General features: G+C 46.8%; 61 protein-coding genes, 1 pseudogene and 2 riboswitches (2 of these 64 only partly in view). Of the genes and pseudogenes, 19 read left to right on the top strand and 43 right to left on the bottom strand.

All coding sequences use genetic code 11. From position 1 onward, the window contains the following. Positions 1-33: the final stretch of a CPBP family intramembrane glutamic endopeptidase gene (locus ACQCVH_RS18895; protein WP_426837147.1), read on the top strand. The gene continues 732 nt to the left of window position 1, outside the view; only the last 33 of its 765 coding nucleotides appear in the window; its start codon lies off the left edge, out of view; it ends in the stop codon at positions 31-33. 58 nt (positions 34-91) lie between these two features. Here the strand turns inward: ACQCVH_RS18895 and ACQCVH_RS18890 are convergent, their stop codons facing one another. Continuing rightward, the gene (locus ACQCVH_RS18890; RefSeq protein ID WP_426837146.1) at positions 92-346 is read right to left on the bottom strand and encodes a hypothetical protein; all 255 of its coding nucleotides are present in this window, start codon (positions 344-346) and stop codon (positions 92-94) included. A 100-nt stretch (positions 347-446) separates the two neighbouring features. Here ACQCVH_RS18890 and ACQCVH_RS18885 point away from each other — a divergent pair, with 100 nt between their 5' ends. Both ACQCVH_RS18885 and ACQCVH_RS18880 read left to right on the top strand, forming a co-directional pair. Continuing rightward, positions 447-896, top strand: a complete 450-nt coding sequence (locus tag ACQCVH_RS18885) for a GNAT family N-acetyltransferase (RefSeq protein ID WP_426837145.1) — start codon at positions 447-449, stop codon at positions 894-896. Between the two features lie 79 nt (positions 897-975). After that, a complete protein-coding gene (locus tag ACQCVH_RS18880) occupies positions 976-1,398 on the top strand; it encodes an organic hydroperoxide resistance protein (protein WP_426837144.1) in 423 nt (140 codons plus the stop codon). A gap of 42 nt (positions 1,399-1,440) precedes the next feature. Here the strand turns inward: ACQCVH_RS18880 and map are convergent, their stop codons facing one another. After that, positions 1,441-2,187 carry a type I methionyl aminopeptidase gene (gene map / locus ACQCVH_RS18875; protein WP_426837143.1) on the bottom strand — a complete coding sequence of 249 codons (747 nt, stop codon included), beginning with the start codon at positions 2,185-2,187 and terminating at the stop codon, positions 1,441-1,443. A gap of 388 nt (positions 2,188-2,575) precedes the next feature. Between map and ACQCVH_RS18870 the strand changes: the two genes are divergently transcribed. Beyond that, the gene (locus ACQCVH_RS18870; RefSeq protein ID WP_224897336.1) at positions 2,576-2,791 is read left to right on the top strand and encodes a methionine aminopeptidase; all 216 of its coding nucleotides are present in this window, start codon (positions 2,576-2,578) and stop codon (positions 2,789-2,791) included. 143 nt (positions 2,792-2,934) lie between these two features. Here the strand turns inward: ACQCVH_RS18870 and ACQCVH_RS18865 are convergent, their stop codons facing one another. Then, complete coding sequence (locus ACQCVH_RS18865; RefSeq protein WP_257991107.1) at positions 2,935-3,258, bottom strand: winged helix-turn-helix transcriptional regulator; 324 nt, start codon at positions 3,256-3,258, stop codon at positions 2,935-2,937. A gap of 145 nt (positions 3,259-3,403) precedes the next feature. Between ACQCVH_RS18865 and ACQCVH_RS18860 the strand changes: the two genes are divergently transcribed. Next, complete coding sequence (locus tag ACQCVH_RS18860) at positions 3,404-4,258, top strand: VOC family protein (RefSeq protein ID WP_426837142.1); 855 nt, start codon at positions 3,404-3,406, stop codon at positions 4,256-4,258. Between the two features lie 81 nt (positions 4,259-4,339). Then, positions 4,340-4,756 carry a VOC family protein gene (locus ACQCVH_RS18855; RefSeq protein WP_426837141.1) on the top strand — a complete coding sequence of 139 codons (417 nt, stop codon included), beginning with the start codon at positions 4,340-4,342 and terminating at the stop codon, positions 4,754-4,756. A gap of 41 nt (positions 4,757-4,797) precedes the next feature. On the opposite strand, the gene ACQCVH_RS18850 is transcribed toward ACQCVH_RS18855, so the two are convergent. Next, entirely contained in the window at positions 4,798-5,661 is an 864-nt protein-coding gene (locus ACQCVH_RS18850) for an SDR family oxidoreductase (protein ID WP_426837140.1), read from the bottom strand. Between the two features lie 82 nt (positions 5,662-5,743). Further along, the gene (locus ACQCVH_RS18845; protein ID WP_257991394.1) at positions 5,744-6,562 is read right to left on the bottom strand and encodes a phytoene/squalene synthase family protein; all 819 of its coding nucleotides are present in this window, start codon (positions 6,560-6,562) and stop codon (positions 5,744-5,746) included. A gap of 396 nt (positions 6,563-6,958) precedes the next feature. Between ACQCVH_RS18845 and katA the strand changes: the two genes are divergently transcribed. Continuing rightward, positions 6,959-8,410, top strand: coding sequence for a catalase KatA (gene katA, locus ACQCVH_RS18840; protein ID WP_426837139.1), 1,452 nt, complete (start codon positions 6,959-6,961; stop codon positions 8,408-8,410). A 591-nt stretch (positions 8,411-9,001) separates the two neighbouring features. Here katA and ACQCVH_RS18835 read toward each other — a convergent pair. The 5 genes from ACQCVH_RS18835 to ACQCVH_RS18815 form a co-directional block, all read right to left on the bottom strand. After that, positions 9,002-10,009: a DUF3231 family protein gene (locus ACQCVH_RS18835; protein ID WP_426837138.1), complete on the bottom strand. Its 1,008-nt coding sequence runs from the start codon at positions 10,007-10,009 to the stop codon at positions 9,002-9,004. Positions 10,010-10,579: 570 nt separating this feature from the next. Beyond that, positions 10,580-11,170: a hypothetical protein gene (locus tag ACQCVH_RS18830; RefSeq protein WP_426837137.1), complete on the bottom strand. Its 591-nt coding sequence runs from the start codon at positions 11,168-11,170 to the stop codon at positions 10,580-10,582. A 21-nt stretch (positions 11,171-11,191) separates the two neighbouring features. Beyond that, positions 11,192-11,524 carry an aminoacyl-tRNA hydrolase gene (locus ACQCVH_RS18825; RefSeq protein WP_426837136.1) on the bottom strand — a complete coding sequence of 111 codons (333 nt, stop codon included), beginning with the start codon at positions 11,522-11,524 and terminating at the stop codon, positions 11,192-11,194. A 26-nt stretch (positions 11,525-11,550) separates the two neighbouring features. Continuing rightward, entirely contained in the window at positions 11,551-11,826 is a 276-nt protein-coding gene (locus ACQCVH_RS18820; protein WP_426837135.1) for a hypothetical protein, read from the bottom strand. Positions 11,827-11,939: 113 nt separating this feature from the next. Continuing rightward, the gene (locus tag ACQCVH_RS18815) at positions 11,940-12,620 is read right to left on the bottom strand and encodes a M50 family metallopeptidase (RefSeq protein ID WP_426837134.1); all 681 of its coding nucleotides are present in this window, start codon (positions 12,618-12,620) and stop codon (positions 11,940-11,942) included. Between the two features lie 401 nt (positions 12,621-13,021). Here ACQCVH_RS18815 and ACQCVH_RS18810 point away from each other — a divergent pair, with 401 nt between their 5' ends. After that, positions 13,022-13,999, top strand: a complete 978-nt coding sequence (locus ACQCVH_RS18810; RefSeq protein WP_426837133.1) for a quinone oxidoreductase family protein — start codon at positions 13,022-13,024, stop codon at positions 13,997-13,999. A 38-nt stretch (positions 14,000-14,037) separates the two neighbouring features. On the opposite strand, the gene thiE is transcribed toward ACQCVH_RS18810, so the two are convergent. The 4 genes from thiE to ACQCVH_RS18790 form a co-directional block, all read right to left on the bottom strand. Continuing rightward, a complete protein-coding gene (gene thiE / locus ACQCVH_RS18805) occupies positions 14,038-14,691 on the bottom strand; it encodes a thiamine phosphate synthase (RefSeq protein ID WP_426837132.1) in 654 nt (217 codons plus the stop codon). Then, entirely contained in the window at positions 14,678-15,511 is an 834-nt protein-coding gene (thiD, locus tag ACQCVH_RS18800; protein ID WP_426837131.1) for a bifunctional hydroxymethylpyrimidine kinase/phosphomethylpyrimidine kinase, read from the bottom strand. The genes thiE and thiD overlap by 14 nt, the downstream gene beginning before the upstream one ends. Further along, positions 15,501-16,328 (bottom strand): hydroxyethylthiazole kinase, encoded by an 828-nt coding sequence (gene thiM / locus ACQCVH_RS18795; RefSeq protein WP_426837130.1) that lies wholly within the window; start codon positions 16,326-16,328, stop codon positions 15,501-15,503. Before thiM ends, thiD begins: the two co-directional genes overlap by 11 nt. Positions 16,329-16,404: 76 nt before the next feature. Further along, a riboswitch (TPP riboswitch) is annotated at positions 16,405-16,518 on the bottom strand. A gap of 60 nt (positions 16,519-16,578) precedes the next feature. Further along, positions 16,579-21,756 (bottom strand): AAA family ATPase, encoded by a 5,178-nt coding sequence (locus ACQCVH_RS18790; protein WP_426837129.1) that lies wholly within the window; start codon positions 21,754-21,756, stop codon positions 16,579-16,581. Between the two features lie 106 nt (positions 21,757-21,862). On the opposite strand from ACQCVH_RS18790, the gene sinI reads away from it, so the two are divergent. Then, the gene (sinI, locus tag ACQCVH_RS18785; protein ID WP_426837128.1) at positions 21,863-22,006 is read left to right on the top strand and encodes a DNA-binding anti-repressor SinI; all 144 of its coding nucleotides are present in this window, start codon (positions 21,863-21,865) and stop codon (positions 22,004-22,006) included. Here sinI and ACQCVH_RS18780 read toward each other — a convergent pair. Then, entirely contained in the window at positions 21,993-22,694 is a 702-nt protein-coding gene (locus tag ACQCVH_RS18780) for a response regulator transcription factor (protein WP_426837127.1), read from the bottom strand. The genes sinI and ACQCVH_RS18780 overlap by 14 nt on opposite strands. A gap of 474 nt (positions 22,695-23,168) precedes the next feature. On the opposite strand from ACQCVH_RS18780, the gene ACQCVH_RS18775 reads away from it, so the two are divergent. Then, positions 23,169-24,257 carry an AbrB family transcriptional regulator gene (locus ACQCVH_RS18775; protein ID WP_426837126.1) on the top strand — a complete coding sequence of 363 codons (1,089 nt, stop codon included), beginning with the start codon at positions 23,169-23,171 and terminating at the stop codon, positions 24,255-24,257. Positions 24,258-24,286: 29 nt separating this feature from the next. On the opposite strand, the gene ACQCVH_RS18770 is transcribed toward ACQCVH_RS18775, so the two are convergent. Beyond that, positions 24,287-25,033 carry a C39 family peptidase gene (locus ACQCVH_RS18770; RefSeq protein ID WP_426837125.1) on the bottom strand — a complete coding sequence of 249 codons (747 nt, stop codon included), beginning with the start codon at positions 25,031-25,033 and terminating at the stop codon, positions 24,287-24,289. 350 nt (positions 25,034-25,383) lie between these two features. Here ACQCVH_RS18770 and ACQCVH_RS18765 point away from each other — a divergent pair, with 350 nt between their 5' ends. Then, entirely contained in the window at positions 25,384-26,307 is a 924-nt protein-coding gene (locus tag ACQCVH_RS18765; protein WP_426837124.1) for a MerR family transcriptional regulator, read from the top strand. Positions 26,308-26,442: 135 nt separating this feature from the next. Continuing rightward, entirely contained in the window at positions 26,443-27,651 is a 1,209-nt protein-coding gene (locus ACQCVH_RS18760) for a cytochrome P450 family protein (protein WP_426837123.1), read from the top strand. 34 nt (positions 27,652-27,685) lie between these two features. Here ACQCVH_RS18760 and ACQCVH_RS18755 read toward each other — a convergent pair whose 3' ends face one another. The 10 genes and pseudogenes from ACQCVH_RS18755 to ACQCVH_RS18710 form a co-directional block, all read right to left on the bottom strand. Further along, positions 27,686-28,228: a cysteine hydrolase family protein gene (locus ACQCVH_RS18755; protein ID WP_426837122.1), complete on the bottom strand. Its 543-nt coding sequence runs from the start codon at positions 28,226-28,228 to the stop codon at positions 27,686-27,688. A gap of 431 nt (positions 28,229-28,659) precedes the next feature. Next, positions 28,660-28,848 carry a nucleotidyltransferase domain-containing protein gene (locus tag ACQCVH_RS18750; RefSeq protein WP_426837121.1) on the bottom strand — a complete coding sequence of 63 codons (189 nt, stop codon included), beginning with the start codon at positions 28,846-28,848 and terminating at the stop codon, positions 28,660-28,662. A gap of 77 nt (positions 28,849-28,925) precedes the next feature. Then, positions 28,926-29,081 carry a hypothetical protein gene (locus ACQCVH_RS18745; protein WP_426837120.1) on the bottom strand — a complete coding sequence of 52 codons (156 nt, stop codon included), beginning with the start codon at positions 29,079-29,081 and terminating at the stop codon, positions 28,926-28,928. A 525-nt stretch (positions 29,082-29,606) separates the two neighbouring features. Next, positions 29,607-29,918 (bottom strand): hypothetical protein, encoded by a 312-nt coding sequence (locus ACQCVH_RS18740; RefSeq protein ID WP_426837119.1) that lies wholly within the window; start codon positions 29,916-29,918, stop codon positions 29,607-29,609. Next, the gene (locus ACQCVH_RS18735; RefSeq protein ID WP_426837118.1) at positions 29,911-30,435 is read right to left on the bottom strand and encodes a sigma-70 family RNA polymerase sigma factor; all 525 of its coding nucleotides are present in this window, start codon (positions 30,433-30,435) and stop codon (positions 29,911-29,913) included. Before ACQCVH_RS18735 ends, ACQCVH_RS18740 begins: the two co-directional genes overlap by 8 nt. Positions 30,436-30,769: 334 nt before the next feature. Continuing rightward, a complete protein-coding gene (locus tag ACQCVH_RS18730; protein WP_426837117.1) occupies positions 30,770-32,338 on the bottom strand; it encodes a DEAD/DEAH box helicase in 1,569 nt (522 codons plus the stop codon). 321 nt (positions 32,339-32,659) lie between these two features. Further along, the gene (locus ACQCVH_RS18725) at positions 32,660-33,121 is read right to left on the bottom strand and encodes an NUDIX hydrolase (RefSeq protein WP_426837116.1); all 462 of its coding nucleotides are present in this window, start codon (positions 33,119-33,121) and stop codon (positions 32,660-32,662) included. 45 nt (positions 33,122-33,166) lie between these two features. Then, positions 33,167-33,777 (bottom strand): annotated as a pseudogene (locus ACQCVH_RS18720) (lipid II flippase family protein). A 54-nt stretch (positions 33,778-33,831) separates the two neighbouring features. Then, on the bottom strand, positions 33,832-34,275 hold the full coding sequence (locus ACQCVH_RS18715; protein ID WP_426837115.1) for a GNAT family N-acetyltransferase: 444 nt from the start codon (positions 34,273-34,275) through the stop codon (positions 33,832-33,834). A gap of 74 nt (positions 34,276-34,349) precedes the next feature. Continuing rightward, positions 34,350-35,729, bottom strand: a complete 1,380-nt coding sequence (locus ACQCVH_RS18710) for an amino acid permease (protein ID WP_426837114.1) — start codon at positions 35,727-35,729, stop codon at positions 34,350-34,352. Between the two features lie 127 nt (positions 35,730-35,856). On the opposite strand from ACQCVH_RS18710, the gene ACQCVH_RS18705 reads away from it, so the two are divergent. Then, the gene (locus ACQCVH_RS18705; RefSeq protein ID WP_426837113.1) at positions 35,857-36,006 is read left to right on the top strand and encodes a hypothetical protein; all 150 of its coding nucleotides are present in this window, start codon (positions 35,857-35,859) and stop codon (positions 36,004-36,006) included. A gap of 331 nt (positions 36,007-36,337) precedes the next feature. Here ACQCVH_RS18705 and ACQCVH_RS18700 read toward each other — a convergent pair whose 3' ends face one another. The 4 genes from ACQCVH_RS18700 to ACQCVH_RS18685 are packed head-to-tail and all read right to left on the bottom strand — an operon-like array spanning position 36,338 to position 38,922. Next, complete coding sequence (locus ACQCVH_RS18700; protein ID WP_426837112.1) at positions 36,338-37,084, bottom strand: DUF2161 domain-containing phosphodiesterase; 747 nt, start codon at positions 37,082-37,084, stop codon at positions 36,338-36,340. Between the two features lie 17 nt (positions 37,085-37,101). Continuing rightward, positions 37,102-37,296, bottom strand: a complete 195-nt coding sequence (locus ACQCVH_RS18695; protein WP_426837111.1) for a hypothetical protein — start codon at positions 37,294-37,296, stop codon at positions 37,102-37,104. A 20-nt stretch (positions 37,297-37,316) separates the two neighbouring features. After that, positions 37,317-38,285 carry a bile acid:sodium symporter family protein gene (locus ACQCVH_RS18690; protein WP_426837110.1) on the bottom strand — a complete coding sequence of 323 codons (969 nt, stop codon included), beginning with the start codon at positions 38,283-38,285 and terminating at the stop codon, positions 37,317-37,319. A 46-nt stretch (positions 38,286-38,331) separates the two neighbouring features. Next, positions 38,332-38,922: a DUF1836 domain-containing protein gene (locus ACQCVH_RS18685; protein WP_426837109.1), complete on the bottom strand. Its 591-nt coding sequence runs from the start codon at positions 38,920-38,922 to the stop codon at positions 38,332-38,334. 144 nt (positions 38,923-39,066) lie between these two features. Here ACQCVH_RS18685 and trhA point away from each other — a divergent pair, with 144 nt between their 5' ends. Beyond that, entirely contained in the window at positions 39,067-39,714 is a 648-nt protein-coding gene (trhA, locus tag ACQCVH_RS18680) for a PAQR family membrane homeostasis protein TrhA (protein WP_426837108.1), read from the top strand. 50 nt (positions 39,715-39,764) lie between these two features. On the opposite strand, the gene ACQCVH_RS18675 is transcribed toward trhA, so the two are convergent. Continuing rightward, on the bottom strand, positions 39,765-40,406 hold the full coding sequence (locus tag ACQCVH_RS18675) for a DUF6944 family repetitive protein (protein ID WP_426837107.1): 642 nt from the start codon (positions 40,404-40,406) through the stop codon (positions 39,765-39,767). A gap of 195 nt (positions 40,407-40,601) precedes the next feature. On the opposite strand from ACQCVH_RS18675, the gene ACQCVH_RS18670 reads away from it, so the two are divergent. Then, complete coding sequence (locus tag ACQCVH_RS18670; RefSeq protein ID WP_426837106.1) at positions 40,602-41,573, top strand: DMT family transporter; 972 nt, start codon at positions 40,602-40,604, stop codon at positions 41,571-41,573. Positions 41,574-41,594: 21 nt separating this feature from the next. On the opposite strand, the gene ACQCVH_RS18665 is transcribed toward ACQCVH_RS18670, so the two are convergent. Continuing rightward, entirely contained in the window at positions 41,595-42,377 is a 783-nt protein-coding gene (locus ACQCVH_RS18665) for a YqcI/YcgG family protein (RefSeq protein WP_426837105.1), read from the bottom strand. Between the two features lie 154 nt (positions 42,378-42,531). Here ACQCVH_RS18665 and ACQCVH_RS18660 point away from each other — a divergent pair, with 154 nt between their 5' ends. From ACQCVH_RS18660 to ACQCVH_RS18650, 3 genes are read left to right on the top strand one after another with little or no spacing between them, the layout of a single operon-like run. Further along, entirely contained in the window at positions 42,532-43,968 is a 1,437-nt protein-coding gene (locus ACQCVH_RS18660; protein WP_426837104.1) for a PQQ-dependent sugar dehydrogenase, read from the top strand. 14 nt (positions 43,969-43,982) lie between these two features. Beyond that, complete coding sequence (locus ACQCVH_RS18655) at positions 43,983-44,534, top strand: hypothetical protein (RefSeq protein WP_426837103.1); 552 nt, start codon at positions 43,983-43,985, stop codon at positions 44,532-44,534. 39 nt (positions 44,535-44,573) lie between these two features. Then, positions 44,574-45,143, top strand: coding sequence for a hypothetical protein (locus tag ACQCVH_RS18650; protein ID WP_426837102.1), 570 nt, complete (start codon positions 44,574-44,576; stop codon positions 45,141-45,143). A gap of 13 nt (positions 45,144-45,156) precedes the next feature. On the opposite strand, the gene ACQCVH_RS18645 is transcribed toward ACQCVH_RS18650, so the two are convergent. Then, positions 45,157-45,633, bottom strand: a complete 477-nt coding sequence (locus ACQCVH_RS18645) for an RrF2 family transcriptional regulator (protein ID WP_426837101.1) — start codon at positions 45,631-45,633, stop codon at positions 45,157-45,159. Between the two features lie 171 nt (positions 45,634-45,804). Here ACQCVH_RS18645 and hmpA point away from each other — a divergent pair, with 171 nt between their 5' ends. Beyond that, positions 45,805-47,019, top strand: a complete 1,215-nt coding sequence (gene hmpA / locus ACQCVH_RS18640; protein WP_426837100.1) for an NO-inducible flavohemoprotein — start codon at positions 45,805-45,807, stop codon at positions 47,017-47,019. Between the two features lie 445 nt (positions 47,020-47,464). Here the strand turns inward: hmpA and ACQCVH_RS18635 are convergent, their stop codons facing one another. The 10 genes from ACQCVH_RS18635 to ACQCVH_RS18590 form a co-directional block, all read right to left on the bottom strand. After that, positions 47,465-48,106 (bottom strand): precorrin-2 dehydrogenase/sirohydrochlorin ferrochelatase family protein, encoded by a 642-nt coding sequence (locus ACQCVH_RS18635; RefSeq protein WP_426837099.1) that lies wholly within the window; start codon positions 48,104-48,106, stop codon positions 47,465-47,467. Then, a complete protein-coding gene (locus tag ACQCVH_RS18630) occupies positions 48,087-48,836 on the bottom strand; it encodes a sirohydrochlorin chelatase (RefSeq protein WP_426837098.1) in 750 nt (249 codons plus the stop codon). Before ACQCVH_RS18630 ends, ACQCVH_RS18635 begins: the two co-directional genes overlap by 20 nt. A 12-nt stretch (positions 48,837-48,848) precedes the next feature. Next, a complete protein-coding gene (cobA, locus tag ACQCVH_RS18625; protein ID WP_426837097.1) occupies positions 48,849-49,628 on the bottom strand; it encodes a uroporphyrinogen-III C-methyltransferase in 780 nt (259 codons plus the stop codon). Positions 49,629-49,630: 2 nt separating this feature from the next. Next, positions 49,631-49,849, bottom strand: a complete 219-nt coding sequence (locus tag ACQCVH_RS18620; RefSeq protein WP_426837096.1) for a DUF3906 family protein — start codon at positions 49,847-49,849, stop codon at positions 49,631-49,633. Continuing rightward, entirely contained in the window at positions 49,833-51,464 is a 1,632-nt protein-coding gene (locus ACQCVH_RS18615) for a nitrite/sulfite reductase (protein WP_426837095.1), read from the bottom strand. The genes ACQCVH_RS18620 and ACQCVH_RS18615 overlap by 17 nt, the downstream gene beginning before the upstream one ends. 12 nt (positions 51,465-51,476) lie before the next feature. Further along, on the bottom strand, positions 51,477-52,079 hold the full coding sequence (cysC, locus tag ACQCVH_RS18610) for an adenylyl-sulfate kinase (RefSeq protein WP_426837094.1): 603 nt from the start codon (positions 52,077-52,079) through the stop codon (positions 51,477-51,479). Between the two features lie 14 nt (positions 52,080-52,093). Then, positions 52,094-53,239 (bottom strand): sulfate adenylyltransferase, encoded by a 1,146-nt coding sequence (gene sat, locus ACQCVH_RS18605; RefSeq protein WP_426837196.1) that lies wholly within the window; start codon positions 53,237-53,239, stop codon positions 52,094-52,096. Between the two features lie 5 nt (positions 53,240-53,244). Further along, positions 53,245-54,324 (bottom strand): sulfate permease, encoded by a 1,080-nt coding sequence (locus ACQCVH_RS18600; protein ID WP_426837093.1) that lies wholly within the window; start codon positions 54,322-54,324, stop codon positions 53,245-53,247. 15 nt (positions 54,325-54,339) lie between these two features. After that, entirely contained in the window at positions 54,340-55,050 is a 711-nt protein-coding gene (locus ACQCVH_RS18595; RefSeq protein WP_426837092.1) for a phosphoadenylyl-sulfate reductase, read from the bottom strand. Between the two features lie 107 nt (positions 55,051-55,157). Further along, complete coding sequence (locus tag ACQCVH_RS18590; protein ID WP_009793599.1) at positions 55,158-55,289, bottom strand: YezD family protein; 132 nt, start codon at positions 55,287-55,289, stop codon at positions 55,158-55,160. A gap of 119 nt (positions 55,290-55,408) precedes the next feature. Next, positions 55,409-55,411: riboswitch (SAM riboswitch) on the bottom strand (it continues 101 nt past the right edge of the window).

Below are 55,411 nucleotides of genomic sequence, written 5' to 3'. Positions count from 1 at the left end.
GCCCCGCTTGCCGCAAATGAAAGGAAGCAGTAAAGACCACTTTTCCAGATGACTTACCTAATGATCCGGTGAGACAGCGACTAAGATCGATTCAGAGTTCTTGCCGGGGCATATATTCTTTCATCCAATCAGCAGACTTTCCTCCTGCTGTAAATCCAGCCGCTTCCTGTAAGCTTGGCGGGTATGGCCAAATCCGCACATGCTGGCAGACATGCTGGAGAACATCTTCATAAACGAGGGCATTACATTGTCTGAACCACTGTTCGACCGTTTCATTTTTAAAGCGGCATAATGGATAGCTGCTTTCTATTAACAATAGAATTTTAAAGACGTCTGTTTTTTCCATGCTTTCTCACCTGCTTTCTGCCTGATATCATCTTGGCAATAAAAGGTGAAAGCTAATCAGAATCAAAAATCATTTTTTAACTGAAGAGAAAGGAGATAAGATGGCATCTATAAAAAAAATGGAGGAACAGCCTCCGCTTGACTTGCTGCTGCTGGCAGATCCTTCTGCTGAGGCTGTCAGGGACTATGCAGCAAAAGGAATTTGCTGGGGAGCTTACGAGGGGGAAGAACTGGCAGGAATCTGCATCCTCCTTCTAACCCGGCCCAAAACAGCAGAAATTATCAATTTGGCCGTATATGAGCATGCCCAGAGCCGTGGAATAGGTACTCAGCTACTGAAGCATGCGATTGGATATACAAAGGCATCCGGTTTGCATACCCTGGAAATTGGCACAGGCAATTCAAGCATACAGCAGCTTGCTTTGTATCAGAAGCATGGATTCCGGATAACAGGCATCGAATTTGATTATTTCACCCGGCATTATCTCGAAGAAATATACGAAAACGGAATTATCTGCCGGGACATGATCAGGCTCAGCTTGCACTTTTGAATCTCAATATGTTTCCCCGGTTTCGCTTTTGGTAATTAGGGAACAATATAGTGAAAGAAAATGGACAGGAGTGAGGAACATGGATAAATTGTATACAGCAATAGCAACAGCTGAAGGCGGACGGAGCGGGAAGGTTCGTACAGATGACGGCAATCTCGATTTTAACCTTGCCATGCCAAAGTCTTTAGGCGGAAAAGGAACAGAAGATGGGACGAATCCTGAGCAGCTTTTCGCAGCTGGCTATGCATCCTGCTTTGATGGTGCCCTTAATCTTGTTGCCAGGCAGGACCGTAAGAAAATTGAATCAAAGGTAACAGCTGAAGTGACAATCGGGAAGGAAAGCGATGGCGGACTTGCCTTGGCGGTTGTCCTGAATGCTGCAGTAAGCGGCGTTTCCCTTGAGGAAGCGAAAGAGCTGACAGAAAAGGCACATGGCGTGTGCCCTTATTCCAGAGCTACAAGAGGAAATATAGAAGTTATTGTAAACACTGAAACCTATTAAACACAAAAATCCCCCGGATGGTCCGGGGGATTTCCTATTCAGCTATAAGGTAACAATGACCGGGCCTTCTTTGGTCACTATAAGGGTATGCTCGCATTGAGCGACATAGCTTTTTTCTTCAGTAACGTATGTCCACCCGTCCCCCAGTTCCACTACTTCCTCTGCTTCAGTTGAGATGAACGGTTCAAACGCAATGACCATCCCCTCCCTGAGAAGCCCTGTATCCCAAGAATCAAAATAATTAAGGACATGGTCAGGCTTTTCATGCAAGGAACGGCCGATTCCATGGCCGGTAAGGTTCATGATGACTGTAAAACCCTCATTGACTGCTGTCTGGTGGACAGCTTTTCCAATTCCGTTCAGCTTTTTTCCTGGCCTGATTTTTTTCAGGCCTGCATCAAATGCCAGCTGGGCTGTCCTGCATAGCCTTGTCAGTGTGTCGTCGGCTTTGTCTCCTGCCACAAAAGAAAGGCCTGTATCCGCAAAGTAGCCGTTCTTTGATCCCGAAACATCAATATTGACCAGATCCCCTTCCTTGATGATGCGGCTGCCCGGGATTCCGTGTGCTACCTCCTCATTCACACTGATGCATGTGTAGCCGGGAAAATCATATTCTCCCTTTGGTCCGGATATGGCACCGTAGTGCTCGAAAAGCCTTCCGGCATGCTCATCAAGCTCTTTTGTAGTAATGCCAGGAACCGTTTTCTCAATCAGTTCATTGCGGATTTTTGCAACGATGCTGCCTATCTCCTTAATTCCATTTATATCTTCCTCTGTTTTCACTATCATCTTTGTTGTTTCCCTTCTCTATAAGATCTCCATATTAGATTACCACAATTTATTTCTAATCAAAAACCTTTGCAATCAAAGAAAAAACAGCCCTGGGAAAGGCTGTTGCATGAAGCGTATCCAGAAAATCTTTATCCTAAAAAGAGGAGCCATGCTGGGTATATAGCTCCTCCTATTAGGGATTAACAAGATTGGGTATCCAATCCCTATCAGCATCCTAACTCCTTTTTCTGATTGGTGCAAAAATGAATGTGCTGACAGGTAATTTTTTTTTCGTAAATTTAGAAACACCCTTAACATTTCATAATATTCTGAATATAATAAAGAAAAATAAGGTATAAAAACACGCTGCTGTTATAACACTAATATGGAAAAGGAGGTGAACAGCATGGGTCTTCTAAAATCCTTTCAGGACTGGCTGGCTGCACGGGAAGAAAATCGGATTGCTGGAATGCGGGCGGTTGACAAATGCCCTGACTGCTTTGGACGGGGGTTCAATGCGTTTCATGCCAATGAATATGTGTACTATACCAATTCACTTGAGTGCCCTGGCTGCAGCGGAAGCGGGCTTTATTCAGCCTGGGAGGAAAACAGGCAGTTTTAGCGGTCTAGCTGAATTTTGGACAGGCATTCTAAGGCCCAGCCAAGCTTCTCCTCTCTTCTGCTGAAGGATAGAAACAGACAAATGCTGAGTTTTCTATGATTTATACTCCATTAGCAAAAAAGCCATGCTGTCATGCATGGCTTTTATTTGCTGTCGGTTTTCTCTATCCAGTTCTGAGACCATTGTTCAATTTCATAGAGTACCGGTTTGAGCGCCTCCCCTTTTTCGGTCAGCGAATATTCTATCCTGACGGGCGTTTCCGGAAAAACCTGCCGATGGACGATGCCTTGCTTTTCCAAATCCTTCAGCCGCTCGGATAAAACTCTGCCGCTGATAGAAATGGAAGATTCTATAGTGCAGAATCGCTGCGGCCCGTGTGAAAGCTGATATATGATCAGTCCTGTCCATCTCTGGCTGAGTATGCTCATTGCCTTTTCAAATTTCGGGCAAATCTTTGAAGCATTCATCTAAATTCACTCCTATAGCTATAGTATACATAAAGTTTCGTATTTATAAAATTGCTGATCTTTGTTGTTTTATTCTTGACGGACAGAAGTTATTTTCATAAACTTACTTACATAAAGTAAGTTAATTGCTAAAGGGGATAATATTATGAGCTTTCATGAAGTACCTTTAAGCTACGCTTCCGAAATAACAATCAAAGTCAGTGACCTTGAGAGATCAATTCTTTTTTATAAACAAATTATCGGGTTAAAAGTGCTGAGCCGGGATGCAGAAAGGGCAGAACTTACTGCTGATGGTAAAACAGTTCTGATTGGACTGGTGCAGCTGCCAGGCATTAAAACAAAAGCGGCCAGGTCTGCGGGCCTTTACCATTTCGCCCTCCTGCTCCCGAACCGCCCTTCACTCGCGTCAGTATTTGCACATCTGATCCAGACCGGCTGGCCTTTACAGGGGGCTTCCGACCATCTTGTCAGTGAAGCGATCTATCTTGCCGATCCTGACGGAAACGGGATTGAAATATATGCTGACCGGCCTTCAGAATCCTGGAGCTGGGACGATGGGATGGTCAGGATGGATAATGCTGCATTGCAGGCCGGAGAGCTGCTTGCCCTGGGAGAAAAGCTGCCCTGGAACGGAATGCCGAGCGATGCCATTATGGGCCATATTCACCTTCATGTGTCTGATTTGAAGGCAGCTGAAGAGTTTTATGTAAAGGGACTGGGCTTTAATATTGCTGCAGAATATGGCGGGCAGGCTCTCTTTCTTTCCACTGGAAACTATCATCATCATATTGGCATTAACACATGGAATGGGATTGGTGCACCGCCCGCCCGGGAAAATGCACCCGGAATGAAAAATTTTAAATTACTCTATCCAGATTCCCAATCAATCAATGCAGCAGCAGAAAGGATCAGGAAGCTGGGCATAAACGCCGAAATTCAAGGAGATTCGGTTTTAACTGCAGACCCTTCTGGGAATAGGATAATATTATCCCTAAAATAGGGATGGAAAATCGAAAAAATATTGATAATCTGCGTTTCTTCTTCACTCAGCTCTTATCCCAATGATTAGGAGGAAGCTGGAATGATTTATGAAATGATTGCAGTGATCAAAATTCCTAAACTTCATGTTGGAATCGATTGGTATAGTCCTCTTTTCAATAGAAAGCCGGATCTGCTGCAGGATGGAGAATTTGCTGAATGGTCGGTTGCTCCAGGGTGCTGTTTCCGGCTTGCCCAGGGACAGCCGGATTCAGGGAGCGGCCTGCTCCGGTTCGGTGTATCCAGCCTGGAAACTGAGTTAAAACGCCTGAGGAAAGAAATCGGCATTGAGGTTGACCACATTCAGATCAAAACCGAGCAAAGCATGCAAACCCGCTGGTGCACCCTGAATGATCCTTGGACTAACACAATTGGGTTATTTGAATATTTAAATGAAAAGCATAAAAGCCAGGTAATTCTTTCTTTACAGAACGATTGGAATGCAGCCGGTCCAGCTTAGATGAATAGCTGGGCTGGCCGTTAGTAAGTTTACATAATGTTTTACCGGTTAACTTGTTTTTCATTAGACAAAATGCGCCAGAACAGCCTTTCCCAATTCCGCCAGCCTATGGTATTCTTCAGCTTCAGCGTAAAAGCTGTCCCCTTCCCGACCGGGTATCTCAGCCGTGTTTTCTTTTTGCCGGCAATTCTTCCGCACAGCTCGGCCACTTCAAGGGGATCTCCATATTTATCAGAGCTTCTGCTTAAATAATTTTCCAGCTGAGAATAGTATCTATAATAAGGCGAATCAGGCTGCAGAGACCGGTTCGCTACCTTTTTCCCCTTTGACCAGATGCCTGTGTTGTATGAACCTGGTTCAATAAGGACAACATCTACATTAAAAGGCTTCATTTCAAGGCGGAGGCTTTCGCTCCATCCTTCTACCGCATGCTTGGAGGCAACATAGGGAGACAATCCGGGAAAACCCATCTTTCCGCTGATACTGCTGATATTAATGATCCTTCCCCTTTTTTGTTTGCGCATATAAGGAAGAACTGCCTGAGTAACAGCAAAAACGCCGAATACATTGGTCTCAAACTGGCTCCTATAATGAGCAAGATCAACTTCTTCTGCAAACCCTGCACCGGCAAAACCGGCATTGTTAACAAGGAGATCAACTGAGCCAAGATCCTTGAGGAAACTGCGAAAACTCAGAATAGATTCCTCTGAAGCTACATCCAGCTCTAACAAGGTAATCATATCCCCTGCCCCTGACTCTTCTGCCTGTTTCAGCAGGTCAGCAGAACTGGACTTGTCCCTCATTGCAGCTGTCACACTATAGCCCTTTTTTGCGAGCTCTATGGAAATTAGAAGCCCGAATCCCCTGGATGCCCCTGTTACAATGGCATTCTTTTTCCCATTCATCCTCTTCCATCCTTTCCCTCGGTACACTTAAATTAGAAATACAGAAAAAAATCCGGCCAAGCCGGCCGGATTCTCCTTTAGTCTATTCTGCGACAACTTGTTTTACCGTTGCATTCACACTGTCACGATTCATTTTTTCCTTGCCTTCTGACAAGGCAGAAAGGGTTCCATGGGCAAGTGCAAGCGGAATCCTGCAGAAATTCAGGATCGGGGCGGAAGTGATATCTTTGATATAAGCATCTGCAAGCGCAAGATTCCTCCTGGCGTAACTGAACATCTGGTCATTGTCCCAGCCATCGGGATAAAAGCTTACCCCCCTCTCTTTATCTTCTATTTTATTGCGGAGGATATTGACAGATTGGAGACCGCGCCCAAATGCAATCGCCAAGTCCTTTTTTGTCTCTGTATTATCATGCCATTTCCAGATGTCGGAAAGCATGACGCCGACAAGGCCCGCCACATAAAAGGTATAATCATCGAGATCTTTTTCGTCCCTGATGTTCCAGCCCTTCATCGTCCAGTCAGCCATGCCTTTTGCCATCGTGCTGGTAGAATCTAGAACCTTTTCTTTTATGGCTGCAGGACAGAGTCTGATCCAGTCATACAGGCGCAGCGTCACTTCCGGCAGTTTTGATTTGTAAGGATTGAAAAGGGATTTCATATCCTCGGGATTTACAGGCTTCTTCAGCAGTTCACTGATTGAACGCAAAAGGTGGTCCTTTGACTCCGCTTCAAGTTCGGGGTGGTCTTCGATCTCATCTATCGCCCTCATGCATAAATAAGCGGATGAAACGGTTTCCTTCAAGCCCGGGGAAAGATAACTGATCGGGATCAAAAAGGTCCGGCTTGTTTCTTTCAGCATTTCATAGGCTTCTTCATGTAGCTTGGCAGTGTCATTCATATCCAATGTTCCCTTCATAATAGAAATATCTATCTTAAATCCTACCATAAAATCATCGTTTTGTTATGTAATAATACTTCCCAATCACAATATTGGGTAAAAGGCAGGAAATTTATCCTGCTTTCCTGGCTATTACCCCTTTAAGCAGAATGGTAATCCACATTTGATATAGAAAGAAACGGGTGAATTATGCCTGCACGGTAATGAACTCTTCCATTGTGGCATAGGAATATTTTTAAGCAGTAAGTATTTTTTTGTGAGCAGATTTTAACTCCTATTTCTTTAAACCACTTACTTATTAATAATTATTATAAAAAAGTATTGATTTTTTATTGAGAAGTGATATCATTGGTTACATGGAACAAGCAATCTATTAAACTAAGAGGTGATCTGCAGATGACAAATCATAAACTGACTACAAGCTGGGGTGCTCCTGTAGGAGACAATCAAAATTCCATGACGGCTGGATCCCGCGGGCCGACCCTGATCCAGGATGTCCATCTTCTTGAAAAACTGGCCCATTTTAACCGTGAGCGCGTCCCTGAGCGTGTGGTCCATGCCAAAGGGGCAGGAGCCCATGGCTATTTTGAAGTCACAAATGACCTGACTACATATACGAAGGCTGCATTCCTATCTGAAGTCGGCAAGCGCACTCCGCTTTTCATCCGCTTCTCTACTGTAGCAGGAGAGCTGGGTTCAGCTGATACAGTACGCGATCCGCGCGGTTTTGCTGTAAAGTTTTATACAGAGGAAGGCAATTATGACATCGTCGGCAATAACACACCTGTATTCTTTATCCGCGATGCCATTAAATTCCCGGATTTCATCCATACGCAAAAGCGCCATCCTCAAACACATCTGAAAAATCCGAATGCTGTCTGGGATTTCTGGTCCCTTTCACCAGAATCCCTTCATCAGGTAACCATCCTGATGTCTGACCGCGGCATCCCTGCCACATTGCGGCATATGCACGGTTTCGGAAGCCATACCTTCAAATGGGTCAACCAGGAAGGCGAAGGTGTCTGGATCAAATACCACTTCAAGACTGAGCAGGGTGTAAAAAACCTGGCGCCTGAAGCAGCTGCCAAAATAGCCGGGGAAAACCCCGACTACCATACAGAAGACCTTTTCAATGCGATTGAAAATGGTGATTATCCTTCATGGAAGTTATGCGTGCAGATCATGCCGGAAAAAGATGCGGAAACATACCGGTTTGATCCGTTTGACGTGACGAAAGTATGGTCCCAGAAGGATTATCCGCTTATCGAGGTTGGCCGGATGGTATTGAACAAAAATCCTGAAAACTATTTTGCGGAAGTAGAGCAGGCAACCTTCTCTCCTGGCACACTTGTACCAGGCGTTGATGTCTCTCCCGATAAAATGCTGCAGGGACGACTGTTCGCTTACCATGATGCACACCGCTACCGTGTCGGAGCAAACCATCAGGCACTGCCGATCAACCGTGCCCGCAGCGAAGTGAATAATTATCAGCGCGACGGCCAGATGCGTTTTGACTCAAATGGCGGAGGAACAGTCTACTATGAGCCAAACAGTTTCGGAGGACCTAAAGAATCACCGGAAAATAAGCCTGCTCCTTTTGCCGTAACAGGTGCTGCAGACAGCGTTTCTTACGATCATAATGATCATTACACGCAAGCCGGTGATCTTTACCGCCTTATGAGTGAAGAAGAGCGCTCCCGCCTTGTGGAAAATATCGTCGGTGCCATGAAGCCGGTTGAGAGCGATGAAATCAAACTGCGCCAAATAGAGCATTTTTATAAAGCAGATCCTGAATACGGAACAAAAGTAGCAGAAGGACTGGGCCTTCAGGTACCGGTAAAAGCATAATCTCTTGTCTGAACCTGCCCTTCTCTATTCTCAATAATCGACAAAATTCTCAATTACAGGCACCTGCTTCGGCCGGTGCCTGTAAAAATTATAAAAAAGCGGGTAATTCCTATTTACGGACGCCGGCATGAACAGCCTCTTCCCTGCCTTATAAAGTGCGAGACTGAGAACACTCCGATAAACATAATGCAGCAAAGGAAATTCACCATGAGCTTTAGGGGAATGACCCTTAAGACAGTCTATAATAAATTGAAATAGTATATGAAGCTGAAAGGAATGTGCAGAGGCTTCCATAGAATAATCATTGCTGAATGAGAAGGTGAAAATATTGAATAAGAAGATATGCCCTAAATGCCAAACTGCTGAAAAACAATTAAAGCACAGCATTATCTGCAAATGCGGAAGCCGGCTGAGGGCAAAGCATTAAGGTGATATACGGATGGAGTGTGGTGTTTTCCTATGATCATAATAGCGTTTCCTGAGTGCCGGGCCAGCTGCTGGAGAAGCATTAAACGAGTGCTTCTCCAGCAGCTGGCTGATTTTATGTACTTTATTTCCGATATCTTTAAAGCAATATAAAACACATGGCTGTCATTTCCCGGCAAGTTCATCCCTTTCCGGACATTGCGGCGGCTGCTCAAACCATTCGTTTTGAATGAGTATGTCAAGCCCATCCTCTGAATAGGCGGTAGTGTCGGCAAAACATCTCATATAATAAGCAGCAACATCCCTACGAAGTGTCATGGACAGCGCCTGTCCATAACGGGCCACCCCCAATGCATTCAGAGTAGAAACTAAAAATAGCATCAATTCATCTGAATATGGTGCATCAGTTGATTTTGTTACTTTTGAATCCCAGCTCATCCCATTTGGCACCAGGTCCTCTCCTAGCAGGCCTTGCACCTTAGAAACAAAATCTGCAGCGAGCCCTCTGCCCCTAAAGAAATAATCTTTAATTTGCGGATCTCTAACGGTCTGGATGAATCCTGTCAGCAGTTCCTTGCCCATTTGGTTGGTAATGCCATTGTCAAACAGCTGTGCTGCTTCAATGGCAAGCAGCGGCCTTCTTTTTCCCATCCATCCCCTGAGAAAACTTTTCTTTTCTACGATATCACGCTTATCCGGATATGGGATGTAAGGCGGGCGGACAAATATCCCCTTTCCTTTCATAGTATCAAGAATCTCTTTCAGCACACGGTTAGCTTCTTCATTGAATTCAGAATAGAGTATGTAAACATCTTCCCTTGAAGAAATGTTTAAGCCCATTGTATGGGAAAGGACTGCAAACCTGGCCGCATTAAGCATAAAATCGCAATAAAACATATCTGTAAATAGACGGTCGGCATTAAGATTAACATGCTGTTCAGCCGGAAAGGCACGGGGCAGCGGAATATTTTCCCTGTTAAAAAGCTGTCCTACCCTTTCCATATGGCTTTCCGCCAATTGAATTGTATGCTCCAGGCAAACCTTGATGTCCTGATCGTCCACTCTCTGGTTAAAATGATAAATCATACAGAGGGTTGCACTGTCATCCATATACGTGTTCCATAAGTAAGCTATCTCAGCACTGGTGAGCCTTGGTTCATGATGAAGTTCCATCTTCCGATCCTCCTTTATTAATAGTAGTATGTGCGAATCGTTTAAAGAAATAACAATGATATGGAATTAATATGGGAATTATACAAGCAAAGTGAATGATTTATATTACTGTACAAAGGAAAAAGCCCAAGCAGACGGAACAAAAGCGCAAGTGCCTTGATCACCCTGAAGGAACGCATACTAAGAACGCCACGTCCTGTGGCTACGTCTGCATGACCCCCATCCTGGGGGCATCAAGACGAACCCGGAAAGCCGTTCTTTGCCTTTTTGAGAGGTTTGGCTTGTGACCTCGGCGCAGCTGCTGGACGTGGATCAGGAATTGAAAATTATTCACAATTCTTACAATTTATAGATTCTTTAACAAAAGAAAAAACGCCCGGCAAAACTCCGGGCGCTGCTTTTCTTCAAGATTTTATTTAAGAATTGTTCAAAAAATCTCTATTTTTCCTGCACTTCATGGAAAAAGCCATTCCCTCTTTCCTCGAATGAGACCAGCTGTGAGTCTGAAAATATAAGTTTTCATACTCAAACTCTTAAGGGGAATTTTAAGGATTAGCTCGTCTCACAGTTTTAGACTGATTTTCTTGCAGGATATTTTCTTGATAAGTAAATGATGGCGAGGAGCAGAAAAATAAAAACCAGCGCCGTTAATATTCCGCTTTCTCTAAGGATATTTTCAGCAAGCCTTTTTATTTTATGAATGAGAGGCTCTTCTGCTGCTTCCTCACGCTCTGTCATATAATGCACATACATGACAGATGAGCAGGATATGACAGGCTCCCATCCATCTTTGCCTTCTTCTAGCCAAATCTCTATTATATCTCCCTTTGCGATATCCATCCGGGCAGGACCTGTAAATTCTTCAGCCATCCAGGATGGAATATAATGATAATAAACCTCTACAGCTGTTTCATAGTCAAAGCTGCCGGGCGCTTTTATTACTTTTGAGGGTAAAATGGTCATTTTCCTGACATGGAGATATTCTTCGTCTGGCAAATCATGAAAGAACTCATCTTTTTCCACCTTGCCCACTATATGCAATGGGGCCTCGAGCTTCATTTCTTCCACTTCAGCTGGATCGGGTGCAGAGAGAGCTTCAAGTCCTTCCTGGAGCATGAATAGAGCAAGAAGAACAGTTATGGCCCGGCAGATGGTTTTCATAGGATCCTCCCTAATTTAAGCTTATTTATACAGCCGAAGATGCCCGACAATCATTTTGGCTTCTTCTTTATCCATCGGCGGCAGGGCTGCTGCTGTAAGGCTTCCTGGTGCAACCTCTGTCCTTCCGGCGTCTTTGATCGTTACATAGCCTTTTTCTTCTAGCCTCTTGAGCTCTGATTCGCGGCCGGAGAGCATGATTTTTGTTTGGCCGCTCATTAGCCATTCTTTGAAAAGTGGTTCCTCCATATATGTGAGTACACTAATGGCTGCTGCATGGGCAGCCTGGGCAGCAGCTTTCCCGGCTGACATTTTCAAGTCAGAATTGATCACATAATATTGTACGATTTCTTTCATATTGACCCTCATTTATTTTCATTTAGTTATACCCCTGCCCCAAACACATCCATAATCAATGAGAGTGCCAGCGGACCAAGTAAAAAGGCGATGATCAGCCAGACACCGGTTTCCATGCGTATTTCCTTTTTGTCCAGAGACAGCTTTTTCAGAGTATAGTCGGTTAACAGCAGGATGAGCCCGATGGAAACGAAGACGGCTAATGACTTCAGGGATTGCGGCAGGATATTTTCATAAGCGAAAGAAGCCACCAGCCCCGTCGCGACAAGGATGGCAGGATTAATCACAGTCGTCAGTTTCATAACTCCTCCACTATATTTAAAGTTAGTCTTTAACTGGTTGATTTTGTAAGTTCCCTTGTTTTCTCATAGTAATGCATGTGTAAAAATCTGTCCAGATAAGAAATTCTTTTTAATTAGCGGCTTAATTTAAATATGCCTTTTTTTATGGACAAATAACAGAACCATATCGCCTGCAGAAAGAACAAGGACCCAAATACTTGTGCAGGAAGCAAAAGAGAAGCGGACAGATTGGCTGCATCCCCTGCTGTCTGAGGAGATATGAAGCTCAGCAGCATAATCTCGAAGGCACTTGTGACTGATTCAACGAGCATGATGGATGCGATCAGGAGCAAGACATTTTGTACGAGCGAAGGGCTCCCTTTCTTTAAAAGAAAACCAAAGCCAGCACCAAAGGAAATCAGCCAGAAGATCCCGTAAGCATTCCGCACCCAAAAAACCAGGTTAAGAATGATAAAGCTGAGGAGAATCATGATCAGCATTTTGTCCTTTTTCTTCCCAAGCAGCCAAAAGGCAATGAAAGCCATAAAAGATGAAAAAACGTACCCCGCGGCTCCAGTAAACACTCCTCCGAACCAGTTTGAATGTCTTGTGTATGTAACACCTTCTGTATTGGCAAAAAGGGAAATATGGTGAACTTCTCCCCCAAACAGGGCGAAAAGCGCATGGCCGGATTCATGAATGAGCGTATTGATGATGCCTGAATAGTCGCCGATGACAGGCATTCTTGTTATAAGGACGGCCAGTATTAAAAAAATAAAAAACCGCCAGCTGAATTTGCTGCGTATAAAATTCATCCTTTGTCCTCTTTTCCTGGTATTCTTAGAGAAAATTATACAGTAAAAATCGTTATGTATCTTAAATTAATAATAGGGACGATATTAAGCCTTTACCAGAAGTGCCGCCATAAAAATTTGTAAAATCTGTTGATTGGAGTGGAAGGCACGCAGACTCCTGCGGGATTGCAGCGGAAATGTTGAGACCCCACAGCGCGCAGCGCGAGGAGGCTCAACTTCGCCCCGCGGAAAGCGAAGTGCCTGGAACGGAAATCAACACCCCCATTTATAGGGAAACTTGTTTTTATGGTTAATAACTCTATAAGCTTTTCTTATAGCATCCGATAATATTTTGATTATTTTACCTTTCTAATTAAACGTTAAAATAGATAATAGCAGATACATACAAAAGGAGGCTTATAATGAAAGCGATACATGTTACAAAGTATGGCGGTTCTGAAAATATGATTCTGGCAGAAGCTGAAAGGCCGGTGCCTGCTGCAGGGGAAGTTCTGATTAAAGTGAAGGCAGCCAGTGTGAATTTTGCCGATATTAAGGCGAGGTACGGCAAAAAAGGTGGCGGTCCCCTTCCTTATATTCCTGGTATAGACTGTACCGGCACGATAGAGGCACTAGGGAACGGTGTGAAGGGCCTTATTCCAGGGCAGCGGGTCATTGCGTTTCCTTCTAAAGGATCTTATGCCGAATATGCTGTCGCCCCAGCCATGCTTACCTTCCCTATCCCGATAAACATCTCAGATATACAGGCAGCGGCATTTCCGATTGCCGGAATAACATCGCTCAAGCTGCTTGAAGAAGTCGCGCGAATTCAGCATGGAGAAACCGTACTTATCCATGCCGGCGCGGGCGGTGTCGGCACCACTGCCATTCAGCTTGCCAGGATACTTGGCGCAGGGAAAGTGATTGCCACGGCTGGTTCTCCTGAAAAAACAGCATACGCAATGGAAGCAGGAGCCGATTATGCTGCCTGTTATACTAAGGAAGATTTCCAGGTTAAAGTAATGGAATGGACAGAAGGAAAAGGGGCCGATGTTATCCTTGATTCTGTTGCCGGTGCAGTGACGGAAAAAAGTCTGGATTGCCTTGCACCTTTTGGAAGGATAGTCAATTTCGGCAATGCTTCCGGAAAAGCCGGGACTGTACAGACAAGTGATCTCCACAGCAGCTGCCGCTCCCTCCTCGGCTTCAGCTTTGGTATGGTGCGCAAGAAAAAGCCGCATCTTGTAAAAGCTTCTGCCGAAAAAATCATCGGTTTACTGGAAACAGGCCGTCTCCGCATGAGAATCGGAAAAACTTTCAGCTTGGCAGAGGCAGCTGAGGCCCATAACTGGATAGAGAGCAGGCAGAGCATGGGGAAAACTATCCTGATCATAGACTAAAGAGAATAGCCTGCACCTATATGCAGGCTCTGAATCTTCTATATGGTTACACTTCTTCTCAGACTTTCAGCGGCTCCCTTTATATCTTCAGCCTGACTTATGCTTGTTATGACAGAAACGCCATCTGCCCCGGCCTGCACTACGGCACGTGCATTGCGTGGCGTTATTCCGCCTATTCCTACAATTGGCATTGTAATGGCACACTCTCTCAATTCCTGAATAAGAGCTATTCCCTGAACTGCCTTGGCATCTGCTTTTGTTGACGTAGGGTAAATGGGGCCAAGACCCAGATAATCTGCTCCCGCCCTGATGGCTTCGTTAGCTTCCACAATTGAATGGGCGGATACCCCCAGAATCTTATCCCCAATTTTCTCCCGCACTGCTTCGGCCGGCTCGTCGTCCTGCCCGATATGGACGCCGTCTGCGCCAATTTCACATGCCAGTTCTATGTCATCATTAACGATAAAAGGAATGCCGCTGGTCCTGCACAATCGCTGAAGCTGTTCTGCAAACAAGTATTTTTCTTGCCTGCCAAGACAGCCTGCCCCTTTTTCTCTGTACTGAAACAGGGAGATTCCGCCTTTAATCGCCTCTTTCATAACCTTCTCCGGATTTTTAAGGCAGTTTGTACTGCCCATGATAAAATAGACCCTCAACAGCTCTTTCATGGTTTGACTGTCAATTCGCGCCATATGCCATCCCCTCTGCTTTCTGTCTATTTTTATAAGCCCAGTGGTTTGTCGGGCCATGGCCGCTTCCGATCAGCAGATCATCTTCGATGGCTGCCTGGATAAAGTCTTTTCCAAGCCGGACGCTGTCCTTTAAGGAAAGCCCATTCGCCAGGCCTGCCGTGATGGCTGCTGAAAAGGTGCATCCGGTCCCATGGGTATTGACTGTATCCACCCTCCTTCCTTCAAACACCTCAAAGCTGCTCCCATCAAAAAGCAGATCAGCAGCAGCTTCTGAATTTCCAGCATCATGCCCCCCTTTTATGACTACATTGCCGGCGCCAAGCGCGCATAATTTCCTGGCCGCTTCTTTCCGGTCGGTTAATGAAGAGATTTTCATGCCGGTAATTACTTCTGCTTCAGGAATATTAGGGGTGATGATATGGGCCAGCGGCAGCAAATGATCCTTCAGGGCGGCCATGGCGCTTTCCTGGAGGAGGCTTGCCCCTCCCTTGGCAATCATCACAGGGTCGACAACCAGCTTGGTCCATTTATAATGGCTGATTACCTCAGAAACAGCTTTAATAATGTCTGCATCAAAAAGCATCCCTGTTTTTAAAGCATCCGTCCCCATATCGCTTCCAATGCTCTCTATCTGTTTACTGACAGCTTCTGCGGTCATTGGGAAGACCGCCTGCACGCCAGTAGTGTTCTGAGCGGTGATCGCTGTCAGTGCTGACATTCCATAGACACCGAGTTCCTGGAAAGTCTTAAGGTCAGCCTGGATTCCGGCTCCGCCTCCACTGTCTGAACCTGCTATCGTCAATGCTTTTTTAATTGCCATTCTTCAATTCTCCTTTCAGGACGGTTATGCAGGACCTTTTTTCAAGATCCTCCGCCTTGATCAGGGCAAGGCTGTTAAGCAGCTCGATTTGAAACGTTCCAGGGCCCTTGCTTCCGGCAGCTTCTGCAGCCATTTCGGCCGCTGCAGAATAAACAGCCAGTGCAGCTGCCGCGGCTTTCAGTGAATCTGATTCGATTGCATGGAAAGCGCCTATGACGGAAGACAGCAGGCAGCCGGTTCCTGTAACCTTTGTGAGAAGGCTGCTTCCGCCTGTGATGCGGATAATTGTTTTTCCATCTGATACGATGTCCTCCCTCCCTGTAATAACAGTTACGGTATTGAACAATACTGCAGCAAGTTCAGCAATATGTTCAGGATTGCCGGCTTCCCCGCCATCAACCCCTTTTATTTCTCCTCCTTTTCCGGCAAGATGGGATATTTCAGCCGCATTGCCCCGCAAAATGGAGACCGGCAGCTCTTCAAGAAGGCTTTTGCCTGTCTCGGTCCTGTAAGCTGTTGCCCCTGCCCCAACCGGATCCAGGATGATCGGCACCGAGTTTCTGCCCGCTGATACTCCCGCAATTTTCATAGATTCCACCACAGGGGAAGTAAGAGTGCCGATGTTCAGGACCAGCGCCCCTGCAATGCTGGCCATATCGGCAGCTTCTTCTGCAGCATGAGCCATGACCGGCGAGGCCCCTAGAGCCAGCAGGCCGTTAGCGGTAAAATTGGTGACAACCATATTGGTGATATTATGTACAAGCGGCTTTTCAGCCCTCAGCTTTTCCAGCATCCCAGCTATGTCTAATGTGTTCATTCCTTATTCTCCTTTCAACAACAAAGAAGCCACGCCCCTGAAAGGACCTGGCATTTGTGCATAGCAATTAGCAAATAGTTTCTCTTCGCTACTTTCCTACGCTGGCATCATCCAGATCAGGTGCAAAGGGTTAAAAAACGGGCCAGTTTTTCTCTCAGCCTGCTTTCCGCAGGCACCCCCAGTAGTTGCTTATTAGATTGACAATTAAATAGTAACTTTTTTTCTGCCCCGCGTAAAGCGAAAATCTTTTCTAAACCATCTCTGCTGAAAAGCGGTAGACCGGCAGTTCAATGAAGATGGATGTGCCCTCTCCTTCACTGCTTTCTGCCCAGATTTTCCCTTTATGCCTTGCAATGATTTCCCTGGTGATTGAAAGACCGATGCCATTCCCGGCCGTCCTGCTGTTTTTGCTTGTCTTTGTATAGTTTCTGTCAAATATGAATGGAAGCCTGGCAGCAGGGATGCCGCTGCCGGTATCTGACAGACAGATCCTGACCCGGCCGCCCTGGCCGGCCAGCCTGGCGCTCAGAATCAAACCGCCGGACTCCGTATGTTTGATGCTGTTTGAGATCAGATTTGAGAAGGCCTGAAGCAGTCTGGCAGGATCGGCTTCCACCATCGGCGCATCTTCAATATCAGTTTTCTCCTCCAGGTCCAGGACAAAAGAAAGTCCTTTTCTTTCAGCTTCGAATTCGAATTGATTCCATATACGGGTGAGCACCTGGCCAAGAGGAAGATAATCCATCTCAAATCGGATTTGGCCAGCCTCCATCCTGGATAAATCGAATAAATCATGGATCAGGACATTCAGTTCATTCAGGCGGCTTACACTCCGCTGCAGAAATTCTTCTTTTTGCTCTTCTGAATCGGCAATCCCATCCTGTACAGCTTCTATATAGCCCTTAATCGCAGCAAGGGGAGATCTCAAATCATGAGAAATATCAGATAAGATGATGTTCTTTGCCTGCCTGGCGCGGTCAAGTTCTTTATTGGCCAGCTCCAGCCGGATATTTGCTTCATTCAGTTCTTCGGTCCGCCGGGCAACCCTTGCTTCCATCCTCTCATACAGATCGGCATTTTCCAAAGAAATGGCTGCCTGAGAAGCAATCAATTCAAGAACCCTGAGATTCTCTTTTGTAAATGCATGGGAAATCTGGTTGTTTTCCAGATACATTATACCTTTTACTTCACCCTTATTCAGAATCGGCAGGCAAAGAAGCGACTTCAGCAGTACCCTTTTGACATATGGATCCCCTGAGATCAAGCTGTTTTCACTGGCGTGGCCAAGAATGATCCCTTCTCTGCTCAGCTCTGCAAGTTCTATTGCCTGTTCGGACAGCATTTCTCTTCCATGTACCGGCTCAAAGCGTCCCGGCCGTTCGCCATCACCAGCATATTCTCCGATAGTCCAAATATCATCCCGCCTAAAGAGGAGAATACCCCTGTCTGCCCCGCTGTAATGCATGGTGACCTCCAGAAGCCGGGACAGCAGATTCTCAAGCACCACTTCCCTTGATATGCTCTGGGCGGCGGAAACAAGGGCATACTCATCAAACTGAATAGCATGCCCGCTTTCCGGCTCCTTCAGTAAGGAAATTTTAGTCTCTAGCCGCAGTTTATCTGCCTTGGCTTCTGCCCCCCAAAGAAGGTATCCTTTAAACGCTTCCGAGAAAAATGAGCTTGCCATCCTGCTATATCCCTGTGAAGAGAAATAGCGGCCTGCACATTCATTTGCCAGTGCAGCATCCTGCAGGAAGCCGTTCTTTTCCGCCTCTTGGATGCTTTCATCATATATGTTAAAAAGGTTGGAATCTCTCTTGGCAATCCTTCGATATTCAGCTTTCAAAAGCAAATACTTATGCCGGAAATTTGCAGGGGAAAGAGCTGCCCAGCGTTTCATTTTCGAAATAGAATCCTTCAGTTTAGCCAGATGGGAAGCTTTGTTTTTTTTCAATTTTTCCTGTTCATAAAAACGGACTAACCATAAACCATGATAGAAATGGTATTCAGGAACAATGACCAGCGTCAGCCTTTTGCTGACAAGCGGTGCCAGTTTCTGAATAAGCTCCTCGGCATACGCAGTCTTCTGAAAAAGATAGCTCATCTGCAGCCGGATTGTATAATGGATGATTTTTGCAGAGTCATCATCAAGCACGGGCGTGAAGGTCCAATCATGACTCTCTTTTTCTTTCTTTAAATAGAGGACCCATTCCTCCATCTCCGACAAAAAACCGATTGAAATAGGATACTGAATTCTATTGACGAACCTGATCTGATTCCGGATACCTTCCAGCGCCTCTTCAAGCGGCGATCCTTTCATAAATATGGTGATGACTATGAATGAACTATTAGCACCGGCAAGATGAATATTTCCTGCATCCAGGCAGTATCTCTGTGAATCTGTGAGGTGGTGCAGATTGTCTGAAATCGGATTTCTCCAGTGGCTGACAAAGCTTCCAAAGACAAACTGCACCCGGCCTTTAATGCCTGTGGCACCAAAATGCTGAGACAGTTTGATTGCCAGCCTGCCGTAGTCGTAACTGCCCTTGAAATCACTGAATCCTGCGCTTAATATCAGGCTGTAATTATTGAATACCAGGGCGCTTAAATCTGTCAATCCATTGTTAAGTGTGTAGTTCAGTGCCTTCAGCATCAGCATTGTGGCAAGATTCTGGTCTGCATGGTAGGATGGAGCGTTCAGGTTGATGAGCGTCTGCAGTATTAGCCTTTTGTCCCGGTCCGTCATTTCAGGTAGGGAAATGATATCCTCTTGGGATTTGCCCCGCAAAGCAAATCTTGCACGAAAAAATTCCAGTACAATGGCACGTTTTCCGATACTTGGTGCAAAAGTGATCCCGTAGAGTTTAAGGCCTTTTATTCCTGAGTTGACCGCTTCTTTTACTCTGTGCATATGGGTGAATAAAGTGATCTGCAGGTTATAGATTGATAATTTCTCATAGTTAGTCTTTGCATTTTCAAGGACTAGAGTAAAGGTTTTTTCAGCTTCATCCATTTTTCCTGTCAGATAAAAGCATTCACCAAGACCCTTGAATATTCGGAAGGTCAGTTCATATTTTTCGTTCCAATCTTCCCCTGACAGCTCAAGTGCAGCCTGGAAATAGGAGAGTGCTTCCCAAAAGGCAGCAGCGTCCTTGGCCAATTCCCCGGCAGCGGCATTCCATTCCGCCAGTGGGTGCCTTTCTTTCACTTCAAGCTGTTCACTGCAGGAATTCAAATGGTGGACAATCTGGAAAATGCGGGCATGTGAATTCTCCTTCATGCTGACAAGCAGCCTGCCGATCCTCAAATGTGAGGTATTCCGTTCTTCCATGTTCATAGACTGATAGACTGCCTGCTGGACGGTATCGTGAAGGAAGCTGTACTCTGTTGGCATAGCATCCACATAGCCGCTGGAATGAATATATTTGTATAAAGGATCTTTAGGGAGGATAAAGCCTGATTCCAGGGCCATCCATAGAGATTCAGCGAGCCAGTCCGGCCGGTCTTCGAACAGGAGGGAAAGAGTTTTGAAATCAAACCTGTTTCCAAAACAGGAGGCAGCCCTTAGAATCTCCTTAGCTGCTTCAGGCAGTTTCTGAAAACGCTCTTCCATAAAACCGGATATTCCGTCATTTACTGGCCTGTCCATTATTTTTCCCATATCAGCTCTCCATTTTCTTTCTTCCGGATCGCTAGTGATAAAGCCTTCCTCAAAATAGGAAAGAAGGAGCTGGCTGATGAACAGCGGGTTCCCCCCGGTAATCCTGTGTAAAAGTCCTCCCAGTTCTAAAGCTGTTTCCCCATCATCTCTCAGGGCATTACCTACCCATGCATAAACCTCACCTTGGCTGAGAGTGCGGACCGGGATGTGATGAATGGCAGCTTCTCCTTCCCCCAGCTTGGCAAGTGTCATTCTTACTGGATGGCCGGGCACTGTTTCATTGTCCCTATATGCACAGATAAGCATAAAATGGGGAATCATGCCCTTCAGCATGAGATATTCAATCAGCTCCAGTGAAGCAATATCTGCCCACTGAAGATCATCAAGAAAGAGCACAAGCGGATGCTTTTCATCGGCAAACAAGCATACAAACTGGTGGATATGAAACAAAAATTGCTGATGTGCGTCTGCCCCATTCGTCTCTTCTTCTTCAGCCTGCTCTCCCATGAGCATGCCCAGCTCAGGTATAACAGAGAAAAGGGCGGCATAATTGCCGGTAAAGCCTTCCTTCAATTTAGATGCCCATTTTTCTTTGCGGCTTCCGCTTTCCAGCATTACCTGCAGCACGAGAGAACGGAATGCCGCAATGATTGGTGCATAAGGCATCTGCCTTTGCAGCATGTCATATTTTCCAGAAACAAAATAGCCTTTTTCCCGGATAAGCGGCTTTTGGATCTCGTGTACAAGAGCGGTCTTTCCCATCCCGGGGGAACCTGGCAGGAACACGGCGCATGAACTCCCGCGGCTCACCTCCTCAAAAACATTAAGGATTTCTCTTTTTTCAATTTCCCGTCCATACAGCTTCCTTCCGGTTTCAAACAGCATACTGTCATCGTCTGTCCCAAGTGGATATATTTCCTGCTGCCTGCCGGAATTCAAATTTTCCGAGGCGCGGAGAAGATCGGCGCGAATACCGAAAGCACTGCTGTATCGATTTTCAGGCATCTTTTCAAGCAGCTTCATGATGATTGAGTTAATTACAGGCGGAATGTCAGGATTTAAGTCACAGGGATTCTTCACACTTTTTGTCAGATGCTCGTACACAAGCTCAAGCGGTTCTTTAGCCTTAAAAGGCAATTCACCGGTAAATAATTCAAAGAATATACTTCCTGCTGAGTAGAAATCTGAACGATAATCAACAAGCCTGTTCAATCTTCCAGTCTGTTCAGGGGAAATGTAAGGCAAATGGGCCAAATTGGCCAGACTGGCAGCGTTCAAGGAGGGGTGCTCTTCCTTTAAAAGCGTTGACTGGCCGAAACCTGTAATTTTCAGCTTGCCATCCATGGGGTTTAATAGGATATTTCCTGGATTGACCGATTTATGGATAATATGCTGCTGGTGTACCTGCAGGATTGCCCCTGCAAGTTTGGCTGAAATGTCCAGCATCTCTTTCAGGTCGAAATTCTTTGTTCTGCAGAACTCCCTTAACGTTATACAAGGAAAGTACCTGCAGACCAGATATGGCTTTTTTAAATGTATGAATAACTCTTCGGCTTTTAAGATGCTGTCTTCTTCCATTTCCTTTGTGAGATGGAATTCGTGGACGAGAGCGGCGATCTCCATATCTGACAGCACATCGTTTTTATATGTCTTAATCAGCACTTGCTCCCTGCCTTTGACTGAGTAGCCTTTCAGAAACATAAATTCTTCATTTTCGGTTTCAGCGGCAATCAGCCTGTATCCAGGAAGATTAATGTTCTTAATCATAATGGTCACCCTCTTATTTAAGCGAAACTTTAATACGGCTTTAATAAAACTTTAACTTTCCATTTTATAATGTAGTCAACGAGAAGAATAGTCTGGAGGAATGGGCATGAAGAAGGAAGAGAAAGCACTCTCTTATGAACATGATTTGTATGAATGGATATGTTTAATGGAAGAAGCAATAAAGCTTGGCATGACGGCAAAGGAAGTCAGGGAATTCTTTAAAGCCGCCAAAAAGCTTAACCTCCATTGAATTTATAGCCCATGCCCCTGACTGTGATGATATATTCCGGACGGGCTGGGTCCTGTTCGATTTTCTTGCGGAGATTACTGATATGTACCATGACAGTCCTTATATCCCCTAAGCTGTCTTTTCCCCAAATAGAATCGAACAGGTGCTCTGCACTGAATACACGGCCGGCGTTTTCAGCGAAGCAGCAGAGCAGCTGATATTCCTTTGAGGCCAGAGAGATCGGCTTTCCTTCCCTCGTCACCTCACAGCTGGCCCTGTCAATTGCCAGCTTCCCAAATATTAATGCCTGCCCATCATTAGGCTTTGGGCTAACTGACAGCTCTTTGAATCTTCTAATATGGCTCTTTACCTTAGCCACGAGCACTGGCGGGCTGAACGGTTTTGTTACATAGTCATCGCCGCCGATCCTGTGTCCGATAATCTGGTCTATATCATCTTCCCTTCCGCTTACGAATAGGATTGGAACCTTTGTCTTCGTTCGGAGGATACGGCAAACCTCAAATCCATCCATATCCGGCAAAGCCACGTCAAGGATGATTAAATTCGGCTCCAGGCTTTCTGCCAGATGCACCGCCTCTGTCCCTGTTGCTGCAAAGGCAAGCCTGAAGCCTTCCTTATATAAATAAGCCTTTTGAATATCCTGTATATCAGGATCATCATCTACCAGCAGAATCAATTCACCAGTCATAGCACGCTTCCCCCTTTTTAACATACAAGGAAAAAATTAACACTACTGATATATTATAGCATCCAAAATAGCTTTTTATTGTATTAATCTTATGACAGAGGTATTAATATGTTTTATGAGCAAGGCATGGGGTAAAGAAAGAAGGCAAGCCAATCTATCGAAGGGACTGATAAACGATGAATCGATTAGCAGCGACTTCTGATTTTGGCATCATAATGGAAGGTTCCTTTGTTTTCCGTTCGCAAGGAACCCTGGTGCTTAATCGGTGGACTTAGAACCGATTCGGCCGCAAAGCTGAACCTTCCGTGTCCCCTTTAGGGGAAATTTAGCTGCTTATGCAGCTGAAAGCGCAGGCCTTATGGCTTGCGCTTTTTCTATGTGAAGATTCCAGCTGGAAGCTGCACTTCTTGGGGGATCAGCAAAAAAATGGTAAGATATATTTAGGAAAACTAAACAAACAAAGAAGGTTGCAGCATGCAAATCATTTCAAATAACAAGGGGTTCCTGGCTGCCTTTTTCATTGCTCTGGCCGGCGGTATGATCTTTACTGTCCTTCACCTTCCTATTCCCTGGCTGCTGGGCAGTCTGACGGCCATACTTGCTGCCAGCAGGTTCATTCCCTTCAAGCTGGAATGGCCAAGAAAACTGAGGGACGCGGGAATTCTGATGGTCGGATACAGCATTGGTTTGTCATTCACAAAGGATGCGGTCATCCAGATGTCAGGCAAGCTGCCAAGCATGCTCGCCTTGACCTTGCTTACCATTGCGTCTTCGGTCCTCCTTGCCATCATCGTTTCCCGCATATCCGGAATTGATTTTCCAACGGTCCTTACAGGCAGCATACCTGGAGGGCTTTCGCAAATGCTTGTTTTTGCAGAAGAATCAGAAGGCATTGACTTGACGACAGTAACCTTTCTGCAGGTTGCAAGACTGCTGATGATCGTGTTCTTTGTCCCTTTTTTAGTATTAGGTCCGCTTTTATCAGGAGAAGCGGGGCCAGCTGCCATCATGCAGGAAGAAATACCAGGATGGAGTGCCCTTTTTCCGGGTGTCATCCCCTTTGTCGCCGCATCACTGACAGGTGCATATCTAGGGAAAAAATTAAGGCTGCCGACACCTTATCTGCTTGGCCCGATTGTCTCAACCGCTCTTATAGGGATTTTTTATGCGAGTGGACCTTCGCTTCCTCCTTCCCTGCTGGATCTGTCCCAGTTTTTCATCGGCGCCCATATCGGCCTCCTTATGAGGCCGGAAAAGCTCCATCACAAAACCAAAACCATCCCGCTTGCCCTTTTAAGCGGCGCTCTGCTTATCGGAATATCCCTGTTATTGAGTACCCTGCTGGCATTCGAGTATGATCTTTCTTCTGCCACCAGCTTTCTCAGCCTGGCTCCAGGAGGAATGGACCAAATGGGGATCCTGGCACACGAGGTTCATGCAGATCTGGCAACAGTCACCGGCTATCAGCTTTTCCGTATCTTTTTTATCTTTTTCGCCGTCCCCCCTGCACTGCGCTGGTATTTCCGCCGCAGGACACACAGGAGAACGGTAAAAAGGGCCTGACTCTGATCAGGCCCTCTTTATTATTTAGTTTAATTGATGGATACAGCATGACTGCCCATTATCTTCCAAGCTTTTATGAAAGCTTCTTTTTCCGCCTTCCTGTCTTTTGTGCCATAAGGGTCGTTTACATAGATATGATCATCATCATAGCCAGTGATCACGACGCTGTGCATGTTGAATGTGACCTCTACCGCCCCCTCGGGCGTATCCCATTTTTCAAAGGAAGCAGCCGGCGTTAAACTGGCTGTTGTTATAACCCATACGGGCAAGCCTTCACTAACCTTTTTAAGAATTTCATCAAAGCTCTTCCCTGTCAGGTTTTCCGCCTTATCGCCGGCATAAGACTGGGCCAGCTTGAAAATTGGTCCACTGTAGACGCCAAGCCCGGGCCCGTTGGCCATGTCCCCCACGAACCCGGCATTCGGGCTGCCGTAGCGTCCGTCACTATAGCGGAGCGGGACGGTATCAATACGATCCGCCAATTCGTTTTTCGTTACCTTATAGCCTTTATAACTCAGCAGCATGGCGAGGCTTGTCACCTCACAGCCGTTATACAGCCGGGGTGCGTCCATCTGGTTGAACAATGGGACATCCAGCATCACTTCCTCCTTTATGATTTCATTCTTCAGTATCGGCGCATTCTTTGCTTTACTATGTATTTCCGCTGCCAGGGCCATTCCCGGCTCCTCATTTTCTGCATCCATCAAATGGTAGCCTCCCAGAGTAATAGAAAGACCCACTGTTGCGGCAATAGCGATTCCCCAAGCTTTGTTCATCTGCAAATTCTCCTTAGCTGCATACATTCTAGTAATTTTATTATTAAGTCTGCTCGGGGTACTTTCAAGAAATTTGCCTCAAATTAAAGATAACTTAATCTTTCCGACACATTCCCTCCCTTCTTTTCCAGTCTAGGATAGATTAGGGTTCCTCAGCTGCTGCCATCCTCCTCCCTTTTTCCCCCAGTTTCGTGCTATTTCCCTTCCTATGAAGGATTCCGTCTAGTTTTGTGAGCTTTTGTCACCCGGCAGGAATAAAGACAGCCTTGCGGAATATAACAGGCAATGATAAAACCGGCTTTGATCCGTTTTGCAAAATCATATTTAATATAATTGAAAGGGTGTTTTTTATGGAGACTCAATTTATGAAAGCTTACACGATTAAAGAGGTTTCGAAGAAGATAGGGGTTCCTTCCGGGACACTTAGGCAGTGGGAAAAAGATTTAAATGGCCTTCTTGTTATTCCCCGTTCCAAGCAGGGGGTGCGGTTCTTTACTGATACTGAAATTGAGCTATTGGGAAAAATTAAAGAGATGCGCGAGAAGAATCTCAGCAAGGAAATGATCCGCCATCTTATGCAGATTCACCTGGACGGGCGCAGCGAAGAAGAAGCCGTACCAATGCCGGCATCGCCCCCAGCCGTAACAAGAAGCCATGAGGCGAATCCTGTAAATGATATGGAGCTCTTTATGGAGGCCCTTGATAGCTACAAAGAAAGCTTTCTAGCTGATATCCGTTCAGAAATCAGGAATGGCATCCGTAAAGAAGTACTTGAAGAGGTAAAAAAAGAGATTTCAAGAGGATCGGTGCACACAGTCAAATCAATATCAGACTCTATATATAAAACAGCTGAAGGGACCAAATCCCAGCTTAAAAGCCTGTCTCACAAAATCGACCAGGCTTCGGAAGAAACCTCCGAAACATTCGGAGCCTTTTCTGAAGAAGTTGCGAGAGCTTCGGAAGGCACTTATGAACAGATCCGCCAATTGACAGCCCGTGTGTCAGATTCCTCGGAAGCGGCTTCTGAAGAATTCAAAACAATGATCCACTATATTTCAAAATCTGCCGAAATTACTAATCACGAGATTACCAGCCTCATTGATACACTGAATAAGGACCGTGATGCCTATCTCCATGCCATGAATGAGGAGAGAGAGCAGTATCGGGCGGATATCAAACAGCGTGAAGATATCTTCCAGGATTTTGTCGTCGGCTTCCGGCAGGCTGCTGCTGCCGAGGAAAAGGCAAAAAAAGGGTGGAAATTCTGGAAATAAGCCTATATTCCTGATTGGTTATCTGAGACATTGGCACGAAATTTCAGCAAACAGATGGTTATTGTTATATTTTAACATCCTCTTTATGCTACGCTTATTTTATGTATGAGATGTACTAGCAAAGGAGCGATTTGCGTGTTTAACGGAAACCATCATGACAACCCGGAAGCATACAGGATCTTTTCAAAAGAGTTTATTCAAAACCCCTATCCCGGCTACCGGAAGCTCAGAGAAGAGCAGCCGGTCTATAAAACTGTCATGCCTGATGGACAGACTGGCTGGGTCATTACCAAATATGAGGACGCAGTCGCTGCACTGAAGGACAAGCGCTTCATCAAGGACTATTCAAAACTCTACGGCGGCCAGATGGATCATGAGAGCATTTTTACAGAGAATATGCTCTTCTCTGACCCTCCTGACCACAAACGGCTGCGCGGCCTGGTCCAGAAAGCATTTACACCCAGGATGATCGAGGGAATGCGCGCCAGAGTCAAGGAAATAGCGGACGAGCTGCTGGACAGGATGGAAAACAAGGAAGAAATCAGCCTGATTGATGATTATGCTTTCCCCCTTCCAATCATTGTCATTTCGGAAATTCTGGGAGTGCCTGCAGAAGACCAGGACAAATTCAGGATCTGGTCCAACTCTTTGATTGAAGGATCGAATGGCGAGAATTGGAATGAAATTCAGCAGCATATGAATGAATTTGTCCACTATCTGGGCGAATGGTTTGCATTTTTGCGCGAAAACCCGCGTGATGACCTGATCAGCCAGCTTATTAATGCTGAAGAAGATGGCGATAAACTGACAGAAAAAGAACTGTATGGCGTCGTCTCCCTGCTGATCATTGCGGGTCATGAAACGACCGTCAACCTGATTGGAAACGGAATCCTCTCCCTGCTTGAAAATCCAAGCCAGCTTCAGCTTCTGAGGGAGAAGCCGGAGCTCATCCATAATGCCGTTGAGGAACTCCTGCGCTATAACGGTCCGGTAGAATACAGCACATCCCGCTGGGCAATAGAGGATGTCGAATTCCGGGGGCAAACGATCAAAAAAGGTGAACTGGTCATAGCTGCACTGAATTCTGCTAATCGCGATGATGAGAAATTCGCGGATCCTGACGTCCTGGACATCACCCGGGAGAAGAGCCCGCATCTTGCTTTTGGGAAGGGCATCCACCTTTGCCTCGGTGCACCACTGGCTCGTCTGGAAGGAGAAATAGCCATTCTTTCCCTGCTGGAAAGATTCCCGGAAATCGGCCTGAATGCTTCACCGGATAAGTTGGAGTGGCGCCCCGGCATGATTGTCAGGGGCGTTAAAGAGCTTCCTTTGAAGGTCAGATAACTGAAAAGCAGCCCTGTTTGGGGGCTGCTTCACTTTAAGATTCTGCCACTTTCAAATAAATTTCTTCATATTCCTCAAAATCCAGCACCTCTATCACTTCAGACCAATGAAGGACTGTCCCGATGAAATCCTTTATATCAAGTCCGGGCATTTCATATGTCTCATCATTATTTACAGTGCCTGCAGCATCTTCAATGAAAGTGACCTTATAGCCCCTGTCATAGGCGCTGATGCTTGTAAAGAGACAGCAAAACTCTGTATTGAAGCCGGTAATCACCAGCTTTTCGATATCCAATTTCTGCAGCAGCTCTGCCAGATGCGTCCCAAAAAAGGCACTTGGAGTCCTCTTTTCAATCACATAATCGGGATAAACGGAAAATTCCGCGATGATTTCAGCTCCTTCACCTTTTTCATATAGCGGGCTATCTACTGCTTCATCCAAATGCTTTAAAAAGATGACCGGCCTGCCCCGGTCTTTAAAATCCTTAATGACTTTTTCAATTTTTTGCAGTACATCTGAAAAATCCCCTGTTCTGACAATACCATTCTGCACATCTATCACCAGCAATGCTTCCATTTTCTCTCCTCCTAATTGGCAGTCCTCTACCATTTCTACGCTACATTCTTAATCTCCTTCTAAAAATAGGAATTCCACTGGTGATCAGTGTCCATTTGCCGGATGGCTTTCTTAAGCCAATCTCTTTGATCTTTGCTGAGATAATCCTTTGCACGATGAAAATCTGCCTGATCCCTGGGACGTGCTTTCAGCTTGAAAAGGAGGACAATTTGCGGGTTTTAAATATGGGGTAGCATCTTTTGTGAATAGTATGGCATGGCAGCCGGGCAGGAAATGTCGAAATTGCGGCGAAAGATCCACCTTCCTTCTTCACACTCGCTTAGAAGAACTTCCAGATGTAAATTATGTACCCTGTCAACTGCGTGAATTTCATGAATCGGCAGCTTAAGGTATTCTCCATTCCATGAGATAAGAGAACCACTGACAGTCTTCTAAAACTCCCAGTCTTCGAGATAGCTCTTCAAAGCTTGCTGGTCTTCCCGGAATATCCCAATTTCCAGATCTGCATGCGGCCTGGTCTGTTTCCCTATAAAAAGATCAATCGCCCAGCCGCCCGCAACAAACCAGGGCTTTTCAAATCCGGCCATCCATCCAGCTGCCTTTCTGCACTCCCGGAACATAATTCCATTCCTCCTCTTTCTTTCAATGAAAAAACCGGATGAATCCCATCCGGCAGATTTCTGGACTAGCGGCTTTTTTATTTCAGAAAGAAGCTTCCCAAAGTGGTTATACTGGAAACCAGCATGAAGAAAAATGCAGTACCGGCAAGCCAGGAACCATGAAAAATCAAGCATATGGCCAGGGCACTGAAAAAAATGATCAGGCTTAAATCCATCAGGCCTTCCTTTGTCATAGAATTACCTGCCTTTCGTTACTCAGCAACTCTTTGTTGTCATCTTTTCCGCTCAGTCGGCCTTTTTAAACATGGTTGCGGAAATAATGCTATATAGAACCAGAAGAACTCCCGCTTGAACAAAAGCGCAAGCGCCTTGATCACCCTCGACAAGCACAAGACGAACCTCCCGGAAAGGCGTTCTTTGCCTTTTGTGAGGTTTGGCTTGTGACCTCGAGGGGGTAGGCGCTGGAGCTGGACGTGGATCAAGAAGTGATAATTATCCACAAGACTTACAAGTAATAAATTCTTAAACAACAAGAAAGGCTGTGGCAGCTTTTGGAATATTCTGTTCGGAAAGGCTATTGCCATTTCAATCCCCAGGTAATGTATGCCGATCCCGTCTCCATCAACATCTGTCCCGAGGTGCAGCAGCTCTATTCCTTTAAAGAACATTGCTATGGCCTAAAATAGTTAAAAAGATTAACAGGACAGCTTTCATTTGCAGCTCTCTCCTTTTTTTAACAGATTATTCCTCTATTCGGGCTAATGCATGTCAATCCCTTCTTTTTGGCAAGATAAATAGGGTTCTCCCTCCAATAGTCTGTTATGGTCATCTTCATAGACTGTTTGCTTAGTTTTTTCATCGTTCCAAAGGAAAAAGAATAGAAATATAAGTGCGGCCAGGACAAATATTGCTCCGTACATTAGATAATGCATCACAATGGATAGGGTCCTGTTATGTTTGGGAAGGCGGTATAAAGTGAAGTGTATTTGTTGTTTGATAGAGTGCGGCATATATGACGGCTCATTTTGCAGGATTCTCTTCAGCTGCTCATCCTTGCATTTCTCATGCATTGCCGATTCCCCTTTCCTCAGAAAGATAAACAGACAATTTGGCCCTCGCCCGGTTCAGCCTTGATTTCACCGTTCCTGTACTGATTTCCAGCAGCTCGGCAATTTCCTTAACGGAGAAATCCTCATAATAGTAAAGGATGACCGGCGCACGGTGTTTTTCATCCAGCTCACCAATCGCTTCGCTTATGCTCTGTGCCGGGTCGCCGAGAAACCGGTCTGATAGATAATATTCAATATCCTCCACAGGCACGACTGTTTGTTTTTTTCTCAGGATGTTATGGCACTCATTGATGAGGATGCGAGTGATCCAGGTTTTAAAATATTTTGGCTGCTTCAATTTGCGGATGCTGCGGAAGCTTTTCAGGATCGTTTCCTGAATGGCATCTGCACAATCACTATCATTGGACAGCAGGCCGCGCGCCACCCGGTAAAGCGATAGCTCGCAAGATTCGATCAGTCTGACAAAAGACTCCTCATTTCCTTTTTTGGCAAGAATAATGTCTTTTTCTGAAAACACATTTATCTTCCTCCCTTTGCACATTAGACATTTTTTCGAATGCAAAGGTTCCATATATTATCTAAATTGGGCTTAATTACTTATGGAAAATGGTGAAAAAAGGAGCTTTTTGGGCAATTGGTATTCCCGATTCTAAACAGTCCCGAGCCTTGGCAGTCAGTCGATTCAGCCCCTCAGGAGAAAGATTTCTGAGAGCAGTATTTAAGCAATTAATTAAGTACATGATGAGAATGGAAGAATTCTTAAAATAACCGTTCATGATTCCTGGAGCCTTACAAGCAAAGAAAATTGCATATTAGCAAAAAAAAGAAGGCCAAATTTCGGCCTTCACTCATTATCTCCTGCCGCGGCCAGGGCCACGGCTTCCTCTTGAAGCAGAACCTTGTTCTCTGCGCCCGCCTGTTCCACCTGGTCTACTGGATCGCTGTCCGTCACGAGCCCGCCCGCCGCTTGAGCGTGTCCCATCAGGCCTGGAGTATCTTTCAGCAGAACGTTCTCCTGAAAGCCTCCGGCCATCGCTAAAAGAGCGCCTGTCCCCGGAACGGCTGCCATTCTCTATACGCTCCTCATTTGAATAACTGCGCCTGTCGCCGGTTGCTCTTCGTCCTTCATTTGACCTGGTGCGCCTGTCGCCTGAATGGCTGCTGCGGTCTTCCCGGCTCCTCCGCCCGTCAGTACTGCCTCCAGTCCGTCTCCGTGATTCAGCGCCGCCAGCCCTGCGGTTTCGGTCAGAACGATTTTTAGGTTTATTTCCGCTGCTGCTATTCTCGCCATCGGCTGTTGAATTGGCAGTCGCAGTGCTTTCTTCTTTAGGCAGTCTTATATTCAGCTCCTGCTCGATCGCTTTTAAAGCCGCCTCATCTTTTTCTGCGTAAAAAGTGACAGCAAGGCCGTCTTTGCCTGCGCGCCCGGTGCGGCCGATGCGGTGGACATAGCTTTCGCTGTCCTGGGGGATGTCATAATTGTATACATGTGTCACGCCCTCCACATCAAGGCCCCTGGCCGCTACATCGGTTGCAATCAGAAACTGGATTTCAGCATTACGAAACTTCTTCATGACTTTTTCACGTTTCGCCTGGGTAAGATCCCCATGAAGTTCTTCGCATGAGAACCGCTGGGACTTCAAGGCATCGTATAATTTTGTGGCCCTGCGGATCGTCCGGCAGAATATGATCGCCATGAATGGCCTGTCTTCCCTGATCCTGCTGATAAGGGCATTCTGCTTGGCCCTGTCTGTCGTAAAAATAGCCAGCTGCTCGATGGCTTTTTCGGGAACAAATGTTTTTTCAATTCGTATGCTCTCCGGCTCCTTCAGATGCTTTTTGGACAATTTCCTGATATCGTCAGGCATGGTGGCTGAAAACAGCATCGTCTGCCTTGAAGCAGGTGTCTGGCTGATAATCAGTTCCATCTCATTTAGAAAACCGATATGCAGCATCTGATCTGCTTCATCAAGGACAAGGAACGAAACCTCTTCCAGCTGGACAGTCCCCCTCCTGAGATGATCAAGAAGGCGGCCAGGCGTGGCCACCACAATCTGGGTCTGTTTTTGCAGCTTATGCAGCTGTTTTTCGACATCCTGCCCCCCATACACGGCAAGCACATTCAAGTCCGGCATCCCTTCAATCAGCTTTTTCACTTCTGATGTAATCTGAAGGGCGAGCTCTCTTGTCGGCGTGACAATCAATGCCTGCGTGCTTCCATTAGACGGATCTATTTTTTCCAGGATTGGAAGAATGAACCCCAGCGTTTTTCCTGTGCCTGTCTGTGCCTGGGCAATGATATCCCTTCCTTCCAGTACAATAGGAATCGCTTTTTCCTGAACAGCAGTCGGTTCCTCGATTCCCTGGACAGCCAGTCTATGTATAAGAGGATCTGAAATCCCAAGATGTTTAAAATTCATTCTAATCCCTGCTTTCTTTTGGACAATACTCCTATTATCTGCGATAGCTTCATCAAATAGCAACCTTTATCGGACTGTGAATGAAAAAAGAGACCCGGGAGGCCTCTACTTGACAGATTGGGCTATGGGAGAGTTCTTTAACCAATGTTAAACTTACATAAAGTATAAAGAACCCTGTTAATTGGAGTGCAAGGCTCGTAGACTCCTGCGGGAATGAAGCGGCAATGCTGAGACCCCGCAAGAGCTTGCTCTGAGGAGGCTCAGCGTCGCCCCGCGGAAAGCGAAGTGGCTGGAACGGAAATTAACAGCCCCATCACTTGCCTATTTCATAGCACGCTTTGTTTCCAGTAAGTCTTTTATAACAATCTTATCTGGAGGGCTGATATTTTCAGGCAGCTGCTCCAGCGGGAAAAAATCAACCTTCACTGCTTCCTCAGCATCAGGTTCAGCAGTTCCATGGTATTCCGTGCAAATATAAGCAGCAATGACATTATAAACCTCGTCGCCATGAGGATACTTATAATATAACTCCTCGCCTGAATATACTTTGAAGAATGAAAGATCATCGGCATGAAACCCTGTCTCTTCCTTCAGCTCCCTTAGTGCTGTGCTTTCGAGTGATTCACCGGGCTCAAGCGATCCTCCTGGAAGGCCCCAGCAGCCGTTGTCTTTGCGGAGCTGCAGCAGCAGCCTGTCCATTCCATCCAATAGAAGGACACTGCTCCCCGCAGCAATAAGAGGCCGCGTCCCTACGACCTTTCTTAGATCCATTATGTATCCCATGATTTTTCCCCCTTTATTTAGATTGGCAGGCTATGAGCAGCAGGCTTAGGTCCATTTCGGAAACCAGGCAACATAATAAGCTGCCGGAATGAATAAGCCTGTGCAAACAGCGTCCCGGCGAATTTGCTTGTCACCATGGTTAATGAATAGCTTTTTAAACACACATAGCCGGCCTTTTAATTGGCGACCCTGTCGGCGAGAATAGAGGCTTTAGGGTAAACAAATAGAGTCAGCAGTATTGTTGCAAAGCCATTGATAATACCGGATGACATCATGGCTCCCCCCCTTGTATTCGGGAGCGGGCGCCCGAGCATACAGTGCAGCAAGAATGCCTACCGTATAGATCCAGGTAATGACGACATTGACGGCAAACAAGCGCTTTGGCACGGTCTGAAAGGAAGCGGTATTGGTCCTACAGGAAACCAAGCTTGTCTTCCTCTGGAGCCAAATCAGCGAGCTTTGCTGTCATCGGCTGCTGAAACAGAATAGAAACCTGGATATGAGGACAATGGAACTGAAAAGGGACAAAGCAGTGGCAATGAGGCCGACCCTTGCCCCCTGACAGCCTGGCCGAATAAGCCAGTGTTTTTAACAGCTGTGATGATCAGCAGAAGCAGGGCTATGAAAAGCAGTTTTCCCGTAATGAAGGCAGCCATGCTACTCCCTCCTTTTTGTTTTATTCTAAACCAAAAGGAAGAAGATGGGAAATATTATCTTCGAAAGTTAATTTCCATCACTGTGGATATATCATGAAAGCCGAGCTCCTCGTACATCTTCTTGGCAGGATTCCCCTGAAAAACATTCAGCTGCACTTTTTCATATCCCTCCTGCCTGAACACTTCCACCGCATGGGACATCAGCATCCTTCCAACCCCTAACTTCCTGTAGGGCGGGAACACATAAAGTGAATACAAAAATGCAGCATTATTTCCATTTACGGGATTCGTATCCCTTCCTGCCATCAGCCAGCCGAGGATTTTGTAATCATGGACTGCAACATAAAAGAATGCCCCATTCTGCAGCGCCGGTATAAATGCACCTAATCCTTTTTGAGGATCATTCTGGAGATGCCCCATTGAGCTTTCCTCCATCACATGCACGGTTGTATAAAGCAGCTGTTCTGTTTCAGCCCGATTCGCTTTACGTATAAACAAAAGGCAGCACCCCGTTCATTTGCTCTCAGCATAATATATGCCGGACAAATGCCCATGGTGCCGCCCATCTTGTTTCAGCCTGTATTTTCGCTCGGATTGGAATCCCAGACCTTTTTCTTCATTATAAACACCGCAATGGCAATCAAAGCGATGATGCCCAGGCTAACGAAAAATCCGGGACGGATATTCTTTTCAAGCAGAGTGCCGCTGACGGCTGCCAGGATCAGCAGCAGTGCGGCCGAACCCATCAATTTGCTCCAAATCTTTGCTTCTAGAAGCTTAAACGATGAAATGACGATAAAAAACCAGTTATACAAGAGAAGAATCCCGGCAGCTGTTGTGATATACTCATAAATCTTACCAGGCAAAAGCAGGGCGGTGATAATGGATAACAGCAGCCCGACAGAAGCCAGTCCCAGGGATGGCAGGGGCAAGTCCTTCATTTTCTTGATTTTTTTACCGAAGAAAGCCGGTGCATCGCCATCCTTAGCCAGTGTTACAAGAAGATTGGTCACTCCGAAGAGCGAAGCGGTCATGGTTGAAAAGCCGGCAATGATGATTGCCCCGTTAAATACATGCGGAAAGAATGGCAGATTATTTTTCGACAAAGCCGTAATGAACGGGCTTTCTTTCTCATGAAAAGCATCAATCGGCACCATTGCAACAGCAAGCCCCAGGGAAATTACATAAATGGATGCCAGGAGGATCAGCATCACACTCCCAGCCTTTGGTGCATCCTCCTTCTTTTTCAGCTGCATGGCCATCAGCCCAATGACTTCAATCCCGCCATATGCATAAAAAGCATAAATAAGGGAAGACCAGAAGCCTTTATAGCCATCTTCAAAAAAAGCACCTGCAGAGTCCGGAATTCCCGGCCGGTCTGCATGGCTGTGCAGCCAGCCGAACATGGCGGCTGCCGCCAAAATGATGAACATAAAGATGGCTGCCGTTTTTACGACTGCAAGGATATCCTCAATTTTATCGAAGCCCTTTGTCCCAGTCAGTACAACAAAGATTGACAAAATGGCGTACCCGGCCGCAAATACCCATAAAGGCACATCCGGGAACCAGAACCGCGACAAAATCGACAAGGCAGTCAGCTGGCTGCCCATGATCAGGATATTCGAGGTCCAATAATTCCAGCCGCAGCTGAAGCCGGCCCATTTTCCATAAGCTTTTTTTGCATAATAGCAGAATGAACCTTCCTGCGGATCTTTTGCAGTCATCTTTGCCAGAAGGTTAAAAACAATATAAGTTCCAAGTGCAGCCAGAATGAACGAAAAGACGATAGATGGGCCAGTAATCTTGATGCCGATGGCAGAGGCCAGGAAATACCCGGTCCCGATTGTACAGCCCACCCCTGTCAAGGACAGCTGCCACCATTTCAGATTTCCTTCCTTTCCTCCCTTGCTTCCCTTTCCTGAACTGCTTGGATTACAGCTAGCACTGCTCATTTTCTGCCTCCCTCTTAGAGAAAAATGAATCACTGTCATTTATCCGGCAAACACTATACAAGATTATCGTTTCTAATTGGCGGCAAGAAAATGCAGTGAAATAAATGGAATCAGGGAGGTGTAATGAGTGTTTGGTAATAAAAACAGGAATATGATCGGTGCAGGAGCCATTCTCTCAAGCTTTTTCAGCCTGATCATCATCGGAATGACGATATATCATCATCTGAGGATTGAGGAGCTGATTATGAGGGTTCAGAACGGACAAAAGGTGAAATAGAGGCCAGTTTTTCTTTTTTATGCAGCTCGAGGGGATTACCTAGATGAGGGAAGTTTGGAATCAGGGCTGAATGGAGTACATCACTGCCTCTTGGCAGCCGGGTCGGATATCCCGGGAGCTCCATGGGGTACATGACTTCCCCTTACACAGGCGGGCCGTGTATCCCAGGATAATAATGGGATACATGACTTCCGTATCTGTAGGCAAGTCGTGTACCTCAAAAACCCGATTTAATACATGATATCCAGTTAGCATGTACCATTCTCACAGTACCGTCACAGCCTTTATAACTAATGATCCAAACCAAAAAAGCCACAGCTCCCGGCTATGGCTAATCAGGTCTTTCCTCACTTACTAAACTGAGCCCTTCAGAATAATACCCTGCTACATCGGGATGACTTTCAAGCTCTTTCCTCCCTTTTGCTGTCAGGGAATAGGTTCCGCGGCTGATCCTTTCAAACCAGCTGTAGTAGTTTTTATGGAGGATTGATTGGGTTTTATCACCGGTGCCCATTTCGCGGAGCTTCTTTGGCGACAAGGGGCCAAAGCGCTTCAGGCAGCAGGCGATGTGTATGCAATTTTCTTTGTAGGCAGTCATAATCTTTGTCTGGGTGACTCCGCCCACATTATAGTCTCCGTTCCGCCCGCTGATCTCAGACAGCATTTTATCTTTCCTTTTCTTGTTGAGGCGGATGCTTTTTTTACGGTCGAATGCTCCCGGTTCCATCAGGATTTCCATTTTAGCGGAACCCGCCTGGAAAGAAACTATGATAAGGCCGAGCTCAAGCCTCCGGATGAGATGGCTGATATCATTCCACTTTTTCGAGCGGAGCCTGTATTTTGGCTTTGGGATCGCGATATAAACCTGGTCGGAGAGCTTTTGCCTTTTGGCCGCCTGTACCAGCAGCTCGACTGTCAGATTGAGCTTCAGCTCAACAATGATGAGCTCCTCTTCTTTCACAGCTACAACATCACAATCATGAACCTCCCCATAAACCTCATAGCCTAGTGCGGAAAAATGCTTTTGTATTGGCCTGTATAAATCTGCTTCATATCTTTTTACATTTGTGTTTTTCATTGCTGCTGCCTTTCTGTCTAATTGTTCCTTTTAAAGAAGTTTGAGACCGCTATAAGGAGGATTCCTCCTATAATAACAGGTATGGAAAGATTGCTTACAGCGTCTGGCACATCCCCGATATCAAGAAGCGGATTGACGGCAAAACCAGCTGCAAAAAGGGCCATACCCAGGAAATACAGTGTCTTGCCTGTTTTCGAAAGGCGGTTGATCATTATTATTTGCCTCCTTTATACTAAACGGCTTTGGTAACCGGCATCTCCCTCTGTTGGTGATTCATGCGGTTAAGGAGGCTGCCGGCCGAAGCAGCCAGAATTTGCTGAAACAGCATGCCCATGATGACCGGGACTGCGACCGGGGCCGGAAAATAGGAGATGGCCAGCACGGCTCCTGCACTGATATTTCTCATCCCGCTGTTGTAGGTGAGCGAAATGATGCCAGCTGTTCCTTCTTTCATGACCCTCCCTGCGAGAAAACCTAGAAGGTAAGCAGTGATAGACAGGATAAGGACAGCAGCTGCTATGCCCCATAGCTTGCTGGAAAGTGTCTTAAGATATGGGGCAATGGCTGAACTGTTGATGGCGACCACCACACCGATGCCAATTTTTGAAAAAGGTGATAAGTACGGATTCAATTTTTTAGGTGCTTCGCCTTTTGACAGCTGATTGGCTGCCATTCCCGCAATGGACGGCAGCACAATCATCCAAATCAGCCCTCCCATCATATCGGCCGCATTCATCTCTACCGATGCCCCAGCAAAGAGATGCAGAATGAATGGCACTGCAAACGGGGCGATCATAGTGTCGACAAGAATGATGCACAAAGTCAAGAAGGTCTTGCCTTTATAAAGCGCCACCCAGACGAGGCTGGTGATGCCGGTTGGAATAACAAAGGAAAGGATCAGCCCTGTCCTCGTATAAGCATCTTCCGGGAAAAAAAGCCTGCCTGTGCCATATGCCGCAGCGGGCATTACCAGATGAAGGAGCACCAGGCAGATGATGACCGGAAGCGGATGCAAAATGACCTTCTTCAGATCGCTGAAGCTTGAGCCGAGGCTTCCGGAAAATGTCATGAAAGCAAATAGCCATGGCACGATAAAGACGAGATTATGAAGCTGATCTGCAAATGTGATGCCGAGAAGAACGGCCAGCGGCGTCATGAACGGCATAAATTTTTGTAAATATCTGTTAAGATTATCCAGCATAATTTCTCCTCCGGCCTTTATGGTTTAAAACGAAGGTGAACGGGTATTACCCTTTTGGGACTGGAGGATTTCCGCCTAGTTCATCGATCAGCCTTTCAGCTGTTCTTCTATACATATTGCCCATATGGACGAGCGAGAGGATCAGGAGGATCTGCTCAAGCTCGCTGCTCCCTGCTTCCAGCTCTTCTGCCTGTTCGCGGGCCAGGCGGCCGCGAAGCGGGACATCTTCCTTAAAGCCGGCCAGATTCTGTTCTGCCAGCTGGAGATAGCTGCTGTAAAACTCTTCGATCCGGAGAGTTCCTTTCAATGCCTTATTATTCGCCCCATCCAGTGTCTGTTTGATATCCTGGATGGACAAGGACCCTTTAAGCTGATAGATGAGGCTGATCATCATAAGCTGTTCACGGGAGTATTTTTTATTTTTGACCGGGCTGAACAGCTTGCCTTTGGCATAATTGTTGATCATCGTTTTGGTGAGGATCTTTTCCCCATCATTGCGGGTGGCTGAACCAAATGTGTTCTCAAAAAGCTGGATCACCTGATCCATATACAAATCGATGCTTGGAAGCTCTTCAGGCAAAAGCTGCCTTTCAAAGCCAAGGGATTCGATCAGTTCTGCCATATTATTTTTATTCATATTGTTTTTCCCTCTAGCTTTCTATGTAGTGCGCTTCCTTTATTTTACCATAAGTGAGAACTATTTGTTGACGGGAAGGGATAATCGTTATATTATGATAAGTAGTTATCAATACTACGTATCGTTATGTAAGGGGGAATTGTCTTGAATTCTTATATCCGCGAGCCAATCAACGGGCTCACACATCTTGCTGGCGCCATCCTGTCGTTCATCGGTCTGCTGGCAATGGTCATCAAAGCCTCGATGGTAACTTCATCTGACGTCGCAATCGCATCATCAATTGCTTTTGGCGTCAGCATGATCCTTTTGTATTCTGCTTCAGCCACGTATCATATGGTGATTGCAAAGGACAAGGTAATCGCATTCCTGCGCAGGCTTGACCACTCAATGATTTTCGTCCTGATTGCCGGGTCTTATACTCCATTCTGCCTTGTGAGCCTGAATGGCACTACAGGCTGGGTCATTTTTTCCATTGTCACCCTTGTAGCTGTCTGCGGCGTCATTTTCAAAATGGTGTGGTTCAGTTGCCCAAGATGGCTTTCAACTGTCCTGTATATTGCGATGGGCTGGATCATTGTATTGGCTTTCTCACCGCTGTCTGAAGCAATGTCCTTCCACGGCGTGTTCCTTCTATTGCTTGGTGGAATCTTCTACACGATCGGCGGCATCATCTATGCAGTCAAGCCCAAATTTCTGGAGTTCAAACATATGGGCTTCCACGAGATTTTCCATGTATTCATCATGATGGGCAGCATGGCCCACTTCCTCAGCGTTTATCTTTATGTGCTGTAAAAGAGGCTGAACGGACTTTCCGTCGGCTTTTTTTTATTACCAGCAGGCCTTCAGTCATACTTATGATGTTTATTTAATAAGGCAAAACCTTTTAATCCCTTTTCGCCTTTTGATGAAACTTCAGACAGCTCCTCCTGCATCTGCCCCAGGGCTGAAAGAACAGAACCGGCAGCCTGAATCCAGCTTCCAGAAATATCGAGTGATTTGCCTTTATAGCTCTCTTCTGCATCCGGGTGAGTTTTAAAGGCATCGAGGATAAGAAATGTACCGAAGGCCTGAAGGGAATTGCCGGTGGCCTGCAGGAAACTGCCGATGATCTGAAAGGTTCGGCCTTCTGCAGTAGGATCAATCAGCTCATCACCAAGCACAGTGATAGATCCCAGTGCCTGTATCAGATTTCCTGTAGTGACAAGCTTTAATTCAATTTCTTCTCCAGAACCTAAGACTAGTCCGGCAATTACGGATAAATTGCCGGCCGCCTGCAGTTCATTTCCTATTTTCTCCAGGGAAGGCCGGTCTTGTCCGTCAGCCTCCAGAGCGCTTCCTGCTGCCTGCAATTCATTGCCGATCATGATCAGTGCCTCTGCTGCGCTATCATCCAAGAATAGCCACTCTGACGTCCCAATAGCGGCTATAATGGTTCCGGCAGCCTGAGTCCAGGCGCCGGCAATCTCCTTTTTCTGATTTTTCATGAAAGATTCCCGCCTGTTCTGCTGCTGTCTTAACAGGAGTGGCCGTTGTCCGCCCTTTCCTCAGTATATTCAAGAGCTGCTCAGCCGGTCAGCTTTCTGTTCAGCTTTATTACTTATAGCCTTATCTAGGGGATGAGAGTATAATAGGGATAAAATTCAGTATATTGCAATAATTAGACCGGAAAGGAGCTGGCTATGAAAGAAATAATGACCGGCATTCTTGCCTCCGTGTTTTTTGCGGTCACTTTCATTCTCAACAGAACAATGGAGCTTGCAGGCGGAAGCTGGCTTTGGAGCTCTTCCTTAAGATTTATATTCATGGTTCCTTTTCTTGTCATCATTGTAGCTTTGCGTGGAAATGGGAAGCAGCTATTGACAGAAATGAAAAAACATCCTTTCTGGTGGCTGTTATGGAGCTTTTTTGGATTTGTCCTTTTTTATGCCCCGATCACATATGCGGCAAGCTATGGACCAGGCTGGCTTGTTGCCGGCTCCTGGCAGCTGACGATAGTGGCAGGCACCCTGCTTGCACCCTTGTTTACTTCTGGAGGCATTGAAGGGAAAAGAAATAAAATCCCCTTTAGGGCCCTTTGCTTTTCGCTTATCATTCTGGCAGGAGTCATCCTTATCCAGCTTCAAAAAGCAGACACTTTGTCACCTGCTGAAATGGCTGCAGGAATCCTGCCTGTAGTGGTGGCTGCCTTTGCTTATCCGCTCGGAAACCGGAAAATGATGGAACTTTGCGGAGGCAGGCTTGATACCTTCCAAAGAGTGCTGGGGATGACAATCGCCAGCCTCCCTTTCTGGCTCATTATTGCAGCTGCAGGCTTCGCAAATGCCGGCCTTCCTTCCTCGAGCCAGCTCTTGCAGACCTTCATTGTCGCCATTTCATCAGGTGTTATAGCGACAACCTTGTTTTTCATTGCAACTGACCGCGCGCGCCATGATCAGACAAAGCTTGCCGCAGTGGAAGCGACACAGTCGACACAGGTGCTGTTTGTGATGGCAGGTGAAGTTCTCCTGTTTTCTGCACAGGCTCCGGACATCCTTTCTTCTGCAGGACTGCTGGTCATTGTAATCGGAATGGTGCTGCACAGCCGGTTCTCACAATCTAAAGCTAAGCCCTCGCTGGCAGTTCCGGCTGCACCTGTTAAAAAACAGGCTTGACAATACAAAGGACGAGACATTTCAATTGTCTCGTCCCTTTTCCATTCCCAAAAAATCTTTGCTTTTATTCTCTGCAAGCATCCTGTGAAAAGGACATTTGCTAAGTGCACTATCATCATCCCTCAGGAAATATTGCTGCCACTCATAATTATTCTCGCTTCCATAACTGTTTAAATGGGGATGGGCACCTATACTGTCGTAAGCTGCCAGCCGGGCGCGTATTTTGCTTTTTACTTTTGCGGCACGCTCCGGAGCCGAATTGAAATCTTCCAGCACCCATCGAGGTGTGATTGCCAGCATGAAATAAGGAAAATATCTGCTTTGCCTGTTTACGTGCGCAGGTGTGGCGCAATACATGAAATACTGTTCACCATGGCTGCAGAACTCCCAAAGCGGATCGTGCGGGTCCTCCGGTATATGGGCAGGCCATTTTTCCCTGTCCCTCTCAGCCAAAAGATTCAACTGCTGCCAAAAAAGTTCTTCAAACTCCTCCACCGTTCCCTGCTCCGCCAGCTGTTCATTTGTTTCAAAAAAGACAATGAGCGAAGTATAGCTGCCAAAGCTCCTTGAATCTGCTGTATACTCCCTCATCATTTCTGCCAATTCGCCTGCTGAAGAAATACGCCGCGGATCTCCGGCAAATCCATAACGAAGCTGCTGAAGGGCATATCCCTGGGTCGCCGGGATACATGGGAATCGATCTTTTTTATTGCCCAGCTTTGACTGGAATGCCCTTAGTGCATCTTCTTCCCAGCAGTCAGTTTTTTTCAAGCCGGATATGTCGCTGATTAAATGCATGATCATCCCTGCCTCCTGTTTGCTCTTTCATCATATTCAGGATGGTCTGTAAATGGGTTTGTACAGCAAAAATCCGGGCTCATACACCGGATTGAATACCCGGTTCCCTGTTGGACTATACTGATAAGGTTTTTTACTAACTAAAATCAAGGAGATCATAATGGAACATATCTCTTACACCCACTCTGCCGAAAAAGTTTTGAAGCTCCCTTTAACTGCACGGCCATTGGTGAATCCCGATGATGTCTGGGTCCCCGAAGGATATAAAGTGGAAGTGGCCGCTGCCGGCCTGTCCTTTCCGACCGGAATGGGATTTGCGGAGGACGGCACCCTTTACATATTAGAAGGCGGAAGCACCTGGCCCACAAGGCCTGCCCTCCCGCCCAGGATTTTAAGCCTGGATCCTGATGGGATGCTCGAGGTTTTTGCGATTGAGACACTGGGCGGACCGCGCGGAGTCGTCTGCAGGGACGGCAAACTGTATGTATCCTGCAAAGGCGGCTACCTCGCCCGCATTGTGGCATATGACAGAAAAACAAAGGTGCGCACTGTCCTTCATGAAAAAATACCGAGCGGCGGCTGGCATGAACCCGGGGGACCTGTTTTTGGGCCGCATGACGGATTATTGTATTTTGCCAATGGATCAGTTTCCCAAAACGGTGTCTGCCTCCCTGCAGGCTTTACGGTCGATCTTGCTAAACATCCTGAAGCCCATGATGTCCCAGGAGCGGATATTACCTTGACAGGGCATAATGTCACATCCCGAAACCCTCTCATGCCCTTCCCTTTCTTAACAGAGACAGGCGCATTCAAGCCATTCGGGACACCTGCGCAGAAAGGAGAAAAAGTCAAAGGGGAATTATGGTGCTCAACGGGCCTCTGGAGATCCAAACCGGATGGAAGTGAACCAGAATTGCTGGCCTGGGGACTCAGAAACCCATATGGACTGGCTTTCAGTGAAGATGGCGAACTATATGCTTCAGATAACTGCCTGGAGGAAAAAGGCGAACGGTCGATCGCCGGCGACCCTGATAGAATCTGGCACATCCGCAATGCCAAAACAAAGCATGGGTCAGTGAAAACGCCGGACTGGTTCGGTTTTCCCGACTACCGGGCAGATGGAGTGCCTGTATGGGATGAACGATGCAAGCCGGCAAAAGGGAAAGCAGCTGAGCAGCTGATTGAGAATCCGCCTGAATGGGCCGGCCCACCGGTTTACCTGGAGAAGCCTCATTCGGCTATGGCAAAAATGGAGTTTTGCACTTCCGATTTCTTTGGTCACCGCGGGAAGCTGTTTGTAACAGAATGGGGTACCTATGCTCCCCTCAACACTCCGCATGAGAAAGACCTGAATAACGGATTCAGGGTGGCGATGGTTGATGTTAAAACAGGAACTTCTGAGGTATTCCTCCGCAACTGGGCCCCGGGAGCTGCTTCCTATTCAGGCACAGGCGGAATTGAAAGGCCGGTTGACTGCAAATTTCACCCTGACGGAAAAAGCTTGTATGTACTTGATTTCGGCTACTCCCCTGTGACAAAAGGATACATTCAGGCATATGGCCATACGGGAGTTTTATGGAAAATTACAAAGGAATGAACGGAGGGAACGATATGCAGGAACAAAAGGCCATTCTTATTGAGCTGGGTGAAGATTATATTGAAATGCAGAAGAATAAAATGGAAAAATGGTTTGAACATATCCTCACAGCCCAAACCGCTCTTGAGGTTACGCTGGCAAAAGCAGTACCCTCTATCCGGGAGCCCCATATCAGGGAAGCCATTGAAAAAATACACGGGTCGCAGCAGCACCATGCAGAAAATGCGAAAAACCTTTTTCGCTTTATCGGCCGCACAGCCGATGACCGCAAGGACCGGATACTCGGCTCGGTGATCGGCAAAGTGGAGGAAGCTTTATTGTCTTTTCAGGACTCCCTCGCTGGTGCAAAAGGATCATGGCAATCCCTGCATCACCTCCTTATGTTAAACCAGCAGGCAATGGGCGCATTTGCCGTTGGCGAACAGCTCGGCCTTTCAGTCGGGAGCAGGGAAGTTGCTGACGCCTGTTTTCTGATTGTCCATGATAAAACGATGCACCAGCTGCTGCTGCAGGAATATATGCTGGAAATGGCTCCTATCTCAATTTTATATAACGAACAGGTATAAACCCTCATATAAGCGCATTGCCTATAAGGGGGTGGAAAAATGATCAGAAAATGGTTTCCAGGATTATCAGCGGCAAAGGAAATGTCCAGTCATTCTAATACGGTCAAAATGGTGATGGGTGCGATCCTTGGAGGCTTGGCGGCAATATTCCAATCAGCCGGGCTTTTCGGCGGTGCAGGCTATGCGCTCAGCATCCTGACCACATGGCCCATCATTATAGCCTGCTTTCTGTCGGTGCGGATCGGCCTGCTTACATATTTGCTCACAATTATGATGCTAGCCGTCCTCCAGCCTTCTGAGCTTTTCGTATTCCCATTTACTACCGGGTTGCTTGGCATCAGCATGGGCATTGCGCTAAATAAGCTGAAACGGCCTCTGGCTGCCATCTTATTTGGGGGTGCATCCCTGACTGCCGGCATCTTATTCCTTTTGTATGTGATTGGTTTTCCGATACTCGGCCCTTCCCTTTCAGGATACTCCGCATTGCTGACCGGCGGACCCATATTCCTGTTTGGCCTTGCCTACAGCAGCATATGGCTATGGCTATCCCTCGTCACAATGAAGGCGCTCAACCGGACAGTACGGAAGAAATCACCGGAGATGACATGAAAAAGGCTGCCGTTTAAGGCAGCCTTTGATCATGGACTTCATCTTGTCCTTCTTCAGCTTTGCGGGCAAAATATTCTTTCAGCATAGCTTTGTTTTCAACAATATCTTCAAGTGTATACTGATCCAGCACCTTTAAAAAACTTTCAAGGGCGTGATTTAAGATATGCTTCAAGGAACAGACAGGTGTGATCACACATTTATTGTTATGGTCAAAGCATTCAACAAGATAAAAATCTTCCTCAGTCTTCCGGACTATTTCCCCGATATTAATATCGGCCGGGACTTTAGCGAGCTTGAACCCACCATTGCGGCCGCGTACCGTCTGAATATAGCCCATTTTCCCAAGATTATAAATGATTTTCATTAAATGGTTTTTTGAAATATCGTAAGCTTCAGCGATTTCCTTTATGTTGACGAGCTTGTCATTTTGATGTGAAGCGAGATATATTAATACTCTTATTGAATAATCCGAATAGGTTGTCAGCCTCATGATTTTCCCTCACATTCTGTACTTTCCCCATCTTATCACAATTGTGAACAAATCTTAAACTTTGCTGTTCTGCCCTTTAAAAGATGTATTTAAAATATTGCTTTTTAGTTATATGGCTTCTAAAATAAAGATGTATTCAAAATACTACTTAAGCAAAGAAGGGATTCAGCAATGCTATCTCAAAAGACTATTGACACAATCGTATCAACCGTTCCTGTATTAGAAGTAAAAGGAACGGAAATAACAACCGTCTTCTACCGAAACTTATTCTCAAGTCATCCGGAATTATTGAATATCTTTAATCATGCCAATCAGCAAAGGGGCAGACAGCAGACTGCACTTGCCAATACCATTCTGGCAGCCGCAGTTAATATCGATAAGCTTGAAGTCATTATCCCTGCAGTGAAGCAAATAGCCCATAAGCACAGAAGCCTTGGGGTCAAGCCTGAACATTATCCTATTGTAGGAGAACATCTTCTGGGAGCAATCAAAGAAGTGCTGGGCGATGCGGCAACTGATGAGATCATCGGAGCATGGTCAGATGCCTATGGCGTCATTGCCGATGCCTTTATCGGAATTGAGAAGGAAATGTATGAAGAAGCAGCCAGCCAGCCTGCAGGGTGGAATGATTTCAAGGAGTTTACAGTCACAGATAAAGTGAAAGAAAGCGATGTTATTACCAGCTTCTACTTAAAGCCGTCAGACGGTTCAACTGTACCGGCCTTCTTGCCTGGGCAGTATATTACAGTGCGCATTGGCATTCCTGGTGAAGAATATCTGATGAACAGGCAGTACAGTCTTTCAGCAGCACCTGGCAAAGACTATTTCCGGATTTCTGTCAAACGGGAAGCAGAAGAAAATACACCTGAAGGCAAGGTCTCCAATTATCTTCATGATGCTGTTGAAACAGGCAGCATTATAGAAGTGACTGCCCCAGCCGGTCACTTTGTACTTTCAGCAGCTGCTGATGAACCGGTTGTGTTCCTTAGCGGCGGTGTCGGAATCACTCCTTTCATGAGCATGATCAATTCTATTGCTGAGCAAAACCCGCGACGCAAGGCAGAGTTTATCCATGCCTCCAGAAGCAGCAGCCACCAGCCGTTTAAAGAGGAACTGTCCTCACTTGAAGCTAAACTTGAAAACAGCACGATTTTGTATGTATACGAAAAAGCGCAGGACACTGACCGCCTGGATGCCCGCTTTGCTAAAGAAGGCTATATAGAGGCGGACTTCCTCCGCGAAATCCTGATTGATGGTGCACACTATTATGTATGCGGGCCGGTTCCGTTCCTTCGTGCCATTGTCCAAGGATTAAAAGAGCTGCATGTCGAAGAATCCAAGATTCACTTTGAATTCTTTGGTCCGTCATTGAATCTGGAAGATTAGGAATATATGAAAAGAAAGAAGCTGGCGTCCCTTAATGGGCTCGTCAGCTTCTTTTTTGTGCGGTTTGAGAGCAGATATAGTGGCGGGGCTTGGATGATCAGGGTTGAAAATAAAAATGTGCAGCTGTTTTGGTGATTTTCAGGTGAATTAAGGCCGTTATTGTCGGCAGTTAAAGCAATGTAGGAATTTTATTGAGTTTTCAGCCGGGAATGCTGGCTGCCTGGCATGGCTGGCCCTTAGGAGCAGCGGCCTATTTCTGTTTTTTTATCAAATTGCTGGTAATTTCAATCATTTGCGGAATTATTCTAATCAATTCGCCCGATAATTTAATCAAACTGCCAATTATTCTACCATTTCAACAAAAACAGGGCTCATACGGCGGTTCCGATAAATACCTTGAACAAACCCTGATGCCTCAAACGTTCTCGCCGACCTTAGTACAGCATCACCATACCACTTCACTATCTTCCCTCACACTTTCCGCCATCCCCCTTATTTCCGCCGCCTTTTCCTCCTGCTTGCTCTCGCTCGATCTGTATTCATCCTCCAGCAGGCTCCAAAGCATCCGGTCTTTTTCTTCGGCGGGAAGATCCAGACTCTTTATTGCCAACCGGCATTTCCCAAGGAATTCTGTATACACCGACCATGTCTCGTCAAAGAGGACCTCTAATTCTTTTTTTAGCTTCCGTGTCAGCTTGGGGCTGGTGCCGCCTGAAGTCACAGCGATCTGAAGACCGCCCCTCCGGACTCTTGCAGGGAAAGTGACATTGCCGGTTTCGAATTCGTCAACTACACAGACGAGCTGATTGACGGGGAGACCCTTCTGCAGCTCATCATTGGCACTCCGGACATTTGTGGCCAGTATTGCAAGGAAGGCATCTGCGAAATCTGCAGCCTCCGCCTTACGTTCAATAAGAGTATACCCTTTCCTATCAGCCATCAATATAGCTTCCTCCGAAAATGAGGGGGCAATGAAAGTGATGTCAGCCCCCTCCTCTTCCAGCACGCGCGCCTTCCTGGCCGCAATCCTGCCGCCTCCGGCAATGACGACTTTTTTCCCTCTTAGATCAATGAACAGGGGCTGCATCCTTCTCCTCCTTTCCTGCTGCACGGGCAATGACAATTTCCTCTATTGCAGAATGCCTGCTCAATGCGCCGGTTTGTACGATCTGCATACCCTGCTTTTTCTTTTTCCTCACCGCATTCTCAATTTCACTAAGAAGGAGCCCGCCGAACAATAGATATGGCACGACTATGACCCTTCCACGGCTATCAGCACATGCCCCCTCAAGCCCTTCATCGAAAGTTGGAGAAGCCGCAGCCAGAAAGCAAACCTTCACCATGGCACCCGTATTATCAGCGATGCCACTTCTAATCTCTTCAAACGCTTCAATGATAGAAGGATCACTGCTCCCCCTCCCAACAAGCAAAACAGAATCCTCTTTGGAAAGCACCATTGCTTTCTGAAATATCAAATCACATACTGCATCAATAATCGTCTGCTGGACACCAAAGGGATCGGCCACTTCGACTGGTATGTCAGGAAATTTATTTTTTAACTCTTCCAGAATATCCGGGATATCTTCTTTTATATGCCCCGCTGATAAAAGAAAGATCGGAACCACCCTTATGGATGCGGCCCCCCGGCGAATACATTTTTCGTAAGCTTCTCTAATCGATGGTTCTGCAAGCTCCAAAAAGCTGATTTCCTGGATTGGTGAAGATGATTTGCTGATAATCCTATTCAAGAAGTCCCTTGCCTCCTGTGCCCCTTTTTTCGAGCGCGTGCCATGCCCTATATAAAGGATTGCTTCCATGTTCCTCCTCCTTTATATTCCCTGAATGACCGGGAGCTGGGGTGCAATTTCTTCTTCAAACCAATGAAGCTTTTTGTGGAGCTTGACGACTTCCCCGATAACAATCATGCTTGGATTGCTGATGCCGGACCGTTCAACGAGCGGCACAATCGTCTCAAGCGTCCCAGCTACAGTCTGCTGGTCAGATAGTGTGCCCCAGTGAACAAGTGCAATCGGTGTATCCTTTTCCTTGCCGTTTTCGAGGAGCTTGGCAACGATATTTGATAGATGTGATACTCCCATGTACACACAGATTGTGTCAACCCCCCTGGCAAGATGGACCCATTGGTGCTCTGCCTCCATGTCCCCAGCCTGATGGCCGGTCACAAAGGCGAAGCTTTTGCTGAGGGTGCGGTGCGTAACAGGGATTCCTGCGTAGGCGGCGGCCCCGATGCCAGCCGTTATCCCGGGAACTATTTCAAAACGGATGTCATTATTGGCGCATTCCTCCGCCTCTTCCCCTCCACGCCCGAACACGAAGGGATCTCCGCCTTTCAATCTGACAACATTCAGTCCCTTTTTGGCAAATTTCACAAGGAATCGGCTGATTGTTTCCTGTTTCATTGTATGATAATGGGGGAGCTTGCCGCAGTAAATCAGCTGGGCGCCTTCTTTCGCGTGCTCAAGCAGCTCCGAATTCACCAGCCGGTCATAAAGGATGACATCCGCTCCCTGGATGCAGCGAAGACCCTTCACTGTAATCAGCTCGGCATCCCCCGGACCTGCCCCGACCAAATATACTTTTCCTGGCATCACTACCACCCTTTCTCATCTTCATCAAATATATATCCTGCTGTTTTTGCAGCGCGTTTCTTCTCTCTTAAGGCCACTTCCAGGACACCGGGTTCTTTCAGATAAAATTTCTCAAGCTCAATATCCAATTGACGGAAAGCCGCCTCGTCATTTTCAGCGAGGATGACAGCGGCAATCTCCTTCTCTTCCAGCTGCACACTGAATCTATAAAGATAGGCCATGGGCTTCTTTTCCCAAAATGATGTCAAGCTGCTGCTGGAAAAGCTCCAGGCCGGCCCTGCCGACGAAATCGAAGAAGGATTCCCCGGCTGCCTTCTCCTTTTGGAAAAATTGCAGCAATTCCTCGAGTACATCTGCCAGCTTTTCCGCTTCTACTTTTCCCTTCAGCTTTTCATTGAATTTGCCGCCGGCATTCAGGGTTCCTCCTACATAAATCTCGTAAGCTTCCACCATTTCTTTTTTCTCATTCCGCACCTTCATCCCCTGCAGGCCAATGTCGGCAATCTGCCTTTGACCGCAGGAGTTCGGGCAGCCTACCATATGGATCCTGACCGGCACATCGAGGGTGATCCGGTTATCCAGTTCTTCAGCTATCACGCGCATCCTTTCTTTTGTTTCAACAAGTGCCAGATTGCAATATTCAATTCCGGTGCAGGATACCGCGTGGCCGATAAAAGAATTGGGATTGATGGTGATGCGGCTGAAGATCGGCTCTTGAAGCAGTGCTTCAACGTTTTCCTCAGGGATATTGGGAATGATCAGATTCTGCGAATTGCAGGTCCTAATTTCTCCGTTTCCATATTGGGCAGAAATGCGTGAAAGCTCGAACACTTCATCAGACGACAGGCGCCCCACCGGCACATTGAATCCAAGGAACTTCAGGCCGGGCTGTTTCTGGTCATGGACACCGTAAAAATAGCCGGCATTCCAGCCTGCTGCAGGCTCTGTTCCTTTTTCAGGAAGAGGGCCAGTGAACTCCAGCAGCTTTTCCTTGAATTTCTCTGGACCCCAGTCTGCCATAAGGAATTTTAGTCTGGCAAGATGCCTTTTTTCCCGGTAGCCGTAGTCCCTGAAAATCGTTGTTACGGCAATCGCTGTTTCCAGTGTGCGCTCAGGCTGGATAAATACATCCAGTGTTTCTGCCAGATATGGGCGTGAAGAAAGTCCGCCGCCAACCTTGAGGTGAAACCCTTTTCTCTCCTCCCCATCAATCACCTTGACCGCCGGGGTGAAGGATACACAGTTGATTTCCGCATTAGATGCATTATGCAGATTAGCTGAAATTGACATCTTATATTTTCTCGGCAGATTGGAGAAATCTTCATTTTTCTGAAAATAGGTATATACTTCTTTAACAATCTCAGTGGTATCAAACAGTTCATGCGGATCAAGCCCGGCAATCGGGTTGCCGACAATCGTTCTTGTGATGTCACCGCACGCCCCTGCACTCGAAAGGCCGACAGCCTCCAGCCTGTTGAAAATAGCAGGGATCTGGCCGATTTCAAGCCAATGGAATTGGATCGCCTGCCTTGTTGTAATATCAAAGACGCCGCGCCCGTAGTCCCGGGCAATTCCGGCCAGAGCATCAACCTGCGGCTTCGTCAGGATGCCGGAGGGGACGTTCACCCTCATCATGAAATAGCCGTCCTCTTTCGGCCGCTGCAGGTACAAGCCTGCCCATTTAAACAGGTCCCACTGATCCTTTGGAATGGATTCAAAGCCGTTTGCTGCATAATAGGGAATATCATTAAGAATTTCGAGTCCGTCTTTTTCCAGCTTTGCTTTCTCCGTTTTGTTCAGCTTTTCATTATCAGCCCAATGCTTTACATATGCCATTCTTGCCCCTCCTTAAATGATTCCCTGCTCTTTTAAGTAGATTAATATCTTTTCAGCTGCCTCTTCTGGAGAAAGCTGGTCAGTCCGAATGATGATTTCCGGGTCTTCCGGCTCTTCGTAAGGAGCATCGATCCCCGTGAATCCTTTAATCTCCCCGCGCCGTGCTTTTTGATACAGCTGCTTGGGATCCCGCTTTTCACATTCTTCCAAAGGACAGTCAATGAAGACTTCAATGAATTCCCCTCTTTCAGGAAAAAGGCTCCGCACCAGCTCCCTGTCCTTCCGATAAGGCGAAATGAATGCTGTACAGACAATCTGGCCGCTGTCTGTAAACAGCTTTGCCACTTCACCGATGCGGCGGATATTTTCATTTCTGTCTTGCTCTGAGAATCCGAGGTCGCGGTTGAGTCCATGGCGGATATTATCGCCATCCAGGACATATTCAGCGATGCCATCCTTGAAAAGCCGGTGGCTGACAATGTTAGCGATGGTTGATTTTCCTGATCCGGACAGGCCGGTAAACCAGAGCACACAGCTGGCATGGCCGTTCTGCGCTCTCCGTTCTTCCTTTTTGACTGCAGCTTCATGCCAGGTCAGATTCAGTGATTGTGCCATGTTAGCGTCCCCCCTTAAACCGTTTCTTTTTCCCGCAGGCCTTCAATCAGTACCTCTATCACTTCTTTCCTGCTGAAAGAGGAAGGCGGTATCTCTCCTGCACGGAGCATTTCCCTGACCTTTGTGCCTGAAAGAACCACCCTGTCATTAGCTGTGTGCGGGCAGGTCTTGTCGGAAGCCATGCCTTCGCACACATTGCAATAGAAGCTATGTTCAAAAAATAACGGCTTGATTCCCAGCTCTTCCTCAGTAAATTCGCTGAATATATGCTGAGCATCATAGGTTCCGTAATAATTGCCTACTCCGGCATGATCGCGTCCGACAATAAAATGGGTGCAGCCGAAGTTCTTTCTGGCGATGCTGTGAAATATAGCTTCCCTCGGCCCCGCATACCTCATGGCTGCGGGATAGACTGCCAGCTGGACACGGGATTCAGGATAATAATGCTCCAGCAGTACCCGATAGCTTTTCAGACGTACATCTGCCGGTATATCATCCTCCTTCGTATCGCCTACGAGAGGGTTGAGGAAAAGGCCGTCGACTGTTTCCAGGGCAGCTTTCTGGATATATTCATGGGCACGGTGCACCGGGTTGCGCGTCTGGAAGCCCACAACCGTTTTCCAGCCTTTCTCGGCAAATAATGACCTTGTTTCTTTTGGTGTCAGCCAGACATCTGCGAACTCTCCTTTATCAGGATTTTTAATCAATGTAATTTTTCCTGCAGCATAGGTGCCGCCTCGTTCAAAAAGCTTTTTAACCCCGGGGTGCGCCCGGTCAGTTGTCCGGTAGACAGATAGTGCCTCTTTTTCAAGATCAGGCTGGTAAAGCTCTGAAAGTTCAAGAATCCCATAGCTTTCTCCTTTATGATTCAGCCTGCAGATATCGCCTCTTTCAAGCCCTTCTGCTTTATCCGGAGTGACTGGCAGTGTGACCGGTATCGGCCATACTGTCCCGTCTGCAAGGCGCATTCTTCCAACAACAGATTCGTAGTCTTCTTTCCCCAGAAAACCTGTCAGCGGGCTAAAAAGGCCGCAGGCGATCAGCTCCAGGTCGCTTAATGCAACTGAGTCTATTTCTATCTCCTTATTCGTGTTCTGGACGGGATAATTTGGATTAAATGCTTCTATGAGTTTGCCTCCATGAGGCATAGGTAGTGACATTTTCATCAGCCTTTCCTTGCTAATTTGTAAGTTTCATTTTCCGGCAGGGCCGCGGTCTGCCTTCCCATCAGGAAACGGACACCGAATACAGAAATGAGGACCCCAGCCATGGCAACAATCGGATAAAAGTCGTGCTTGATCATGATCTGGATCAAGGTATAGCTCAGGACCATCGATAGGACTGGCGAAACAAGCCATACACCGAGCAGCCTGACGACGATTTCTTTCTGGAAAACAGAGCGCCCCTGACCGGCAAAGCCGATTCCGATGATGGAGCTTGTCGTGATCTGCGTCAAGGGGACGGGAATCCCTAACAAGGATGCTGCAGTGACAATGCCTGCCCCCGTACCAGAGATGATGCATCCTTCTTCGAGCCGGATATCAGTGATTTTCTTTCCGTTTGTCTCCAGCACTTTACTGCCGAGAAAAACAGCGCCGGCGGCGACGAATATACCGCCCCAGAAAATCCCTGCCCCTGGCGGGAGGATGTCAGCACCAACAAGGGGGCCAACCGCATTGGCAACATTATTCATGCCGGCCGAAAAGGCTTCAAACAATCCCATGAGTGTGACCAGGAAGCCAAGGAAGCGGATGGTGCCCGGCTTTTTGGTTTGCTTGGACAAGCGGAACATCCTGATCATCTTCGCGGCAATGACAGCAATAATAAAAGCCGCCAGCGGCGTTAGAAGCCAAAAGGAAATGATCCACAAGAGCTTGGAAGCAAATAAGGATTGATAAGCAATCCCTGCCCCGACAACCGATCCGACCGTCACCTCACTCGTCGAAAGCGGGATCCCGAAAATATTGGCCAGGAATAGCGACAGAGCGGCTGAAGCAAGGACGATCAGGGCAATGCTCACCGTGAAAGTGCTTTTCGGCACGATCCCGCTTCCCATTGTTTTGACAACCTCGCCCCCTCCGAGCCAGGCGCCAAGGAATACGGCTGCCCCGCATAGCAGCAGGGCAGTTTTTCTGCTTTTAATCGACCCGGATCCGTAGGCAATCCCCATCGAGGCAGCTGCCCCGCTTGCTCCTATGTTCATGGCAAAGAATAGTCCAACAGTCACTGCTATTGCTGCAAGCATGGTCATGCCCCCCTTTCACCCGGAATGCAGGCCGCATTCCGTCTTGCCGGTCCCAGCCCACCTGCCTGCCCTGCTGTCCCCGCCGTCTCCTGCAGCCCTTGTACAGGGAAAGCAGCCAATGCTTGGATACCCTTTGTCATGGAGGTTATTATAGGGAAGATCTTTTTTTCGGATATGCTCCCACACATCCTCCCAAGTCCAGTGGATTAGCGGACAGATCTTCACATTATGGAATTTGCTGTCCTTGTTTAAAAATTGCGCCCCTGCCCTGGAGGCAGACTGTTCCCTCCTCAGCCCGGAAATCCAGGCCATTTTGCCTTTCATGGCTTCCTGGAGCGGGATGATCTTCCGGATGCTGCAGCAGCGATCCGGCTCTTTTTTCCACAGAGCCGGTCCATAGGCTTCCCGCTGATCATCCAAAGTAAGGGCCGGCAGCTTCCTTTCAATATTCAGCTCAGGAAAACGCTCCTGCACCCTTTCAATGACTGCGTAGGTTTCCGGAAAATGAAGCCCGGTATCCAGGAAAATAATATGGGCATCAGGCTTTATTGCCTGGATCAGATCAATCAGCACAACCGCCTCTGCCCCGAAGCTTGATGCATAACTGATTTCCTGCGGGCTGTAATGGCTGTACGCCCATTCCAGCACATTTTTTGCCCCATTGAATCCATCATCTTCAGGGAATGACGGCGGTTCCCAGTGTGTGTATGTTACAGTGGTGCTCATTTCAGTACTCCTTTCATGATGCCTTCTTCTTTTTGCCTGCTTTTTAACAAGAAAAAAGGCAGCCTTCCTCCCGCTTCGGGGAGAAAGACCGCCTCTAGTTTGTCTAGTCAGCGCGCTTTATTAGATTGAAGGCGAACCTTTTCATTCTTCTCGATTTGAATGACCTTGCCATCCTGCACCACAAGTGTGATGCTTCCAAACTTTACAGACTGCAGCATCCTTTGCAGATGTGCGGCCACTTCCTCCCAATCAGCATGCTTCAGATCGGCTCGCCTCCTTTTTGAACGGCTGGGCTGGGCACAAGGAGGAAAAAGAAAACGCCTTTCCCAACAGGAAAAGGCGCATTTCGCATACTTGCACC

The sequence above is a fragment of the Bacillus infantis genome (assembly GCF_050107595.1).
Lineage (GTDB): Bacteria > Bacillota > Bacilli > Bacillales > Cytobacillaceae > Bacillus_AB > Bacillus_AB infantis_C.
The sequence above is the reverse complement of the archived record's forward strand: the minus strand, read 5'-3'. Positions and strand labels throughout refer to the sequence as shown.

Coding starts and splice junctions, on each gene's coding strand:
- ACQCVH_RS18890 (WP_426837146.1), bottom strand. CDS start 346: ATGGAAAAAACAGACGTCTTTAAAATTCTATTGTTAATAGAAAGCAGC.
- ACQCVH_RS18885 (WP_426837145.1), top strand. CDS start 447: ATGGCATCTATAAAAAAAATGGAGGAACAGCCTCCGCTTGACTTGCTG.
- ACQCVH_RS18880 (WP_426837144.1), top strand. CDS start 976: ATGGATAAATTGTATACAGCAATAGCAACAGCTGAAGGCGGACGGAGC.
- map (WP_426837143.1), bottom strand. CDS start 2,187: ATGATAGTGAAAACAGAGGAAGATATAAATGGAATTAAGGAGATAGGC.
- ACQCVH_RS18870 (WP_224897336.1), top strand. CDS start 2,576: ATGGGTCTTCTAAAATCCTTTCAGGACTGGCTGGCTGCACGGGAAGAA.
- ACQCVH_RS18865 (WP_257991107.1), bottom strand. CDS start 3,258: ATGAATGCTTCAAAGATTTGCCCGAAATTTGAAAAGGCAATGAGCATA.
- ACQCVH_RS18860 (WP_426837142.1), top strand. CDS start 3,404: ATGAGCTTTCATGAAGTACCTTTAAGCTACGCTTCCGAAATAACAATC.
- ACQCVH_RS18855 (WP_426837141.1), top strand. CDS start 4,340: ATGATTTATGAAATGATTGCAGTGATCAAAATTCCTAAACTTCATGTT.
- ACQCVH_RS18850 (WP_426837140.1), bottom strand. CDS start 5,661: ATGAATGGGAAAAAGAATGCCATTGTAACAGGGGCATCCAGGGGATTC.
- ACQCVH_RS18845 (WP_257991394.1), bottom strand. CDS start 6,562: ATGAATGACACTGCCAAGCTACATGAAGAAGCCTATGAAATGCTGAAA.
- katA (WP_426837139.1), top strand. CDS start 6,959: ATGACAAATCATAAACTGACTACAAGCTGGGGTGCTCCTGTAGGAGAC.
- ACQCVH_RS18835 (WP_426837138.1), bottom strand. CDS start 10,009: ATGGAACTTCATCATGAACCAAGGCTCACCAGTGCTGAGATAGCTTAC.
- ACQCVH_RS18830 (WP_426837137.1), bottom strand. CDS start 11,170: ATGAAAACCATCTGCCGGGCCATAACTGTTCTTCTTGCTCTATTCATG.
- ACQCVH_RS18825 (WP_426837136.1), bottom strand. CDS start 11,524: ATGAAAGAAATCGTACAATATTATGTGATCAATTCTGACTTGAAAATG.
- ACQCVH_RS18820 (WP_426837135.1), bottom strand. CDS start 11,826: ATGAAACTGACGACTGTGATTAATCCTGCCATCCTTGTCGCGACGGGG.
- ACQCVH_RS18815 (WP_426837134.1), bottom strand. CDS start 12,620: ATGAATTTTATACGCAGCAAATTCAGCTGGCGGTTTTTTATTTTTTTA.
- ACQCVH_RS18810 (WP_426837133.1), top strand. CDS start 13,022: ATGAAAGCGATACATGTTACAAAGTATGGCGGTTCTGAAAATATGATT.
- thiE (WP_426837132.1), bottom strand. CDS start 14,691: ATGGCGCGAATTGACAGTCAAACCATGAAAGAGCTGTTGAGGGTCTAT.
- thiD (WP_426837131.1), bottom strand. CDS start 15,511: ATGGCAATTAAAAAAGCATTGACGATAGCAGGTTCAGACAGTGGAGGC.
- thiM (WP_426837130.1), bottom strand. CDS start 16,328: ATGAACACATTAGACATAGCTGGGATGCTGGAAAAGCTGAGGGCTGAA.
- ACQCVH_RS18790 (WP_426837129.1), bottom strand. CDS start 21,756: ATGATTAAGAACATTAATCTTCCTGGATACAGGCTGATTGCCGCTGAA.
- sinI (WP_426837128.1), top strand. CDS start 21,863: ATGAAGAAGGAAGAGAAAGCACTCTCTTATGAACATGATTTGTATGAA.
- ACQCVH_RS18780 (WP_426837127.1), bottom strand. CDS start 22,694: ATGACTGGTGAATTGATTCTGCTGGTAGATGATGATCCTGATATACAG.
- ACQCVH_RS18775 (WP_426837126.1), top strand. CDS start 23,169: ATGCAAATCATTTCAAATAACAAGGGGTTCCTGGCTGCCTTTTTCATT.
- ACQCVH_RS18770 (WP_426837125.1), bottom strand. CDS start 25,033: ATGAACAAAGCTTGGGGAATCGCTATTGCCGCAACAGTGGGTCTTTCT.
- ACQCVH_RS18765 (WP_426837124.1), top strand. CDS start 25,384: ATGGAGACTCAATTTATGAAAGCTTACACGATTAAAGAGGTTTCGAAG.
- ACQCVH_RS18755 (WP_426837122.1), bottom strand. CDS start 28,228: ATGGAAGCATTGCTGGTGATAGATGTGCAGAATGGTATTGTCAGAACA.
- ACQCVH_RS18750 (WP_426837121.1), bottom strand. CDS start 28,848: ATGTTCCGGGAGTGCAGAAAGGCAGCTGGATGGATGGCCGGATTTGAA.
- ACQCVH_RS18745 (WP_426837120.1), bottom strand. CDS start 29,081: ATGACAAAGGAAGGCCTGATGGATTTAAGCCTGATCATTTTTTTCAGT.
- ACQCVH_RS18740 (WP_426837119.1), bottom strand. CDS start 29,918: ATGCATGAGAAATGCAAGGATGAGCAGCTGAAGAGAATCCTGCAAAAT.
- ACQCVH_RS18730 (WP_426837117.1), bottom strand. CDS start 32,338: ATGAATTTTAAACATCTTGGGATTTCAGATCCTCTTATACATAGACTG.
- ACQCVH_RS18725 (WP_426837116.1), bottom strand. CDS start 33,121: ATGGGATACATAATGGATCTAAGAAAGGTCGTAGGGACGCGGCCTCTT.
- ACQCVH_RS18710 (WP_426837114.1), bottom strand. CDS start 35,729: ATGAGCAGTGCTAGCTGTAATCCAAGCAGTTCAGGAAAGGGAAGCAAG.
- ACQCVH_RS18700 (WP_426837112.1), bottom strand. CDS start 37,084: ATGAAAAACACAAATGTAAAAAGATATGAAGCAGATTTATACAGGCCA.
- ACQCVH_RS18695 (WP_426837111.1), bottom strand. CDS start 37,296: ATGATCAACCGCCTTTCGAAAACAGGCAAGACACTGTATTTCCTGGGT.
- ACQCVH_RS18690 (WP_426837110.1), bottom strand. CDS start 38,285: ATGCTGGATAATCTTAACAGATATTTACAAAAATTTATGCCGTTCATG.
- ACQCVH_RS18685 (WP_426837109.1), bottom strand. CDS start 38,922: ATGAATAAAAATAATATGGCAGAACTGATCGAATCCCTTGGCTTTGAA.
- ACQCVH_RS18675 (WP_426837107.1), bottom strand. CDS start 40,406: ATGAAAAATCAGAAAAAGGAGATTGCCGGCGCCTGGACTCAGGCTGCC.
- ACQCVH_RS18670 (WP_426837106.1), top strand. CDS start 40,602: ATGAAAGAAATAATGACCGGCATTCTTGCCTCCGTGTTTTTTGCGGTC.
- ACQCVH_RS18665 (WP_426837105.1), bottom strand. CDS start 42,377: ATGATCATGCATTTAATCAGCGACATATCCGGCTTGAAAAAAACTGAC.
- ACQCVH_RS18660 (WP_426837104.1), top strand. CDS start 42,532: ATGGAACATATCTCTTACACCCACTCTGCCGAAAAAGTTTTGAAGCTC.
- ACQCVH_RS18655 (WP_426837103.1), top strand. CDS start 43,983: ATGCAGGAACAAAAGGCCATTCTTATTGAGCTGGGTGAAGATTATATT.
- ACQCVH_RS18650 (WP_426837102.1), top strand. CDS start 44,574: ATGATCAGAAAATGGTTTCCAGGATTATCAGCGGCAAAGGAAATGTCC.
- ACQCVH_RS18645 (WP_426837101.1), bottom strand. CDS start 45,633: ATGAGGCTGACAACCTATTCGGATTATTCAATAAGAGTATTAATATAT.
- hmpA (WP_426837100.1), top strand. CDS start 45,805: ATGCTATCTCAAAAGACTATTGACACAATCGTATCAACCGTTCCTGTA.
- ACQCVH_RS18635 (WP_426837099.1), bottom strand. CDS start 48,106: ATGCAGCCCCTGTTCATTGATCTAAGAGGGAAAAAAGTCGTCATTGCC.
- ACQCVH_RS18630 (WP_426837098.1), bottom strand. CDS start 48,836: ATGGAAGCAATCCTTTATATAGGGCATGGCACGCGCTCGAAAAAAGGG.
- cobA (WP_426837097.1), bottom strand. CDS start 49,628: ATGCCAGGAAAAGTATATTTGGTCGGGGCAGGTCCGGGGGATGCCGAG.
- ACQCVH_RS18620 (WP_426837096.1), bottom strand. CDS start 49,849: ATGGCCTATCTTTATAGATTCAGTGTGCAGCTGGAAGAGAAGGAGATT.
- ACQCVH_RS18615 (WP_426837095.1), bottom strand. CDS start 51,464: ATGGCATATGTAAAGCATTGGGCTGATAATGAAAAGCTGAACAAAACG.
- cysC (WP_426837094.1), bottom strand. CDS start 52,079: ATGGCACAATCACTGAATCTGACCTGGCATGAAGCTGCAGTCAAAAAG.
- sat (WP_426837196.1), bottom strand. CDS start 53,239: ATGTCACTACCTATGCCTCATGGAGGCAAACTCATAGAAGCATTTAAT.
- ACQCVH_RS18600 (WP_426837093.1), bottom strand. CDS start 54,324: ATGCTTGCAGCAATAGCAGTGACTGTTGGACTATTCTTTGCCATGAAC.
- ACQCVH_RS18595 (WP_426837092.1), bottom strand. CDS start 55,050: ATGAGCACCACTGTAACATACACACACTGGGAACCGCCGTCATTCCCT.